At 50.8% G+C, this 57,671-nt stretch carries 46 protein-coding genes and 2 tRNA genes (1 of these 48 running past the window's edge); 40 read left to right on the forward strand and 8 right to left on the reverse strand.

From position 1 onward, the window contains the following. Positions 1-183: 183 nt before the first annotated feature. The 8 genes from ACTQ1N_RS09480 to thiI all read left to right on the forward strand — a co-directional run bounded on the left by ACTQ1N_RS09480 (position 184) and on the right by thiI (position 7,119). Positions 184-255 (forward strand) — tRNA-Glu (locus tag ACTQ1N_RS09480). Positions 256-308: 53 nt separating this feature from the next. Beyond that, positions 309-382, forward strand: a tRNA-Val gene (locus ACTQ1N_RS09485). Between the two features lie 95 nt (positions 383-477). Continuing rightward, a complete protein-coding gene (locus ACTQ1N_RS09490; protein ID WP_441956520.1) occupies positions 478-1,758 on the forward strand; it encodes a galactokinase in 1,281 nt (426 codons plus the stop codon). Positions 1,759-1,849: 91 nt separating this feature from the next. Then, positions 1,850-2,866, forward strand: coding sequence for a UDP-glucose 4-epimerase GalE (gene galE / locus ACTQ1N_RS09495; RefSeq protein WP_441956521.1), 1,017 nt, complete (start codon positions 1,850-1,852; stop codon positions 2,864-2,866). A gap of 9 nt (positions 2,867-2,875) precedes the next feature. After that, positions 2,876-3,829, forward strand: coding sequence for a 50S ribosomal protein L11 methyltransferase (gene prmA / locus ACTQ1N_RS09500; RefSeq protein WP_441956522.1), 954 nt, complete (start codon positions 2,876-2,878; stop codon positions 3,827-3,829). A gap of 6 nt (positions 3,830-3,835) precedes the next feature. Further along, positions 3,836-4,588, forward strand: coding sequence for an RsmE family RNA methyltransferase (locus ACTQ1N_RS09505; RefSeq protein ID WP_441956523.1), 753 nt, complete (start codon positions 3,836-3,838; stop codon positions 4,586-4,588). Between the two features lie 47 nt (positions 4,589-4,635). Continuing rightward, positions 4,636-5,787 carry a cysteine desulfurase family protein gene (locus ACTQ1N_RS09510; RefSeq protein ID WP_441956524.1) on the forward strand — a complete coding sequence of 384 codons (1,152 nt, stop codon included), beginning with the start codon at positions 4,636-4,638 and terminating at the stop codon, positions 5,785-5,787. An 81-nt stretch (positions 5,788-5,868) separates the two neighbouring features. Beyond that, complete coding sequence (gene thiI, locus ACTQ1N_RS09515) at positions 5,869-7,119, forward strand: tRNA uracil 4-sulfurtransferase ThiI (protein ID WP_441956525.1); 1,251 nt, start codon at positions 5,869-5,871, stop codon at positions 7,117-7,119. Positions 7,120-7,237: 118 nt separating this feature from the next. Here thiI and ACTQ1N_RS09520 read toward each other — a convergent pair whose 3' ends face one another. Beyond that, positions 7,238-7,471, reverse strand: a complete 234-nt coding sequence (locus ACTQ1N_RS09520; RefSeq protein WP_441956526.1) for an HPr family phosphocarrier protein — start codon at positions 7,469-7,471, stop codon at positions 7,238-7,240. Between the two features lie 124 nt (positions 7,472-7,595). Here ACTQ1N_RS09520 and mtaB point away from each other — a divergent pair, with 124 nt between their 5' ends. From mtaB to ACTQ1N_RS09565, 9 genes are all read left to right on the forward strand, one after another. Next, entirely contained in the window at positions 7,596-9,098 is a 1,503-nt protein-coding gene (gene mtaB / locus ACTQ1N_RS09525) for a tRNA (N(6)-L-threonylcarbamoyladenosine(37)-C(2))-methylthiotransferase MtaB (RefSeq protein ID WP_441956527.1), read from the forward strand. A gap of 56 nt (positions 9,099-9,154) precedes the next feature. Further along, positions 9,155-9,427 carry an IreB family regulatory phosphoprotein gene (locus tag ACTQ1N_RS09530; protein ID WP_441956528.1) on the forward strand — a complete coding sequence of 91 codons (273 nt, stop codon included), beginning with the start codon at positions 9,155-9,157 and terminating at the stop codon, positions 9,425-9,427. After that, on the forward strand, positions 9,427-9,942 hold the full coding sequence (gene ruvX, locus ACTQ1N_RS09535) for a Holliday junction resolvase RuvX (protein ID WP_441956575.1): 516 nt from the start codon (positions 9,427-9,429) through the stop codon (positions 9,940-9,942). Before ACTQ1N_RS09530 ends, ruvX begins: the two co-directional genes overlap by 1 nt. Positions 9,943-9,969: 27 nt before the next feature. After that, a complete protein-coding gene (locus tag ACTQ1N_RS09540; RefSeq protein WP_441956529.1) occupies positions 9,970-10,227 on the forward strand; it encodes a DUF1292 domain-containing protein in 258 nt (85 codons plus the stop codon). Between the two features lie 93 nt (positions 10,228-10,320). Continuing rightward, positions 10,321-11,988 (forward strand): ribonuclease J, encoded by a 1,668-nt coding sequence (locus ACTQ1N_RS09545; protein WP_441956530.1) that lies wholly within the window; start codon positions 10,321-10,323, stop codon positions 11,986-11,988. Then, complete coding sequence (locus ACTQ1N_RS09550; RefSeq protein WP_441956531.1) at positions 11,988-12,344, forward strand: YlbF family regulator; 357 nt, start codon at positions 11,988-11,990, stop codon at positions 12,342-12,344. The genes ACTQ1N_RS09545 and ACTQ1N_RS09550 overlap by 1 nt, the downstream gene beginning before the upstream one ends. A gap of 61 nt (positions 12,345-12,405) precedes the next feature. Further along, the gene (locus ACTQ1N_RS09555) at positions 12,406-13,065 is read left to right on the forward strand and encodes an O-methyltransferase (protein ID WP_441956532.1); all 660 of its coding nucleotides are present in this window, start codon (positions 12,406-12,408) and stop codon (positions 13,063-13,065) included. Beyond that, positions 13,058-14,320 carry a peptidase U32 family protein gene (locus ACTQ1N_RS09560; RefSeq protein WP_441956533.1) on the forward strand — a complete coding sequence of 421 codons (1,263 nt, stop codon included), beginning with the start codon at positions 13,058-13,060 and terminating at the stop codon, positions 14,318-14,320. Before ACTQ1N_RS09555 ends, ACTQ1N_RS09560 begins: the two co-directional genes overlap by 8 nt. Further along, positions 14,317-15,030, forward strand: coding sequence for a 4'-phosphopantetheinyl transferase family protein (locus tag ACTQ1N_RS09565; protein WP_441956534.1), 714 nt, complete (start codon positions 14,317-14,319; stop codon positions 15,028-15,030). The genes ACTQ1N_RS09560 and ACTQ1N_RS09565 overlap by 4 nt, the downstream gene beginning before the upstream one ends. On the opposite strand, the gene dprA is transcribed toward ACTQ1N_RS09565, so the two are convergent. Together dprA and ACTQ1N_RS09575 are read right to left on the reverse strand one after the other, a co-directional pair. Further along, a complete protein-coding gene (gene dprA / locus ACTQ1N_RS09570) occupies positions 15,025-15,987 on the reverse strand; it encodes a DNA-processing protein DprA (RefSeq protein WP_441956535.1) in 963 nt (320 codons plus the stop codon). The two genes, ACTQ1N_RS09565 and dprA, sit on opposite strands and share 6 nt — an antisense overlap. 388 nt (positions 15,988-16,375) lie before the next feature. Beyond that, positions 16,376-17,977: a YifB family Mg chelatase-like AAA ATPase gene (locus ACTQ1N_RS09575; protein WP_441956536.1), complete on the reverse strand. Its 1,602-nt coding sequence runs from the start codon at positions 17,975-17,977 to the stop codon at positions 16,376-16,378. A gap of 363 nt (positions 17,978-18,340) precedes the next feature. Here ACTQ1N_RS09575 and topA point away from each other — a divergent pair, with 363 nt between their 5' ends. From topA to clpB, 5 genes are all read left to right on the forward strand, one after another. Next, complete coding sequence (gene topA, locus ACTQ1N_RS09580) at positions 18,341-20,590, forward strand: type I DNA topoisomerase (protein ID WP_441956537.1); 2,250 nt, start codon at positions 18,341-18,343, stop codon at positions 20,588-20,590. 111 nt (positions 20,591-20,701) lie between these two features. After that, positions 20,702-21,484 carry a GTP-sensing pleiotropic transcriptional regulator CodY gene (codY, locus tag ACTQ1N_RS09585; RefSeq protein ID WP_441956538.1) on the forward strand — a complete coding sequence of 261 codons (783 nt, stop codon included), beginning with the start codon at positions 20,702-20,704 and terminating at the stop codon, positions 21,482-21,484. Between the two features lie 280 nt (positions 21,485-21,764). After that, complete coding sequence (locus ACTQ1N_RS09590; protein WP_154526666.1) at positions 21,765-22,046, forward strand: co-chaperone GroES; 282 nt, start codon at positions 21,765-21,767, stop codon at positions 22,044-22,046. A gap of 45 nt (positions 22,047-22,091) precedes the next feature. Further along, positions 22,092-23,711: a chaperonin GroEL gene (gene groL / locus ACTQ1N_RS09595; protein ID WP_441956539.1), complete on the forward strand. Its 1,620-nt coding sequence runs from the start codon at positions 22,092-22,094 to the stop codon at positions 23,709-23,711. 193 nt (positions 23,712-23,904) lie between these two features. Continuing rightward, positions 23,905-26,505 (forward strand): ATP-dependent chaperone ClpB, encoded by a 2,601-nt coding sequence (gene clpB / locus ACTQ1N_RS09600; protein WP_441956540.1) that lies wholly within the window; start codon positions 23,905-23,907, stop codon positions 26,503-26,505. Positions 26,506-26,547: 42 nt separating this feature from the next. Here the strand turns inward: clpB and ACTQ1N_RS09605 are convergent, their stop codons facing one another. The 3 genes from ACTQ1N_RS09605 to ACTQ1N_RS09615 form a co-directional block, all read right to left on the reverse strand. Continuing rightward, the gene (locus ACTQ1N_RS09605) at positions 26,548-27,714 is read right to left on the reverse strand and encodes a hypothetical protein (RefSeq protein WP_441956541.1); all 1,167 of its coding nucleotides are present in this window, start codon (positions 27,712-27,714) and stop codon (positions 26,548-26,550) included. 62 nt (positions 27,715-27,776) lie between these two features. Further along, the gene (locus tag ACTQ1N_RS09610) at positions 27,777-29,051 is read right to left on the reverse strand and encodes an ABC transporter permease (RefSeq protein ID WP_441956542.1); all 1,275 of its coding nucleotides are present in this window, start codon (positions 29,049-29,051) and stop codon (positions 27,777-27,779) included. 21 nt (positions 29,052-29,072) lie between these two features. Continuing rightward, complete coding sequence (locus ACTQ1N_RS09615) at positions 29,073-29,765, reverse strand: ATP-binding cassette domain-containing protein (RefSeq protein WP_441956543.1); 693 nt, start codon at positions 29,763-29,765, stop codon at positions 29,073-29,075. 186 nt (positions 29,766-29,951) lie between these two features. Here ACTQ1N_RS09615 and ACTQ1N_RS09620 point away from each other — a divergent pair, with 186 nt between their 5' ends. Next, on the forward strand, positions 29,952-31,670 hold the full coding sequence (locus ACTQ1N_RS09620; RefSeq protein WP_441956544.1) for a hypothetical protein: 1,719 nt from the start codon (positions 29,952-29,954) through the stop codon (positions 31,668-31,670). Between the two features lie 80 nt (positions 31,671-31,750). Here the strand turns inward: ACTQ1N_RS09620 and ACTQ1N_RS09625 are convergent, their stop codons facing one another. Continuing rightward, entirely contained in the window at positions 31,751-32,236 is a 486-nt protein-coding gene (locus tag ACTQ1N_RS09625; protein ID WP_441956545.1) for a flavodoxin family protein, read from the reverse strand. Positions 32,237-32,270: 34 nt separating this feature from the next. Beyond that, positions 32,271-32,450: a DUF4250 domain-containing protein gene (locus ACTQ1N_RS09630; RefSeq protein ID WP_441956546.1), complete on the reverse strand. Its 180-nt coding sequence runs from the start codon at positions 32,448-32,450 to the stop codon at positions 32,271-32,273. Positions 32,451-32,654: 204 nt separating this feature from the next. On the opposite strand from ACTQ1N_RS09630, the gene ACTQ1N_RS09635 reads away from it, so the two are divergent. From ACTQ1N_RS09635 to prfB, 17 genes are all read left to right on the forward strand, one after another. Beyond that, entirely contained in the window at positions 32,655-33,299 is a 645-nt protein-coding gene (locus ACTQ1N_RS09635; RefSeq protein ID WP_441956547.1) for a hypothetical protein, read from the forward strand. A gap of 2 nt (positions 33,300-33,301) precedes the next feature. Then, positions 33,302-34,663: a replication-associated recombination protein A gene (locus tag ACTQ1N_RS09640; protein ID WP_441956548.1), complete on the forward strand. Its 1,362-nt coding sequence runs from the start codon at positions 33,302-33,304 to the stop codon at positions 34,661-34,663. A gap of 1 nt (position 34,664) precedes the next feature. After that, complete coding sequence (gene argS / locus ACTQ1N_RS09645) at positions 34,665-36,443, forward strand: arginine--tRNA ligase (RefSeq protein WP_441956549.1); 1,779 nt, start codon at positions 34,665-34,667, stop codon at positions 36,441-36,443. Positions 36,444-36,662: 219 nt separating this feature from the next. After that, a complete protein-coding gene (locus ACTQ1N_RS09650; protein WP_441956550.1) occupies positions 36,663-38,354 on the forward strand; it encodes a serine/threonine protein kinase in 1,692 nt (563 codons plus the stop codon). A gap of 211 nt (positions 38,355-38,565) precedes the next feature. Beyond that, positions 38,566-41,346, forward strand: a complete 2,781-nt coding sequence (locus ACTQ1N_RS09655) for a hypothetical protein (protein WP_441956551.1) — start codon at positions 38,566-38,568, stop codon at positions 41,344-41,346. An 8-nt stretch (positions 41,347-41,354) separates the two neighbouring features. Then, a complete protein-coding gene (locus ACTQ1N_RS09660) occupies positions 41,355-42,008 on the forward strand; it encodes a CPBP family intramembrane glutamic endopeptidase (RefSeq protein ID WP_441956552.1) in 654 nt (217 codons plus the stop codon). A gap of 79 nt (positions 42,009-42,087) precedes the next feature. Then, complete coding sequence (glyA, locus tag ACTQ1N_RS09665) at positions 42,088-43,326, forward strand: serine hydroxymethyltransferase (RefSeq protein ID WP_441956553.1); 1,239 nt, start codon at positions 42,088-42,090, stop codon at positions 43,324-43,326. A gap of 54 nt (positions 43,327-43,380) precedes the next feature. Further along, positions 43,381-44,235: a putative manganese transporter gene (locus ACTQ1N_RS09670; RefSeq protein ID WP_441956554.1), complete on the forward strand. Its 855-nt coding sequence runs from the start codon at positions 43,381-43,383 to the stop codon at positions 44,233-44,235. Between the two features lie 153 nt (positions 44,236-44,388). Further along, complete coding sequence (hslO, locus tag ACTQ1N_RS09675) at positions 44,389-45,270, forward strand: Hsp33 family molecular chaperone HslO (RefSeq protein WP_441956576.1); 882 nt, start codon at positions 44,389-44,391, stop codon at positions 45,268-45,270. Positions 45,271-45,331: 61 nt separating this feature from the next. Then, a complete protein-coding gene (locus ACTQ1N_RS09680) occupies positions 45,332-47,287 on the forward strand; it encodes an NAD(+) synthase (RefSeq protein WP_441956555.1) in 1,956 nt (651 codons plus the stop codon). Positions 47,288-47,332: 45 nt separating this feature from the next. Continuing rightward, positions 47,333-49,021 carry a formate--tetrahydrofolate ligase gene (locus tag ACTQ1N_RS09685; RefSeq protein WP_441956556.1) on the forward strand — a complete coding sequence of 563 codons (1,689 nt, stop codon included), beginning with the start codon at positions 47,333-47,335 and terminating at the stop codon, positions 49,019-49,021. Between the two features lie 9 nt (positions 49,022-49,030). Then, complete coding sequence (gene hisA, locus ACTQ1N_RS09690) at positions 49,031-49,834, forward strand: phosphoribosylformimino-5-aminoimidazole carboxamide ribotide isomerase (RefSeq protein ID WP_441956557.1); 804 nt, start codon at positions 49,031-49,033, stop codon at positions 49,832-49,834. Positions 49,835-49,912: 78 nt separating this feature from the next. Continuing rightward, a complete protein-coding gene (locus ACTQ1N_RS09695; protein ID WP_441956558.1) occupies positions 49,913-50,596 on the forward strand; it encodes a vitamin B12 dependent-methionine synthase activation domain-containing protein in 684 nt (227 codons plus the stop codon). A gap of 69 nt (positions 50,597-50,665) precedes the next feature. Next, a complete protein-coding gene (locus ACTQ1N_RS09700) occupies positions 50,666-53,173 on the forward strand; it encodes a homocysteine S-methyltransferase family protein (protein WP_441956559.1) in 2,508 nt (835 codons plus the stop codon). Between the two features lie 102 nt (positions 53,174-53,275). After that, positions 53,276-53,800 carry a ribosome hibernation-promoting factor, HPF/YfiA family gene (gene hpf / locus ACTQ1N_RS09705; protein WP_441956560.1) on the forward strand — a complete coding sequence of 175 codons (525 nt, stop codon included), beginning with the start codon at positions 53,276-53,278 and terminating at the stop codon, positions 53,798-53,800. A 233-nt stretch (positions 53,801-54,033) separates the two neighbouring features. Beyond that, a complete protein-coding gene (gene secA / locus ACTQ1N_RS09710) occupies positions 54,034-56,613 on the forward strand; it encodes a preprotein translocase subunit SecA (protein ID WP_441956561.1) in 2,580 nt (859 codons plus the stop codon). 88 nt (positions 56,614-56,701) lie between these two features. Next, a protein-coding gene (gene prfB / locus ACTQ1N_RS09715; protein ID WP_277067654.1) for a peptide chain release factor 2 crosses the window boundary here: on the forward strand, positions 56,702-57,671 show its 5' portion. It continues 167 nt past the right edge of the window; only the first 970 of its 1,137 coding nucleotides appear in the window; it begins with the start codon at positions 56,702-56,704; the stop codon falls past the right edge of the window.

Consider the following 57,671-nt stretch of genomic DNA (forward strand, 5'->3'; position numbering starts at 1 on the left):
AGAAGGACAGGGCAATCATAGTACTATTGTATGAAAGAGTAAACGCAACCTGTGCAAGACTAACGTCTACCTCTGGTATTAATGGTGGAATTTAAAATTTCATTTTTAGAAAAATAAAAAAATAAAAAAAGGGGGTTGCATTCTACACGACATCATGCTATAGTATGAAAGTCGGCACGACATGGTTCCTTGGTCAAGCGGCTAAGACGTCGCCCTCTCACGGCGAAAACAGGAGTTCGATTCTCCTAGGAACTATTACCCGTCATCAGGTATGATGGCGGGTTTTTCAAATCTATCCTTATTCTTTTGGAACCGTAGCTCAGCTGGGATGAGCGTTCGCCTCACACGCGAAAGGTCAGGAGTCCGAGCCTCCTCGGTTCCACTGTCGAAAGCCCGTATTCACGGGCTTTTTATTTTACTGTTATCCCCTCCAGATTTGTGGTAAGATAATTGAAAATTTGATATGTGGAGGGCTGTATGAATCTGAGTGACTGGAAAAAAAGGCTTCTGACAGAGGATTATCAGAAGAAACTGAATATGCTCTATCCTGGTAAGGCAAAAGAAAACCTGCCAAGGTATGAACATCTTCTTGACCTGTTTTCCGAGACATATCCGGAGGACACAGCAGAAGACATCCACCTGTTTTCTGCACCAGGCCGAACGGAGATTGGCGGGAATCACACGGATCATGAGCACGGCAGGGTTCTGGCTGCATCCGTTGACCTTGACATGATCGGCGCAGCTGTCCCGACAAATGATGGAAAGGTTACGATCCTGTCTGAGGGGTATCCCGTCTGTACGATCGACCTGACGGATATGTCTGTCAGAAAAGATGAAGTGAACACAACGGCTGCGTTGATCCGGGGAGTGGTGAAGCGCTTTATGGATCTTTCGTGCTCCATCTCAGGCTTTCGGGCGGTCGTAACGAGTGCTGTTCTGCCTGGATCTGGAATCAGTTCATCAGCTGCTTTTGAGGTCCTGATCGGCAATATGGTCAACGGCCTGTTCTACGGGGGAAAAGCAGATCCCGTGGAGATCGCTCAGATCAGCCAGTATGCGGAGAATGTTTATTTCGGTAAACCGTCCGGCCTGATGGATCAGACAGCTTCCTCAGTCGGGAATATTCTGACCATTGATTTTGCGGATCCGTCCAATCCGATCGTTGAGAAACTTGATGTTGATTTCGATTCCATGGGATACAGCCTTGTGATTATTAACTGCTGGGCGAGTCACGCGGATTTGACCGATGAGTATACGGCGATTCCAGTCGAGGAGCAGGAGGTAGCAGGCTTTTTCAATAAAAAGGTTCTGAATGATGTACCAAAGGAAGCCTTCATGGAACGGATACCGGAGCTGAGAAAGGCGTTCGGAGACAGAGCAGTCCTTCGCTCCATTCATTATTATGCAGACACAGAACGGGTGCCCAGACAGGTAGAGGCCTTGAAAAAAGGTGACATGAATACATTCCTGCGGCTGGTTAATGAGTCGGGCAGATCCAGCTGGATGTATCTGCAGAATATCGTCCCATGTGGAGCCAATGAGCATCAGGAGATGGCCATTGCGCTGGCACTTTGCGACGAGCTTCTGGGCGGAAGAGGGGCGTTCAGAGTTCATGGGGGCGGCTTTGCAGGAACCTGCCAGGCATTTGTGCCGGATGATATGATTGATTCCTTTACAGAGCGTATGAACCGGCTTCTTGGAGAGGGCAGTTGTCACGTCCTCAGTATCCGCCCGACAGGCGGATGTGAGCTGTTTTGATTTAAAGCGCTCGGGTATCAGCAACAAATTCCGGACAGTCGATTGTTAACCGGAGATGAATCGTTTTTTCTAATGATCAGGAGGAGAGGCCATGAGAATTCTTGTCACAGGAGGAGCTGGATTTATCGGAAGCCATACTTGCGTTGAATTGTTGAATGCCGGGTATGAAGTCACTGTTGTCGATAACCTTTATAATGCCAGCGAAAAGGCAATCGACCGGGTCAGAGAGATCACAGGCAGGGATCTGACATTTGTGAAGGGGGATATCCTGGACAAGCTCTGCCTGGATCAGATATTTGAGAGTCAGAAGATCGATGCGGTGATTCATTTTGCCGGCCTGAAGGCAGTGGGGGAATCTGTACATAAACCGGTGGAATATTATTCCAATAACATCACGGGAACACTGAATCTGATCGAGAGTATGAGAAGCCACGGCTGCAAAAATATCATCTTTTCTTCCAGTGCGACCGTATATGGGGATCCTGCTTTTGTCCCGATCACGGAGGAATGCCCGAAGGGAACCTGTACGAATCCATATGGGTGGACAAAGTGGATGCTCGAGCAGATTTTGATCGATGTGCAGAAGGCGGATCCGGAGTGGAATGTCATTCTTCTGCGTTATTTCAACCCGATCGGTGCCCATCCATCAGGACTGCTTGGAGAAGATCCGAAGGGAATCCCGAACAACCTGGTGCCTTATATTGCACAGGTAGCCATCGGCAAGCTGAAGGAGCTGTCAGTCTTCGGCAATGATTATGACACACCGGACGGGACGGGCGTAAGAGATTACATCCATGTGTGTGATCTGGCCAGAGGGCATGTGAATGCAATCAGAAAATTCGCGGACAATGAAGGGGTTTCCATCTATAATCTGGGAACTGGCCATGGTTATTCCGTGCTTCAGGTGGTGAAGGCATTCAGTAAGGCCTGCGGGAAAGAGATCCCATATGTCATCAAACCGAGACGTGCAGGTGATATTGCGACCTGCTATTGCGATCCTTCAAAGGCAGCAAGAGAGCTCGGGTGGAAGGCAGAGTATGGAATCGAGGAGATGTGCCGTGATTCCTGGAACTGGCAGCAGAAGAACCCGAACGGTTTTGCAGACTGAGGCAGATTTATGAAATGGAAGAAATTCAGGCTGAAGACGCTGGCATCGGCTGAGGACATCGTCGCGGAGGCGCTTTCAGAAGCAGGAATAGAGGGGGTGGAGATTGAAGACCATGTCCCGCTCTCCGAGAATGAGCTGAAGCAGATGTTTGTTGACATCCCGCTTCCTGCCGGGCAGGACGATGGGACAGCTTACCTTGATTTCTATCTGGATGAGGACGAGGATGCCCCCGGCATCCTCGCTTCTGTCAGAGAACGGTTGGAAAACCTTCGTCAATACACCCAGATCGGGGCCTGCACGATAGAAGAAGGGGAGACGGAGGATGTTGACTGGATCAACAACTGGAAAAAATACTTCCACAAATTCAAGGTGGATGACATCCTGATTATTCCGTCCTGGGAGAAAGTGGAAGATTGCGACAGTTCGGGGATGGTGCTCCATATCGATCCTGGAACTGCTTTTGGAACAGGCATGCATGAGACGACACAGCTGTGCATGAGACAGCTGAAAAAGGTTGTGACGCCACAGACACAGCTGCTTGATGTTGGGACAGGGAGCGGCATCCTGTCAATTGTCGCATTGAAGCTGGGGGCCAGGCATGCAGTTGGAACCGATCTTGATCCCTGTGCTGTGGATGCTGTGAAGGAGAATCTTTCTGCCAACGACGTTCCGGAGAGCAGCATGGACATGGTGCTGGGCAATCTGATTGATGATCCGAAAACCCAGACTTTGGTCGGATATGATAAATATGATGTTGTGACCGCCAACATCCTTGCTGATGTGCTGATTGCGCTTGCACCCCACATCGTACCGGCGATGAAGCCAGAGGGCATCCTTATTATGTCCGGCATCCTTGACGAGAGGGAGAAGGATGTGGAGCAGGCTGCAAGAAAGGCGGGACTTCAAATTGTGGAAGTGACACATCAGAACGAGTGGGCTTGCGTGACCGCAAAGAAAGACTGAGGATATATGTACCGCTTTTTTATCAGCCGGGAATCAATTGATGAGGCGGCCGGAACCATTCAGATACAAGGTGAGGATGTCGGGCATATTCACTCTGTCCTGCGGATGAAGCCCGGAGAAGAGGTTCTTCTGTGTACAGGGATGGAAGGTGACCAGACAGATTATCTGTGCAGGATTGAAGGGTATTCTGACGGAGCTGTCCTCACAAAAATCGTCTCGAAGAACCGCTCTCAGCAGGAACTTCCATCAAGACTCTATTTGTTTCAGGGACTTCCCAAGGCGGACAAACTGGAGAGTATCATCCAAAAGAGCGTGGAGCTGGGCGTATATAGAATTGTACCGACTCTGATGAAACGTTGTGTTGTGAAGCCTGACACGAAAAAAATCGCTAAAAAAACAGCCAGGTGGAACGCGATTGCACTGGCTGCGGCAAAACAATCAAAAAGAGGCATCGTTCCAGAGGTGACAGAACCCGTTTCCTTTTTGGAAGCGCTGGAACTTACGCGATCACTGGATCATGTAGTTGTTCCGTATGAGAATTCAGACGGCATAGAGCATACCAGAGTGGTTCTTTCATCTGTAAAGCCTGGTGAGAGCTGCGGGATCTTCATCGGGCCGGAGGGCGGCTTTGACGAAAATGAAATCAACATGCTGCGGGATATCGGCGGCGCAATCGTGACACTCGGACACAGAATCCTTCGTACAGAAACGGCAGGACCTGCTGTACTGGCTGCCCTTATGCTGCACCTTGAAGAATGAAAGCAGTAAGATATGGCGATGTGAAATCATGCACTGAGAAGGAAATTATGGAAGCTTATCTGGATAATTCAGCAACAACAAAGGTTTCGGAGGCGGTAAAGGACATTGTTGTACAGACGATGATGGTCGATTACGGGAACCCCTCCTCCAGGCATCAGAAGGGTGTCGATGCAGAGAGGTATGTCCGGGAAGCACGGGAGCGGATTGCCGCGACATTGAAGGTGAAGGATCGGGAGATCTATTTTACTTCGGGCGGGACTGAGTCCAACAACTGGGCACTGATCGGTGGGGCTTTAGCGAACAGGCGGGCCGGGAAGCATATCATTACCACTGCAGTGGAGCATGCAGCGGTCCTGCAGCCGCTGTCTTTCCTTAAAGATATGGGATTCCGGATTACCTATCTTCCGGTCGATGAGCATGGACACATCAGTCTGGATGATCTGAAGGCGCAGTTAGATCAGGATACGATTCTGGTTTCCACAATGTATGTAAACAATGAAATCGGAGCGGTGGAACCGATTGCTGAAATCGGAGAGCTTGTAAAGGATTATAATGAGCAGATTCTGTTTCATGTAGATGCCATCCAGGCATATGGAAAGTACAGGATCTTTCCGGAAAAACTGCATATCGATATGCTGTCTGTCAGTGGACATAAGATTCACGGCCCGAAAGGCAGTGGATTTTTGTACATACACGAGAAGGCGAAGGTCAGGCCGCTCATATATGGCGGCGGACAGCAGCGGGGGATGCGGTCCGGGACGGAGAATGTGCCTGGCTGCGCCGGCCTTGGCGTTGCAGCGATGGAGGCATACACAGATTTTGAACAGAAAGTTGATTCGATGAGAGCTTGTAAAAAACGTCTCATGAAGGGACTTTCCGGGGTTGAGGGCGCTCATATTATTTCACTGGAAGAAGAGGCTCCTCAGATTGTCAGCTGCTCCTTTGAAGGTGTTCGCTCGGAGGTCTTTCTCCACGCACTGGAGGAGAAGGGAGTCTATGTTTCGTCAGGTTCAGCCTGCTCATCGAACAAAAAGACACCTGTCAGCACTGTTCTTCAGGAGATCCATCTCAGCCCGCAGATGCAGGACTCAACGCTGCGGTTCAGCTTCTGTGACACAACATCGTTTGAGGAGATTGACTATGCCCTTTCCTGTATCAGGGAGCTGTATCCTGTTCTGAAACGGTATATGCGGAGATAAGCAGATAATGGCGGAGAATTGACTCCGCCGGGCTTTCGCCGGCTGTCATCGAGACAACAGAAAGAAAGGTTTTGTATTTTTATGTTCTATAAAACGTATCTAATCAAGTATGGTGAAATCGGCGTGAAGGGGAAGAACCGCGCTTCTTTTGAGGATGCACTGGTCAGCCAGATCAGGGCGGCATTAAGCCGGATCGGCGACAGCTTCCATGTCTGGAAGGAGCAGGGCCGGATCATCGTAGATGTTCTCGGGGCTGAAAAGGATACAGACTCGGAAGAAATTATCCGGGAGCTTCAGACTGTCTTCGGAATTGTCGGGATCTGTCCGGTTGTTAAAGCGCCTCTGGGGACGCCCGAGGAGATTGCACCACATGTCGTTTCCTTTCTTTCAGAACTGTACCACCTGAAGATTGATGACCGCTGGCGTGAAAAGCATGGCGAGCAGCTGGACGGATCGGCGGAGGGACTTTCGTTCAAGGTTCACTGCAGAAGGGCCAACAAACAGTATCCTGTTGCCTCTATGGACGTCAACGCCTATCTTGGGGAAAAGATTCTTGATGCATTTCCAGGACAGATTCGTGTTGATGTGCATGACCCGAAGGTGATGGTGTATGTTGAGCTTCGCGATGAGGTCTACATCTATTCGCAAGTACTTCCGGGCCCGGGTGGCATGCCTCTCGGGACGAATGGCTCTGCCATGCTTTGCCTGTCCGGTGGAATCGATTCACCCGTTGCGGGATGGATGATTTCAAAGAGGGGCGTTACGATCAATGCGACTTATTTTCATGCACCGCCGTATACCAGTGAGCGGGCAAAGCAGAAGGTCGTGGATCTTGCGAGGATAATATCCAGATACACAGGTCCGATCAGGCTTCATATTGTGAATTTTACGGATATCCAGCTGGCGATCTATGAAAAGTGCCCGCACGATGAACTGACCATCATCATGAGAAGATACATGATGAGAATTGCAGAGCATTTCGCGAAGGAGGATGGCTGCCAGGCGCTGATTACGGGAGAAAGCCTCGGACAGGTTGCAAGTCAGACAATGCAGAGTCTTGTCTGCACAGATGATGTCTGCAGTATGCCGGTCTTCCGCCCATTGATCGGATTTGACAAGCAGGATATTATCGACCTTTCACTGCAGATCGGGACGTATGAGACCTCAATTGAACCATACGAGGACTGCTGTACGATCTTTGTGGCAAAGCATCCTGTTACGAAACCGAGACTGGATGTCATCAGGCGTTCGGAAATGAAGCTGGCGGATGGAATCGATGAGCTGATGAAAAAGGCTTTGGAGACGGCAGAAGTGATCGAAGTGAAAGCGTAATCCACGAGCTGAAGCTGGAAAAAAGTCTGAAAGACAAGGATGAAATAAAAAAGCCTCTGCATCTGCAGAGGCTGCGAAGGCAGGATGTGACGACCGAAAGTTAGAGAAGCTGGTATTCTCACTGAACCATATACGGCTTCAATACTTCAAGAATGCTGTCGAGATTGTCTTCGGCATGAATACTGAGATCGATCGGCTTTGAGAGATCCAGGCTGAAGATGCCCATGATTGATTTGGCATCGATGACATATCTGCCGGAAACCAGATCAAAGTCGTTATCGAACTTTGTAATATCATTCACAAAAGACTTGACTTTATCAATCGAATTCAGAGAGATCTTTACTGTTTTCATAATTCTGTATCCTCCCAATAAGCAATAGGCCCTCTGTTCTGAAGGCACTGAATCTGACCATGTGGAATACAGAAGTAGTCTATCGTTTCCAAAATCAAAAGTCAATACAGCAGGAACCGGGTATATGAAACAATTTACAGGAAAAAGAGCAGCTCTCCATAATCTGGGATGCAAGGTCAATGCATATGAGACAGATTCAATGGCAGCGCTGCTGAAGAAAGCGGGTTTTGAGATTGTACCGTTCTCCGAGCCGGCAGATGTCTATGTGATCAATACGTGCTCTGTTACCAACATTGCAGACCGAAAAAGCCGGCAGATGATTCACCGGGCAAGAAAAATGAATCCCGGGGCAGTCGTGATTGCTGCAGGCTGTTACGTACAGACTGCAATTGATAAAACAGGTCTTCAGATTGATGCGGATATCATTCTCGGAACAGGACGAAAGCAGGATATTGTTCATGAAATCGAACGATTCGAAGAGCGAAGGGAGACAAAGTCCCGTGAAGAGGCGCCGGAAAGGCTGCCCGAAACGGGGAAGCAGTGCAGGATGAATCTGTCAGCTCAATCTGTGGTGGATGTCGCAGACCTGAGAAAGCTGGAAAAACCAGAGAAGCTGGCGCTCCCGAAAGTAGAGGGACATACCCGCGCATATATAAAAGTACAGGATGGCTGTGATATGTATTGCAGCTATTGCATTATTCCATATGCTCGCGGACATGTCCGCTCCAGAAGCATGGACGACATTGTCCAGGAGCTGACCCATCTGGCAGAGGAGGGAACCAGCGAGGTTGTCCTGACCGGCATCCATCTTTCTTCCTACGGAGTAGACTTTCCGGAATCCGACGGGAGCACCTGGCAGGAACGGTCAAGGCTGATTGAGCTGGTTGAGCGGGTCGCCGGAATTGCCGGGATTGAGAGAATACGGCTGGGGTCGCTCGAACCCACGATCATTACGGAGGAGACGGCAGCGCGGCTGTCGCAAATCGGAAAACTTTGTCCACATTTTCACCTTTCTCTGCAGAGTGGATCAGACACTGTATTGAATCGTATGAATCGACACTATACAACAAAGGAATACAGCCGCTGTGTGTCTATTCTGAGAAAATACTTCGACAAGCCGGCACTGACGACGGATATCATCGTTGGCTTCCCACAGGAAACAGAGCAGGAATTTCTGGAAACGGTCGAATATCTCCGGAAGATTCAGCTCTATGAGACGCATGTTTTCCGTTATTCGCGAAGAGCAGGGACGCGGGCAGATCGGATGGAAGGACAGATACCGGAGGTGGTCAAAGCAAGACGGGCACAGGTGCTTGAGAACTTGAACAGGAAGAATCAGATCTCATTTATCGCTGGAAAGGATGGCGCAAGAGCAGAAGTTCTTGTAGAAGAACGCTATGATGCAAGTGTACCGAATGCGGCGCAGCAGGAGACGAAGCTGTTGCGGGGTATGGAGGCGGCCGTGAAGCTGATTCCGGATCTGGAGAGTCCGGCTGACGGGAACATTGTCTGGTATGCGGGGTATTCAAAGGATTACATCCGGGTTGCTGTTCCGGCTACAGTCGATATCCGGGGCAGGATTATCCGAGGAAGTCTTGCTGTTGAAAGTTCAGCACTGTTAGTATAGAATAAGTTCAGCTTAGTATGATATCGGCACGCAGCGGCGTGCAAGGGCAGAAAGATATGGCAGATATTTACAGCACTCAGTACTTTAATGTTGACAATGACCCGGAGATGAAGGTCAAAAAGGTTCTTGAGCTTGTGTACAATGCGATGACAGAGAAGGGGTATAATCCGGTCAATCAGATTGTCGGATATATCATTTCCGGAGATCCAACGTACATTACCAGCCATAAGAATGCCCGCAGCATGATCATGAAGGTGGAGCGTGATGAGATTGTGGAGGAGCTGCTGAAGGAATATATCCGCAATCAGTCATGGAAAAGTGGTTCATGATGGCAGCGGCAGGGAGTGTCCGGGCACTGGGACTGGATTTCGGAGCAAAGACGGTGGGCGTTTCGGCCTCAGATGCGCTTGGCGTCACAGCCCAGGGGCTTGAGATTATTCGAAGGAAGAGTGAAAACAAGCTGCGTCAAACGCTTGCAAGAATTGATGAGCTGGCCAGGGAAAGAAGAGTGGAAGTCATTGTACTTGGCCTTCCGCGTACAATGGGCGGAAGGGTTTCCGAGCGGACGTACCGGACGCTGATATTTGGGGAGATGGTTCGGAAAAGGACAGATCTTCCTGTCGTATATTGGGACGAGCGGCTGACAACCGTCGCAGCTGACCGGACGATGCAGGCGACTGAGGTGGCGGAGCAGGACCGGAAGACGTACGTGGATGAAATTGCGGCGATGCTGATCCTGCAGGGTTATCTTGATTGCGTACATTCTTCCGGAAACGTTCCCGAAACAGATGCCGAAGCTCTGATTGCAGAATATGAGACAGAACATCCCGGGACTGTGGCATAAGCGGGAGAGAAGGACAGGGTACAGGGCATGGAAAAGATTTGTTTTACACCGCCTGACGGGAGTGAGGCGGTCTGGTTTTATGTACTGGAGCAGACCAGAATCGGTGGACACAATTATATTCTTGTGACAGATTCCGAGGAAGGAGATGGGGAAGCTTACATCATGAAGGACATCTCAAAGGATGGGGACGAAGAGGCATCCTATGAGTTTGTTGACAGCGATCAGGAGCTTTCTGCTGTCTCAGGAGTTTTTTCGGAAATGCTGGAGGACACAGACCTGGTCTGAGCGGCAAAAGGTACTTTTGACACTCAGATCACAGTATGAACAAGAACGAACAAGAACAATCAAGAACAAATAAGAACGAATAAGGAGGATTCATTGGGACACACAACCAGTAAGTTAAAGGTAATTCCGCTCGGCGGCCTCGAGGCCATCGGCATGAATATTACCGCGTTTGAGTATGAAGACAGCATCATTGTCGTGGATTGCGGCCTCGCATTTCCGGAGGATGACATGTACGGCATTGATCTGTGTATACCGGATATCACCTATCTGCTTGACAATGCAGCAAAGGTGAAGGGGTTCGTGTTCACGCACGGACATGAAGATCACATCGGAGCACTCCCGTATATCCTGAAGCAGCTGAATGTTCCAATTTATGCGACAAAGCTGACGATGGGGCTGATAGAGCTGAAACTGACAGAGCATGATCTGATCAGGACGACAAAGCGGAAGGTTGTCCATCCGGGCCAGTCGATTAACCTGGGAAAGTTCCGGGTGGAGTTCATCAAGACCAACCACTCGATTCAGGATGCAGTGGCACTTGCGATCACCTGCCCTGCCGGAACCGTCATCCATACAGGAGATTTCAAGGTGGATTTCACGCCTGTCTTTGGGGATGCGATTGATCTTCAGCGCCTTGGCGAGATCGGGAAAAAGGGTGTACTTGCTCTTATGTGCGATTCGACCAACGCGGAACGGCCGGGCTATACGCCGTCCGAGAGCACGATTGGAAAAGCGTTCGATCAGATATTTGGCGAGCATAAGAGACAGCGGTTGATTGTTGCGACTTTCGCATCCAATGTGGACAGGGTCCAGCAGATCATCAATACCGCCAACAAGTACGGCAGGAAGGTTGTCATCGAGGGACGTTCGATGGTGAATGTGATCTCTGTCGCGGAGGAGCTTGGGCGTATCACCATTCCTGAGAACACACTGATCACACTGGATGAGATGAAGAACTATCCGGATGACAGGATTGTTCTGATTACAACAGGCAGCCAGGGAGAGTCTATGGCGGCACTTTCCAGGATGGCAGCCGGTCTGCATAAGAAAGTGCAGATAAAGGCCGGAGATTTGATTGTCTTCTCTTCAAACCCGATTCCGGGTAATGAGAAGTCTGTCTCGAAGGTGATGAACGAGCTGTATGAGAAAGGCGCCGATGTGATCTTCCAGGATACGCATGTATCGGGGCATCCATGCCAGGAGGAGATCAAGCTGATCTATTCACTCGTAAGGCCTCAGTTCGCGATCCCGGTACATGGGGAAGTCCGCCACAGGGTTGCGCAGGCGAAGGTCGCCCGGCTTCTCGGATATGATTCGAAGCATATCATCATGATGCACAGTGGCGATGTCCTGGAGCTTTCTGACAACCATGCAAACATTGCAGGGCATGTCCAGAATGGCCCGATTCTTGTAGATGGACTGGGAGTCGGTGATGTAGGCAATATTGTCCTGAGGGACAGACAGCGGCTTGCGGAGGATGGCATCATCATGGTTGTGATGACACTAGGCTCAAGGAGCCGGGAAATCCTGGCAGGACCGGATATTGTTTCGCGGGGATTTGTCTATGTGCGGGAGTCTGAGGAACTGATGGACGAGGCTCAGGAGGTTGTAGAGGACGCTGTGGAGAAGTGCCTGAAGGGGAAGTCTTCCGACTGGGGCAGGATCAAGACAGCGGTCCGGGATGACCTTGGGGATTTCATCTGGAAGCGGACAAAACGCAATCCGATGATTCTTCCGATTATTGAGGAAGTCAGTGAGTGATGCAGTCAGACGAAGAAGTTCAGAAGTATACAGATGCACTCCTCGGCGCCATTAAGAACAGTCAGGCATATACAGACTATACCGCGGCGCTGGAGGAGATTCTGAAGTATCCGGACAGAAAACAGAAGGCTGACCGGTTCCGCCGGGAAAACTATATTGCCAGAAACTATTCGGGGGATGAGGCTGCCGGAATGCGTGATGAACTCTACCGGCAGCGCCAGCAGCTTCGCCTGGATCCGGTCTCGGATCGTTACCTGAATGCCGAGCTGGTCTTATGCAAACTCCTGAAGAAAAGTGCGCTTCAGATTCTGAATGTGGCGGAGATTGATCTGTCAGGGATGGATGATATCCTCTGAAAAGCATGGGATGCGTATTTTCAGGTTGAGTGATGAACAAAATCATGATGGAGGTGGAAGCTTGCGGGAGCGGATCTCTGCATATCTTCATTCCCTGAGCTGCGGCCAGGGAGCCTATCTTGACAGCATACGACAAAAGGCGGAGGCCGGAGGCGTTCCAATCATCAGAATTGAGATGGAGAGCTTTCTGGCCTCATTTCTTGAGCTCGTGAAACCTGCGGCGATCCTTGAAGCCGGGACAGCGGTGGGCTATTCTTCCATGTTGATGGCAAAGCTGACCGAGATAAGCGGGTGCCGGATTGATACGGTGGAAAAAGATGACAGCCGTTTTCGCGAGGCATGTGACAATATCAGTGCTTCTCCATGGAAAAACCGGATTCATCCGATTCACGGGGACGTTCAGGATGTGTTTCATTCTCTTGTAACAGAGGGAAAGAAGTACGATTTTATCTTCATGGATGCGGCAAAAGGGCAGTATATACACTACCTGCCTGATGCGGCAGCGCTTCTTCGAACAGGCGGCGTTCTGGTATCCGACAATGTCCTGCAGGATATGACAATCCTGGACTCTCATTTTGCGCTTGAGCGCAGGGAACGGACGATCCATAAAAGGATGCGGGATTATCTCTATGAGCTGACGCACCATCCTGGACTGCTTACAACAGTTGTACCCATCGGGGATGGCGCGGCAGTGACGATCAGGAAAGAGGATTATGCATAATGAGAATAATATGCCGGAGCTTCTCGTTCCGGCATCCAGTCTTGAAGTTCTGAAAATTGCTGTTATCTATGGGGCTGATGCAGTCTATATCGGTGGGGAGGCGTTCTCACTCCGTGCAAAGGCGCATAACTTTTCAGACGCGGAAATGCGGGAAGGAATCCGTTTCGCTCACGAGCGAGGCGTGAAGGTCTATGTCACGGTGAATATTATCGCGCACAACGAAGACCTTCAGGCGCTGGATTCGTACCTCCTGGAGCTGCAGGATATAAAGCCTGATGCGCTGCTGGTCGCGGACCCCGGTGTGTTTATGAGATGCAGGAAGCTGTGCCCTCAGATTCCGATCCATATTTCCACCCAGGCAAATAATGTGAACTGGGAGACATTTTTGTTCTGGCACAGCCTTGGCGCAGAACGCGTGGTCTGTGGAAGAGAATTATCTCTGGAGGAAATTCGGGAGATTCGTGAACACATTCCGGATGAACTGGAGATAGAAGCATTTGTGCATGGCGCCATGTGCATCTCTTATTCCGGGAGGTGTCTGTTATCCAATTTCCTGGCAGGCAGGGATGCAAACAGGGGAGAATGTTCCCACCCCTGCAGATGGAAATACGCGATTGTGGAGGAGACAAGACCGGGTCAGTACATGCCGGTATATGAGAATGAACGGGGAACTTACATCTTCAACTCGAAGGATCTCTGCATGGTTGAGCATATTCCGGACATGATTCATGCCGGAATTGACAGCCTGAAGATCGAAGGACGGATGAAAACAGCCCTTTATGTTGCGACGGTAGCACGTACTTACAGGAAGGCGCTGGATGATCTGAAGGCGGGCAGGGCTGTCTATGAATCAAACATGGACTGGTATCGGGAAGAGATACGGGACTGTACCTACAGGGACTTTACAACCGGTTTCTTTTACGGAAAACCAGGAACAGATGCTCAGGTGTATGGGAGCAATACCTATATTCGCAGCTTCATATATCTGGGATGGGTCAGGAAAATCCTGGAAATCGACCAGAAGCAATATGTTGTGATCGAGCAGAAAAACAAATTCTCTGTCGGCGACAGAGTTGAATTAATGAAACCGGATGGCAGGGATGTCAGTGTGACAGTCGAGGAAATCCGGGATGAAAATATGATGGAAATGGGGAGTGCGCCGCACCCGTTGCAGAAGCTGTATGTCAGGCTGTCCGGTGACGCAGAGACGTATGATATTCTGAGAGTTCAGGAGAGTGATGGACTGCGGACATGAAAATTTCAGTGCTGCGGCTAGAAGAAAAGATTCAGCAGGAAGACGAATGCTGCCTGGGAAGGGCTGATTCCGCCGAAAAATGGACATCCGATCGGACAGAATCGATGAAGGTGGGGCGGGCATTGCTTCGGAGAGCAGCTTACAGGTTCCTGCTCCGCGAGATCATGACGGCCTTCCCCGGCCTTGAGAAGGAATATGGGGGATGCCGGCTGCTGACAGATCGCGGACTGGCCGGAAGCGGTGATGAATCATCAGTCATCCCGTTCATGAAAGATGTGTTGGGAAAGCCTTATCTGCCCGGGCATCCGGAGATTCTGTTTAATCTCAGTCACAGCAGGAATGGCTATGCGGCTGTCGTTGTATCAGATTCCGCAGAGGCATCTGCCGTCGGAATCGACATCGAGGCGCGGTTTCCTTATCGGGAGCTGCTTGCACGTAAGATATGCAGTGAGTCTGAGAATCGTTTGCTCCTGGAGGCATCCTCGGCAGATGAAAAAAAACGGCTGCTGAATCTGTTCTGGAGCCGTAAGGAGGCAATTCTCAAGTGCGAGGGGACAGGCATCCGTCAGGATCTTCGTCTTGTTGATACCTTCCGCTTTTCCAGAAACTGTGAGCTGCACGAAGAGATGAATGAGGCGTATACTCTTGTGACATGTGTAAAAATCATCCGGAAGACGGGAGAAGAGGGCAAGCGTCCGGATTTGTCATGACAGCGTAATAGAGCTGCGGGCGTACCGGTTACGGGAGACTTCCTGAACAGCATTCCTTACCTGCAGGGCCAGAATTCCCTCCATGAGCTGTGACATTGTCAGCCCTGTTTCTTCAAGCAGCTGGTCAACACCTTTTGCATCCAGTTCAAGCTTCTGGATAATCAGTTGTTCCACCTGTGTGAGGCCGGCGTGTGTTGTGGAATGCCGGGAGCAGGCAGGATCATCGTTTGAATCCGAATGCCGATTCTCGTTCTCAAGGGGGTTGTAGGTTACGCCGTTTCTCTGACAGACCTCCTCCAGAAACTGTTCCACGGATGTCAGGATGCCTGCCCCCTGTTCGATCAGATGATTGCAGCCATAGCTCAACTCATCACCGAATCTTCCAGGAACTGCATAGACATCCTTTCCCTGATCAAGCGCCAGATCGACTGTGATCAGAGAACCGCTTTTCTTTCTCGCCTCTACAACAATGACGGCATCCGCCAGCCCGCAAATCAGCCGGTTCCGGATTGGAAAATGGCTGGGAAGCGGTGGGGTAGCCGGCCCGAATTCCGAAATGATCCCGCCGCTGTCTGGCAGACTTCTGTACAGGCGGCTGTTCTCCGGCGGGTAACAGATATCTGCTCCGCTTCCCAGGACCGCAAAGCTTCTGCCGCCCTCCTCAATACAGGCTTTCTGAGCCATGCCATCGATTCCGGCGGCCATTCCGCTGATTACCTGGACTTTGTATCTGGCAAGCTGAGCGCCCAGATATGCCGCTATCTTTGCCCCGTAGTGGCTGCATCTTCTTGCTCCGATGACTGCTACCGATAAAATGTCCGGATCCGGCAGATCTCCTTTATAGAACAGACCATGCGGACAATCCAAAAGCTCTCTCAGCTTTTGTGGAAAGTGACGGTCATCCCGCTGGCAGAACTTCAGTCCCTTCTGCTGGAGAAGATCTGCACTTTTCTTCAAACTGCAGGACTCTTTGTAAGAGATCAGTGAGCGAACCCATTTTTGCCGCAGCTTTTGAAATGGTGCCATGGCTGACAGGGGAGCTTCATATACTTCCCGGGGAGAGCCGAAATACCGGATTAAGGCAAGTATTTCATTCCTTGTCAGAATCGGGCATGAGCAGAGCCATTGCCAGTACAGATCGTCGCCTGGCTGAGAGCCGGCTTGCTGGCAGCCGCTTTTTTGATTGCAGCCGTTGTTAATATATGGTCTTTCATGTAAATGCGTTTTGGCTGTTGCTTCATATAGTGGAGACTCTTTGGATTGTTTCATGATGCATCCCTTTCCACCGAATAGTTATCGTTCCTGACATTCATATCATCTTTATAATGAGGAAACTGTCTGCTGCTCAGTTCCTCAGTGCATCATCCCAGTATCTTCTGTCAACTGCACGAAGTGAAACTGCTTCTGAGAGATGTCGGTGCAGAATCTGCTCTTCTTCGTCCAGATCTGCGATTGTCCTGGCAACCTTCAGAATCCGATTATAGGACCTGGCGGTCAATGACAGAGAATCGTAAACCTTCGCCATCCAGCGTTCCTCTTCCTTTGTCAGGCGGCAGAATCGTTTCACATCCACTGCGGACAGTTCTGAGTTAAACTGGCAGGCTGAGTCCCGATACCGGGCTCTCTGGCGTTTGTGGGCTCTGTTTACCCGCTCCCTGATCTCTGCTGAGCTTTCTTCTTTTCTTCCGCCTGTCAGTTCCTCAAAAGAGACTCTTCGTGCCTCCACACACAGGTCAATCCGGTCCAGGAGCGGCAGACTGATTCTTGATAAATACTGCTTCACTTCTGCATTGCTGCACCGGCAGACGGAACGATCCGGGAAATACCCGCACCGGCAGGGATTCATCGATGCAACCAGCATGAAACCGGCAGGAAAGGAATAACTGCCCGTTACCCGTGAAATCCGGATAACCCGGTCCTCCAGTGGCTGCCTGAGGGCTTCGATTGTAGCCTTGTCGAACTCCGGGAATTCGTCCAGATACAGAATTCCTCTGTGGGCCAGGCTGACTTCCCCCGGACCGGGAGGTGCCCCGCCTCCGCAAAGGGCAGGCTTTGTCACAGTATGGTGCGGTCCTCTGAACGGACGGACTGTTACGAGCCCTTCGGAAGGCAGTGTCCCGGCGATTGAATGGATCTTCGAGACTTCCAGTACCTCTTCATCCGTCATTTCAGGCATAATTGTTGTCAGACAATGAGCCGTCATGGTTTTACCCGCCCCAGGGGGTCCGATCATCAGCAGGTTATGAAAACCTGCAGCTGCTACCTCGGAAGCGCGTCTGAGAAGTTTTTGCCCTCTAATTTGCGAGAAATCACGGTTCTGTCCCTTTTTCTGCAGGTGCCGAACCTCTTCGATATCCGCCCGCCGTTCATAAAGACTGCCTGGCTTCAGCGCGCCCTGCATGGAAAGATTCATACCTGGCACTTCGGGGGGCCCTGCTGTTGCTGCAAGAAAACATACAACCTGAACCAGTGTCTCGGCTCCAAGTACCCGAACGCCTCGTATCATAGACCCTTCCTCAAGGTTGGCAGCAGGAACAATTACGGTTCCGCATCCACAGGACAAGGCACCTGACACAATTTCCAGGACACCTCGAACAGGATTGAGCCTTCCGTTTAGTCCAAGTTCCCCGACCAACAAGATCCCGCGCGCAGATTCCGGTTTCAATGTTCCGGCAGCAGTGAGCAGTGCAATTGCGATTGCCAGGTCAAAGCTGCTTCCCTGCTTATGGAGGGCAGCGGGTGCCAGATTGACGGTGATGTGGCGAACACCGATCGACAGACCGCTGTTTCGAAGTGCAGACCGGACGCGTTCCGCAGCCTCCTTCGTCTCCGAGGCCAGATACCCAACCATTGTAAAGGTAGGGAGTCCGTCTGCAACATCTGCCTCTACTGTCACTTTTCTGCTTTCCATGCCATTGATGGCTGCTGATAAGACAGTGCTGAACATGTAGGATTCTCCTGTTGAAGAAATGTTTTTCTGCACAGCCTGCTTCACACATTGGAAAAATCAGTATGCGATGGGAAACTGAAGAATAGGCGGCCGGACGTCTATGAAGCGCCTGCAGAATATCAGAGATAGGAAAAGAGACGATTGAAAAAGCGCCGCTATGAAGATGGGGACAGGGTAGCATCCTTCCCGGGGGCTGTCAAACAGATTTTTCCGTACAATTTTTGTGTATATTGTCTCACACATATCCGGGTACAGGTGCTGCAGCGTGACCGGTGCGGTACGGTATTGCTTGCATAAGGGGTGGCTATGGTGTATATTCTGAAAATGTTGTACAGCAATCTGCTCTGAATGGGATACATTATGGCGAAATATCTGGTAATTGTTGAGTCTCCAACAAAGGTTAAGACAATTAAGAAATTTCTGGGTAAGAATTATGAGATCATGGCTTCTACAGGTCATGTCCGCGATCTCCCGAAGAGTCAGCTCGGCTTTGATCCGGAGCATGATTATGAGCCGAAATATATCACGATCCGTGGAAAAGGGGAAGTTCTGGCTGCGCTTCGCAAGGAAGCGAAAAAGGCAGACAAGGTTTTCCTTGCAACGGACCCTGACCGCGAGGGAGAAGCTATTTCCTGGCACTTGCAGGCAGCTCTGAATCTGGACCCGGAAAAGACGAATCGGATTACGTTCAATGAAATTACAAAGTCTGCTGTGAAGGAAGCACTGAAGCATCCGAGGCAGATTGATATGAATATGGTGGATGCGCAGCAGACGCGCCGAATTCTGGACAGGATGGTCGGATATAGAATTTCACCGCTTCTGTGGGCGAAAATCAGAAGGGGTTTGTCGGCCGGGAGGGTACAGTCTGTCGCACTCCGGATTATTGCCAAGCGGGAAAACGAAATCAGTGAGTTTATCCCGCAGGAATTCTGGACACTGGGGGCTGAATTTGCGCTGCCCGGACTGAAAAGCACACTTGAAGCCCAGCTGGCTGGCAAAGAGGCGGGAGGAAAGTATTTCAGAATAAGTCTCGCAAGCGGGGAGCAGACCGCCGCAATCAGAGAGACACTGTCTGGTTCTTCATTCTGTGTCAGTGCCATTAAAAAGGGAGAGCGTACCAGAAAGGCGCCGCTTCCATTTACAACCAGTACACTTCAGCAGGAGGCCGCAAAATCTTTAAACTTTCCAACTCAGAAGACGATGCGCCTTGCGCAGCAGCTTTATGAGGGCGTTGATCTTGCCGGTTCTGGAACGGTCGGCCTGATTACGTATCTGAGAACGGATTCGACCCGTATCTCTGAGGAGGCCAACGACGCTGCGGCGGTTTATATCTCCAGTCATTATGGAGAAACATTTTTGTCTGAAGAACTAAGAAACCGCGTCAGCCATTCGAAGGAAGAGGCAGCAGGACAGAAGAATGTGGCAGGAAAGGTGCAGGAGCCTTCCAATAATGGCGTACATATTCAGGATGCTCATGAAGCCATCCGTCCCTCCGACATCAGCAGGACGCCGTCTGAAGTGAAAGAAGCGCTGACAAGGGATCAGTTCCGTCTGTATCAGCTGATCTGGAAACGGTTTGTAGGAAGCCGTATGGCGCCGGCAAAATATGAGACGCTTCAGATCCGGATTGCTTCAGATGAAGTGGCGGAAAGTGACGTTATGAGGAGCGGTGCACAGAAGCACGCTGGAGAGAATGAAGAAGAGCCGCAGGGCAGTGGCTTCTGCCGCTATATCTTTACGACGAGTTCCAGCCGGATCCTGTCGGAGGGCTATTTGTCTGTCTATACAGAGACAGAAGAAGAGAAGAAGGGACAGCCCGTTCTGACTGAAAAGCTATCAGAGGGAGAACAGCTGGAGCTGTCAGGGATGAAGGGGGAGCAGCATTTCACACAGCCACCTGCGCACTACACAGAAGCTTCTCTGGTTCATGCCCTGGAGGAACTTGGGATTGGGCGACCGTCCACATATGCCCCAACCATCACAACGCTCCTTGCGAGACATTATGTGACAAAGGAGAAAAGAAACCTTTATATTACAGAGCTCGGAACGGCAGTTGATGACATTCTCAGGAAGTCTTTTCCGGAGATTGATAATGTCCAGTTTACAGCCTACATGGAATCCATGCTTGACTCTGTCGCGGAGGGGAGAACAGACTGGAAAACAATTCTGCGTAATTTCTACCCGGATCTCGACAAGGAGGTTCAACATGCCGAGGAAACCTTGTCGAAGGTGAAAGTTGCCGATGAGGTGTCGGATGTCATCTGCGACAAGTGCGGCCGGCACATGGTTGTGAAATACGGGCCGCATGGAAAGTTCCTGGCATGCCCAGGGTTTCCAGAGTGCAGGAATACAAAGCCTTATTTTGAGAAAGCAGGGGTCCCCTGTCCGAAGTGTGGACAGGATGTGGTCATCAGACGCTCAAAGAAGGGCAGAATATTCTATGGCTGTTCGAACCCAGAGTGTGATTTTATCTCCTGGAACAAGCCTTCAACAATTAAGTGTCCGGAGTGTGGCAGCTATATGGTCGAGAAGGGAAACCGTCTGCTCTGCTCCAACCAGACATGTGGGTATATTCTTCCAAAGAAGACAGAAGATAAAGACAACAAATAATTATTATTTGAAAAACCAGATAATCTATTGTAATTATTAGAATTGTCTGTTAAAATCTCTTCGACAAGACGATGTGCACGGAAGCAGCGCTTTCCGTTCAGGAGGGAAATCATGAGTGTTGAGTTACTAGATAAAACAAGAAAGATCGGACAGCTGCTTCATAACAACAGCTCAAGCAAGGTTGTCTTCAATGATATCTGCGCGGTGCTGACGGACATTCTGGAATCGAATGTCCTTGTCATCAGTCGTAAGGGAAAGGTTCTGGGGGTCGGGCTCTCGGATCATATCGAGGAATTGAACCAGTTGATTGTTGATCATATTGGGGATTTCATAGACGAGATGCTGAATGAGCGCTTCCTGAACATTCTCTCGACGCAGGAGAATGTGAATCTTGAGACGCTGGGCTTTACAGGAGAGAATCTTCACAAGTTCCAGGCAATTGTCAACCCGATTGAGATTGCGGGAGAACGCCTTGGAACTGTTTTCATGTACCGGATCGACAAGCCATTTGAGATTGATGATATCATCCTTGCGGAATATGGGACAACCGTTGTCGGTCTGGAGATGATGCGCTCTTTGAATGAGGAAAGCGCAGAGGAAAACAGGAAGGTACAGATTGTCAAGTCTGCAATCAATACGCTGAGCTATTCAGAGCTGGAGGCGATCGTACATATTTTTGATGAGCTGGGAGGCTCAGAAGGAGTGCTGGTTGCGTCCAAGATTGCAGACAGAGTCGGCATTACGCGCTCTGTCATCGTGAATGCGCTCCGGAAGTTTGAGAGTGCAGGCGTTATTGAGTCAAAGTCTTCCGGCATGAAGGGAACCTATATCAAGGTACTGAACGATGCCGTGTATGATCAGCTCAAGGAGATCAAGAAAACGAAGAAACTGTAAAACTGAAAAGAGCAGCAGACGGACTCCGGAGAGACCTGCAGAATGCAGGGGCTCTCCGGAGTTTTTCTATGTGTAATTTAGAATGAAGATAATTAGAGAATATTTGAGAATAATAGAGAATATATGCAATATACGCTGAAATATCAAAAATAAGGATACTTGCAATCTTCGCTGATTTTGTTATTATAGGCAATGTGGTTTAGCACTCGAATATAGTGAGTGCTAGCAAAAATGATATCGAAGTAATGGAAACAAAAGAATGTGTCAGGAGGTATAGGTTATGAAACTCTATCCGTTGGGTGACAAAGTTGTCCTGAAGCAGCTTGAAGCTGAGGAGACTACAAAATCTGGAATCATTCTGGCAGCTAAGAGTCAGGAGAAGCCGCAGGAGGCAACCGTTCTTGCAGTCGGCGACGGGAAGGTCGATGGCAAGGAGATCGCGATGACGGTGAAGGAAGGCGACAAGGTTGTCTATTCCAAATACGCCGGTACCGAGGTCAAGCTTGGTGAAGAGGAGTATGTGATCTGCAAGATGTCCGATATTCTTGCAAAGGTTGAATAATAGACTGATCGCGGCTTGAAAGGACATTAAAGGAGGATTAAAACAATGGCAAAGGAATTGAAATATGGAGATGACGCCCGTGAGGGACTGAGAGTTGGCGTTGATAAGCTGGCTGATACTGTTCGTGTTACGCTCGGGCCGAAGGGTAGAAACGTTGTTCTGGACAAGGAATACGGCAGCCCGGTGATTACGAATGATGGTGTCACGATTGCGAAAGAGATCGAGCTGAAGGATCGCTTTGAGAATATGGGTGCTCAGCTGATCCGTGAGGTTGCTTCCAAGACGAACGATGTTGCAGGTGATGGCACGACCACAGCAACCGTTCTTGCTCAGGCAATGGTTCATGAAGGCATGAAGAACCTGGCTGCAGGGGCGAACCCGATCGTCATGAAGAAGGGTATGAAGAAGGCAACCGATGCGACCGTAAAGGCGATCAAGGAGATGAGCCAGAAGGTAAAGGGCAAGGAGCAGATTGCGAAGGTCGCTGCTGTTTCTTCCGGAGATGAGCAGGTTGGCGAGATGGTTGCTGACGCGATGGAAAAGGTTTCGAAGGATGGCGTCATCACCGTTGAGGAATCCAAGACCATGCAGACAGAGCTGGATCTGGTTGAAGGAATGGAGTTTGACAGAGGATATCTTTCCTCCTATTTCGCAACCGATACCGAGAAGATGGAAGCCAACCTGGACGATCCGTATATCATGATTACGGATAAAAAGATCAGCAATGTTCAGGATATTCTCCCGCTGCTCGAGCAGATCGTGCAGGCTGGCAAAAAGCTGCTCATTATTGCGGAGGATGTTGAAGGCGAGGCCCTTACAACCTTGATTCTTAACAAGCTGAGAGGAACCTTCTCAGTCGTTGCCGTCAAGGCGCCGGGATATGGCGACAGAAGAAAGGATATGCTGCAGGATATCGCAATCCTGACAGGCGGTACAGTTATTTCGGATGATCTTGGGATCGAACTCAAGAGCGCGACAATCGATATGCTTGGCAGAGCAAAGAGTGTGAAGGTCACGAAGGAAAACACTGTCATCGTCGATGGAGAAGGCGACAAGAACAAGATTCATGAGAGAGTAGACCAGATCAGAGCACAGATTGCAGAGACGAAGTCTTCCTTTGACAAGGAAAAGCTTCAGGAGCGTCTGGCGAAACTGGCCGGCGGCGTTGCAGTTGTCCGTGTCGGAGCGGCTACCGAGACAGAGATGAAGGATGCCAAATTCCGTATGGAGGATGCACTGAATGCAACCAGGGCGGCTGTTGAGGAAGGAATCGTTGTCGGCGGCGGTGCTGCACTGATTCATGCGGCGGCGAAGGCAGCAAAGGAACTGGAAGGACTGACAGGAGATGAGAAGACGGGTGCTCAGATTGTGCTGAAGGCTCTTGAGGCACCGTTGTTCTACATCGCAGAGAATGCTGGCCTCTCTGGTGCGGTTGTTGTCAATAAGGTCAAGGAGTCTGCTGATGGGATCGGCTTTGATGCATACAATGACAAGTATGTTGACATGATCGAGGCTGGTATCATCGATCCGGCAAAGGTGACACGTTCCGCTCTTCAGAATGCGGCGTCTGTCTCCTCTGAGCTTCTGACCACAGAGGCAGTTGTCGGAGATATCAAGGAACCGGCTCCGGCTGCACCGGCACAGCCGGCAGGCGGAATGTATTGATCCGTTCAGATCAATTCACCGGCGGCTGACGAAAGGACGCCTCAGGCGGTATTACGGGCAGGGAATTCCCCTGCCCGTTTTCAAATCAGATAATTAGCACTCAACGGTTGACAGTGCTAACAATCTGTGCTAGAACAAAAACGTAAAGTGATCTGAAGAATTACAATCCCTTACAGGAAAGGGGGCGGGAAGAATGAATATACAGAAATTTACGCAAAAATCCATTGATGCTGTCAATCAGCTTGAAAAGGTCGCTTCTGATTTTGGAAATCAGGAAATCGAGCAGGAACATCTGCTGTATGCACTGCTGCATCAGGATCAGTCTCTGATTGCGGAGCTGGTATCAAAGATGGGAATCGATGAGCGGCTGTTTGATCATGATCTGACACAGCTGATAGAGACACGGCCGAAGGTTTCCGGCGGACAGGCATATATCGGACAGTATCTGAATAAAGCACTTCTTGGCGCAGAAGATGAGGCAAAGAAGATGGGGGACAGCTATGTCGCTGTTGAACATCTGTTTCTCAGCATGCTTGACTTTGCATCACCGTCGATGAGAACATTTTTCCAGAAGGAGAATGTCACGCGGGAGAAATTCCTCCAGGCTTTGTCTACTGTACGTGGCAACCAGGTCGTCAATACGGATACTCCGGAAGATACATACGATGCTCTGGCAAAGTACGGGACGGAACTTGTCGCAAAGGCTAAGCAGCAGAAGATGGATCCGATCATCGGACGAGATGATGAGATTCGGAATGTCATTCGGATTCTCTCGAGAAAGACAAAGAACAACCCGGTTCTAATTGGTGAGCCTGGCGTAGGAAAGACAGCGGTTGTAGAAGGTCTGGCCGAGCGGATCGCAAGAGAGGATGTCCCGGATTCTCTGAAAAACAAGAAAATTTTTTCTCTTGATATGGGAGCACTCGTGGCAGGCGCCAAGTACAGAGGCGAATTTGAGGAACGGTTGAAATCGGTACTGAACGAGGTGTCAAAGAGCGAGGGAGAGATTATTCTTTTCATCGATGAGCTGCATCTGATTGTCGGGGCAGGCAAGACCGACGGCGCTATGGATGCCGGGAACATGCTGAAACCAATGCTGGCAAGAGGCGAGCTCCACTGCATCGGTGCGACAACGCTTGATGAGTACCGGAAGTACATCGAAAAGGATGCCGCACTGGCAAGACGATTCCAGCCTGTGATGGTGGATGAGCCGACCGTGGAGGATACGATCTCCATTTTGAGGGGACTCAAGGAGCGGTATGAAGTCTATCACCATGTGAAGATCACGGATGGTGCGCTCGTTGCGGCGGCAACGCTTTCGCACAGATATATCTCTGATCGGTTTCTTCCGGACAAGGCCATCGACCTGGTCGATGAGGCCTGCGCCCAGATCAAGACAGAGATGGATTCCCTTCCAGCTGAACTGGATGAAATGAACCGGCGCATCATGCAGATGCAGATTGAGGAGACGGCGCTGAAGAAGGAGACAGACAATGCCTCAAAGGAGCGTCTGGCTAATCTGCAGAAGGAGCTGGCAGATCTCCAGGAAAAGTTCAAGGCTGAGAAGGCACAGTGGGAGAATGAGAAGGCTGTCGTCAGCCGCCGCAGTCAGCTGCGCGAACAGATCGAGCAGATAGGCAAGCAGATTGAGGCAGCCAAGCAGAGATCCGACCTGAATGAAGCGGCACGCTTGCAGTATGGGGAGCTTCCGAAACTGAAGGCGGAACTTGACAAGGAGGAGGACAGTCTGAAGAAGAAGGATTTGTCCCTTGTCCATGAGGCGGTAACGGAGGATGAAATCGCCCGGGTGGTCAGCAGGTGGACCGGTATTCCGGTTGCAAAGCTGAACCAGGGTGAGCGGCAGAAAATTTTACAACTCGGGAGTAAGCTCCATGAACGTGTCATCGGCCAGGATGAGGCGGTGACAAAGGTTGTGGATGCGATTCTCAGATCCAAAGCCGGGATCAAGGATCCGACACGTCCGATCGGCTCCTTCCTGTTTCTCGGCCCGACCGGTGTCGGAAAGACAGAGCTTGCGAAAGCGCTCGCACAGAATCTGTTTGATGATGAGAACAATATGGTACGGATTGATATGAGCGAGTACATGGAGAAGTTCTCCGTGTCCCGGCTGATCGGAGCCCCTCCGGGATATGTCGGGTATGATGAGGGCGGACAGCTGACAGAGGCAGTGAGACGTCATCCGTACTCGGTTGTCCTGTTCGATGAAATCGAAAAGGCGCATCCTGATGTCTTCAACATTCTGCTTCAGGTTCTGGACGACGGACGGATCACGGATTCACAGGGCAGGACGGTCGACTTCAAGAATACGATCCTGATTATGACCTCGAACATCGGGTCACAATATCTTCTCAATGGGATTGAGAAGAATGGAGAGATATCGGAGACTGTCCGGTCAGAGGTTGATGCAGAGCTGAAGACACACTTCAGACCAGAGTTTTTGAACAGGCTGGATGAGATTATTCTATTCCATCCGCTGTCGAAGGAAAATATTGGCGGGATCATAGACCTGATGATGAAGGAGCTGAACCGCAGGTTAAAAGGTCAGGGAATAACGCTGAAGCTGACGGACGCAGCGAAGCAGTCTGTCATAGAGGGTGGATATGACCCGGCGTTCGGCGCTCGTCCGCTTCGCAGGTATCTGCAGAAGAATGTAGAGACACTTGCTGCAAAACTAATCCTGCAGGGCGATGTGCTGGACGGAGATACCATCCTTGTGGATGCGAAGGATGGGAAACTCAGCGCAGACGTTGTACATGCTGACAAGGAAGCTTGAAACAGGAAAGATTAAGGAGACTGAAGAACCGGGGATGGCCGGTCACCGGTTCTTCAGCCAGTCGATCAGAATGGACGCTCCGGAAGAGATCACCGCATAGAGCGCAAGTGGAAGAAACGTCGATGCTCCGTGAAGTGATCTGAGATAAAAGGCTGTCGGAAGAGCTGCCTGCAGAGCGGGGACGATCTGGAGGTCAAAAAAGACCGGCGTCAGAAAAAGGCAGCCCATCACGACGATTGGGATGGAGGCGGAGAAAAGCGTCATTTTTCCTGTCAGGATGCGGACCAGATTGCTGAACCCGCAGACCGCAGGAATGTAGAGAAGAAATGGTGCAAGCTCTGACAGGCCGGATCCGACTCCTGAGACGGACAAGGCGATGAAGGCAAAGAGTCCTCCATCCACGACCGGAATCAGGAGATACAGATAGTGAAGCCAGGGCCTGAGTGAAGGAGACAGCCACACGAAGAGCTGCCGCTGGTTGTCCTGCATCAGAAAGAGGCAGGCGGCAAAGCAGATCAGGATCAGCGTGATGGCAAGAAGGCCTCTCAGCGGGGACAGGTAGTAGGTGTTGAGTTCCTGGTCCCGGATCAGGTCGCCATTGAGATAGGAGAGCTGGGAAAAATTGCTGGTAACCAGGGAATGCGAAAGCGCATGATCAAGCCAGGCGTCTCTCTCCTTTTTATCGGTCGAAAAACCATCTGCATGGACATCCATCCATGCTTTCAGAACATATCTTTCAATTTCCGGATAAAGTTTTCCAAATAATTGTTCTTTTTCCAACTTCGTGACGATGTCATTGCTGCCGCAGATGACGCGAATCGCATGTTCCTGCATGCCTTTTTTATCGACCGCCTCAGAATCGGGGGCTCCGATGGCCTGACCGAGGATGCTGAGTGCGCCTCCCGCATCCGTGTCTGAGACAGAAGCATAGGCTGAAAACAGGGCAGAAAGATCCTTTGGGAACAGAAAACCGAGGCGGACATCTCCGTTGTATACGGCCTGTCTGAGCTGTTTTTCATCAGGATACCGGATGTAGCGGACTGCGCTGCTTTGATCAGAACGTGTCAGCTGGGCCATCACCCGGGAAGTCAGTTCGTCCTCCGGCTGACCAGGGCAGAATCCGACGGACAGCAGTGCTGTGCTTTCACCGGGAATCTGGCGTGCCAGCAGGGCGGTCAGCGGGATCAGACACAGAAGAAAAAGAAACAACGGTTTTTTCAGAAAGCGGCGGTTCAAAAGGAATGACCAGAGCAATATTTTTCTGATAGATTTCATGAGTGACTCCATAACAGTTTCTTTTTTCTCAGGCAGGTTGCAAGCAGGATGAAAACGACGGTCTCTGCCAGCAGGGACACAAGCGGAAGCAGGACACTGTTGCCTCGGATCAGGCTCTTTCGCAGGTAAAGCATCGCCTGGCCAGTGGGAAGACAGGGCGACAGAATCCGGATGGCTGACGGAAGGCTGGATAGCGGATAGAAGACGCCTGAGAGGTAAGCCAGCAGAACCGAGACCAGAAACTGGAGCAGAACGCCGGAGATAAGACTGTCGGCGAGTTCATAAAGAAGCAGATCCAGTGCGGCTGCCATCAGGACGACAGGAAACGCCTTCAGGGAAAAGAACAGATAGTTCCGGAGAAATCCGCGCGTCCCGCTGCTCAACTCAGAGAAGACGATTGGCGTCCTTGAAAGCCCCAGCCCGCTCACGGGCATGAAGACCGCCCCTAATAGCAGCATGAATAAAATCAGGGACAGATATTCAGATACAATCTGACTGAATGCATGAAATCCCCGGATATGCAGCAGAATCTCAATGGAACGGTCGGTGCGGATGTAGTTACCGGCACACATAACGCCTGTCAGGAGGACAAGCAGAAGAAACATGGCACAGAGGTAGTAACTCTCAATCGTGAGTGTTCCAGCCGTTTTCATGCGCCGGAGTGTGAACATCTGGCTGCGCGAAAGCAGTTTCCGGATACTCAGATAGAGCAGGTCCGTCTGGGCGTCTGAGATGTCCTCTGCGTTGGTGACACCTGATTCTGTATAAAAGTCTGCAAGAGCATAGGAGGCTGATTCCATCTGGCCGATCATGGAGGAGACGCAGGCAGAAAGTTCACGAATCAGAAGAGGCTCCAGCGATGCCCCTGAATCTGGAAGGATCAGTGTCATTTTAGATGAGACGTCGCCGCGTAGCAGTTTGTCGGTAAGCCCCTCGGGAATGATGATCACAGCACTCAGTTTCCCTTTTTTCAGAGCGCCAATCGCGTCTTCATGGCTGAGCTGCTGAAAACGGACTGCAACCTTGGATGGATCCAGATTCTGGAGCAATTGAATCCCCATTTTCAGATAAGGGGATGAGTCGGAACCGACGATTCCGATGGCTGCCTTGCTGTCCTCGTCACCGGTCATTGTACTGGCAGCTTTTGAAGACTGCAGATAGAGCATAGCCCCCAGGATCAGAGCCAGCAGGAAGGTCATTGCCAGCATGGCTGGGTAGGTACGGAAAACTTTTTTGATCTGAAGTTCGGTATAGATAATCAGTTGTCTCATGTTTTTCGCTTCCGGTCATAGTCAGAGTGCATGAACCAGTTTGCTGATGTCGCCGTCAAATGTATATGGTTTCAGAGAGCCGTTCTTCAGGATGAAGGTCCTGGAACAGGAGACGATTTCCTGAATTTCATGAGAAGCCATGATGACAATGCCGCCCTGCCCGCAGAATCCTTTCAGGTAGTCAAGAATAACCTGCTTGCAGACCAGGTCCAGCGCTGCACCTGGTTCATCCAGAATCAGAATCTTCGGATGATTGGCAACTGCACACCCGATGGAAACCCTTTTTTTCATACCGCCGGAAAGTTTCAGAACCTGGCGGTCCAGAAAGTCACGAACCTGCAGATCTTTCAGTACGCCGGACTGCAGCTCCTGTGAGAGTGTATGACGTCCGCCCGGGTACCACAGGCGCAGGTTGTCTTTTACGGATAGTTCCTCGAGAAGCGGCGTAGTCTGGGGAACGTAACCGACCACATGCGAACGGAGAACAGGACGGCGCAGAAGATCGCCGGTTTCCGGGAGAGAGGGTTCTTCAAGAATAAATTCACCTCCATCAGCCTTCAGTGCACCTGCAAGGATCCCGAGCAGTGTCGACTTTCCGCAGCCATTCTCGCCGAGAATGCCGATCGAGGTTCCTGAGGATGCGGCGAACGTAATATCCTGCAGAACTTCTTTGTGCCGGTAGCTTTTTCGGATATGGGATATCTGGATTTTCATATATGCCTCAGTGACGGTCTTTTAGTGAACGGTGTCCTTCCTACTTTAACATAGAAGGAACAGGGGTGCACACAGGAAAAATGATTTTATCTGTGACAGAATCGTGGGCAATTGTTGGGCACTCTTACAGTTGTAATCCCTGAGTAAGTCTGATATATTGATCGTACTCATCAAGGAGGCAGGTATATGAAGCACAGACGCAGGTTATTCTGGGCATATGCGCTTGCAGCGGTGATTGCCCTTTCATTTGTCCTTCCGGCAGCCATTGCATCACAGCCGGATTCAGAGTCACAGCCGGGAGCTTCTACAGAAAGCACGGAAGAACCCGCAGTGGGGATTGAGACGGAAACAGAGGGGATCTCTCAGGCGATCGGACAGATTCTAGCCAGGGGATATGACCTGACGTTCGATATCAGCCTTGAGGAACCTATGAGGGAAGCTATATCCAGTGCGGCGAAGGGCTTTGATATGTCCTGGGCAAAGGAAGCGGCCTTCACAGGAACATCCTCCGGGAATGATGACGGGGGCATCGATGCATCCGGCACGCTTTCTCTCAACGGAGCCGATCTGTATGATGGGCGTATGTCGGTTGACCTGAATGACCTGATTATTTATCTGGTCTGTCCGCAGTTCCGGAAGACGCCGTTTGCTGTCGATCTGAAGAAGCTGGCGTCAGCAGCTCAGGATGCTGCTGTTCAAACGGCAGGAAAAAGCAACGCCGGAAAGAAGGCCGTGAAAGCCGCAGGAAACTTCAAGGCCAGCTATGTGAAACTTCTCCAGGAGGGAACAGATCTGGTGAAGGATATTCAGCCAAAGGAGCTGACCGCCTTTTCGAAGCGTTATGCGGACGTGTTTAACCAGTATGCGGAGAAGGGTGACCATGAGAAAGTGACCATCACAGCAGGGGCGCTTTCCGAGGCAATCAATACACATACCATCACGGTCGATCGGGATGCAATGTCGAAGATTCTCTCTGCCAGCCGGGATTCGCTTTCAGAAGACAGTCTGATACAGAAGGTATTGAGAAGTGATTTTGCGGTGGATGTCGCAAACACGATCATGACTTCAATCAAAGCAGACGGGCTGTTTGATAAGGAGTCGCTGTACAAGGGATATCAGGGACTTTTGAAAAAGGCAGATGAAGGGGTTCTCTCGAAATGCCCGGGCTTTTCTCTGACGTATGGAATGGACGGCGATGGAAGGCTTGCAAGCCTTGATCTGAGTCTGCTTTATACTGGCGTAGAGGTCAATCTGTTTTCGTTGAAGATGCTGTCGCGCGATACCCATGCGGCGATTCAGTTTGATCTTGGAACGCTTGTATCTGCGCTTGCGGCATCGAAGTTTGGCGGAGACGCAAACGGAGAGACCGGGATCCTTCTGGAAGCTGATACGGAAGAAAATCAGTTCAATGGCACGGCTTCCCTCACAGTTGCTGGTCAGCTGCTGGGTCAGCTGGAGGCGAAGGATTTTGTGATCGATGACGCAGAGCAGGGAAAACTGAACGGAAGTCTTTCCCTTACGGCCGGAGAAGCTGTTTTCGAAGCAGTGTTTTCCAGCCAGAAGGCAGGCGCAGTCAAGGTGACAGGACGGTATAACGGGACAGATTATCTGACAGTCAGTGCCAGCGCAGAGGCAACGGATCATGCAAAGGTCAAGAAAATAAACCGGAAAAAGGCAATGGAGGTGTACGATCAGTCAACCTGGGATGCATATATCAAGGATGCGAAGATCACGAAGATGATCAGAAGGCTGACATCAGGCGGTGTCCCTGACAGTATTATTGATTCACTGACAAGCGGGGAAGCCGTGACAGAGAAGTCAAGGGAGAACACAGTTGAGCACGATGGCACCGGTGAGCTGGAGAATGGTGAAGTCGGCGGTGCGGATATTGGACATAACGAGTAACTGAATAAACGATGGAATGAATAAAAGAAGGGGCATCGGGATGCGTTCAATCCTGATGCCCCTTTCTGTAAGGAGCTGTATTACTCTGCCCATGCAAGGCAGAACTCTTCAAGCTTCTGCCTTGTCTTGTCCGGATTCTTCAGCGGGCTGACAAGGCTGGTGGTGACACTGACGGTGTTGTCGCGCCCGACGAAATGACGGATGCGGTCGATCATCCTGTCTGCTTTTCCGGAGGCGGAGCAGGCGCAGATGACAACCTGCTTTCCGGAAAAAGATTCCTTGTTCAGGAAGGTTTCCAGTGCCGGCGGACAGGTACCAGCCCATACCGGGGAGGCGATGACAATCGTTTCGTAGTCTTCGAGGTTATGCCGAAGTCTCTTGATTCTGGGTTTATAGTGGATGAGAGCCTGAAAACCACCTGCGGCAAGCTTGCGGAAACCCTTTCGAACTGGTTCATGTTCCGGGATCAGCTGCTCCAGGTCAGCACCGGTGATGTCTTTGATCTGGTTGGCAGCGAGTTCTGTATTCCCGTCAAGCGAATAGTAGACGACAAGAATTTTACTCATATGCATATCCTTTCCATGTACAGTGAGCGTGAATTCAGCAGAAACGGTTCAGTCTCGCATCGTATCGGTAATCGATCGAACGCAATTTGTCTTCAACCGTTTTCCTGTCAGCACCGTGGTTCTTGCAGAAGGCATCAAGGTTATGGTAACAGTCTCTCAGCTCCGTATTGACAAAGCTGAGAAGAATCATCGGACTTTCCGGAAGGTCACCCATATGTATTCTCCCCTCATTGATTTAAGAAAGGTTCTCTGGAATGCGGCTGTACGGCCACAAGTATTATAGAGGGAACGAGACGCTCCGTCAATTGTACCTATTCTTGTCAATCGGAGAAGTGGCTGATATACTTTGGGAGAATAATAGATTCAAGGACGATTCCAGCCGCTGTGGCTGGTTCACAGGGACATGTCAGGAGGCGTTATGGCAGGTGTGATGAAACAAAAGACAGATGAGGAAGAGCGGCTGACGAAAGAGGAGGAATTCCGGATTGATCAGAGAATTCGAATCGGTGTTATTCTCGGGGCAGCTCTGATTCTTGCGTATCTGGCATACTGTGCCGTGAAGAAAATCCAGATCGGTGTTGTCTATTATGTGATTGTCGGAGCCTTTATCGCGCTTTACTGGTTGTTTTCGGATGTCATTGCGTTGAAACTCAAGCACGGTTTTGCAGGCAGAACGGCAGTCCAGAAGTCAGCTTATATGAAAATGGCGGCAGTTGATCTTGTCGGAGTGATCGGGCTCGGAATGTTTCTGGTGAGCGGTGTCGGAGATTCGGGCAACAATGGCAATTCTGGGGGCAGCTCTCTGATCGGCGCAGTCATATATCTGGTCTGTTTTATGACAGCAAAGCGTCTGCGCCTGCAGTATGAAAAGGAACCTTCCGAGGATGATGGGGCGAAAACAACAGAAGAAAAGAAGGACGGAATCAATTCGCTGCCAACAGCTGCAGACAGAGAGAGGCGTCATGTGACAACGGCGGAGCGGCTTGCGGCGTTGAATCGGCAGGTTCAGGATGAACACGGTCCCGAGGAACAGTCATCTTCTGCCGGGGAGGATGATGACTGAATATGGATTTATTTGAGTATGCGGCATCGAAAAAGAGGGAATCTTCTGCACCGCTGGCATCGAGAATGCGCCCAAGATCGCTGGATGAGATTGTGGGGCAGGAACAGATCATCGGAAAAGACCGGATGCTCTACCGTGCCATCAAGGCGGACCGGCTGAGGTCGATTATCCTGTATGGTCCGCCTGGAACTGGGAAGACAACGCTGGCGGAAGTGATCGCGCACACAACATCGGCAGCATTTACAACGATCAATGCTACTTCCGCGGGCAAGAAGGATATGGAGGAGGTTATCTCGAAGGCGAAGGAAGCGCTTGGCATGTACGGCAAACGTACCATATTGTTCATCGACGAGATCCATCGATTCAATAAAGGACAGCAGGATTATCTTCTTCCATTCGTTGAGGACGGAACCATTATTCTGATCGGGGCAACGACCGAGAATCCATATTTTGAGGTGAATGGGGCTCTGCTTTCAAGATCTTTGATTTTTGAGTTGAAGCCTCTTTCAAAGGACAACATTGAAACCATTCTGAGGCGCGCGGTTTCCGACCCGGATCGCGGGATGGGAAGTTTTCAGGCGGTTCTTTCAGAGGATGCCTGCAGCTTTCTGGCGGATATGGCAGACGGGGATGCCCGGGCGGCACTGAATGCACTGGAGCTGGGGATATTGACGACAAAGCGGTCCGGGGATGGACAGATTCATGTGACGCTTGAAGTTGCACAAGAATGCATTCAGAAGCGGATGGCAAAGTATGACAAGGACGGCGACCAGCATTATGACACCATATCAGCGTTTATCAAGAGCATGAGGGGGTCAGATCCGGATGCGGCTGTATTTTACCTGGCCAGAATGCTGAATGCCGGGGAGGACATCCGGTTTCTGTCAAGGAGGATCATGATCTGTGCGGCGGAGGATGTTGGCTGTGCAGACCCGATGGCGATCGTTGTAGCGGCTTCTGCCGCACAGGCCGTTGAGCGGATCGGTATGCCGGAATCTCAGCTGATCCTTGCGGAGGCGGCGATCTATGTGGCGACTGCGCCGAAAAGCAATTCCGCCACGGAAGCAATCTTCAAAGCTGAGAAGGCAGCGGCTGAAACAAAGATTACCATTCCATCATATCTGCAGGATGCCCATTATGGCGGGTCTGCCAGGCTGAATCGGGGAATCGGATACGAGTATGCTCATGATTTCCCAAAACATTTTTCTAAGCAGCGGTATCTTCCAGAGGAGCTGGGAGATACCCGGTTTTACCAGCCATCCGGTCAGGGACATGAGGAGATCATCCAGAGATATCTGGACTGGCTGCATGAGGATCTGACGGGAGACAGTACAGGCAGTTATCATCACAAGAGGGAGAATTGACATGGAACATATACTGGATCTGATCAGCAGCTATGTGGCGGAAGCCTTTGAAATTGCAGGATATGACAGAAGCCTTGGAAAGGTAACGGTGTCCAATCGCCCGGATTTGTGCGAGTATCAATGCAATGGAGCTATGGCTGGTGCAAAGCTCTATCACAGACCTCCACTCCAGATTGCGGAGGCAGTTGTCGATATCATTGACGGGATGGATGCATTTTCGAAAGCAGAGGCTGTTCGGCCTGGTTTTATCAATCTGAGCCTATCGCCTTCCTTCCTGAGCAGTTATCTGCAGGAGATGGAGCAGGACGATTATTTCGGTGTGCGCAGGGCAGAGAAACCCGCCATGATTATCATTGACTATGGTGGAGCGAATGTTGCCAAACCGCTTCATGTCGGCCATCTGCGTTCGGCAGTTATCGGGGAAAGCATCAAGCGGACACTCCGTTATCTTGGCAACAATGTTCTGGGTGATGTCCATCTGGGGGACTGGGGCCTGCAGATGGGGCTGATCATCACAGAGGTGCGGCACAGACACCCGGAGCTTCCGTATTTTGATGAAACCTTCACAGGAGAATACCCGAAGGAGGCTCCATTTACGATCAGTGAACTGGAGGAGATCTATCCGGAGGCGACAAGAAAATCGAAGGAAGATGAAGCCTACAAGGCGGAAGCCCTTGATGCCACATATCGTCTGCAGCAGAAACAGAGAGGTTACTATGCCCTCTGGCAGCATATCCTGAATGTTTCCGTGAAGGATTTGAAACGCAATTATGACAGCCTGGATGTCACGTTTGACCTTTGGAAAAAGGAATCGGACGCGCAGCCGTACATTCCGGGGATGGTGGATTATCTTAAAAGAAACGGATATGCACATGTAGACCAGGGAGCGCTGGTCGTCGATGTCGCAGAGGAAGGGGACACCAAGAAAATACCGCCATGCATGATCCTGAAGTCGGATGGTGCGTCTTTGTATAACACAACGGACCTGGCGACGATTGTCATGCGCAGAGAGAAGTGGGATCCGGACGAAATCATCTATGTTGTCGATAAGCGTCAGGAGCTTTATTTCACACAGGTCTTCCGGTGTGCCCGAAAGACGAAGCTGGTGAAGGATGACACAAAACTCGAATTCCTGGGGTTCGGGACGATGAATGGGAAAGACGGGAAGCCGTTCAAGACCCGCCAGGGAGGTGTCATGCGCCTGGAGCTTCTGATCCGGGACATCAATGAGGAAATGTACAGGAAAATCATGGAGAACCATGAGACCGAACCGGATGAGGCACGGAAGACAGCTCAGATCGTCGCTTTGTCTGCCATCAAGTACGGGGATTTATCCAATCAGGCGTCCAAGGATTATGTCTTTGATGTCGATAAGTTTACTTCGTTTGAGGGGAATACCGGGCCATATATCCTGTATACCATTGTACGGATCAAGTCGATTCTGAGAAGATACCTGGCGGAAATGAAGCTGCCGGCGGAAGCAATCAGCCGGTGCAGGATACTTCCGGCAGCAGGGGAAGCGGAAAAGGCGCTCTGCCTGGCGCTGACAGGATTCGCGCCGGCAGTGGAGGAAGCTGGTGCACAGCTGGCTCCGCATAAAATCTGCGGGTATCTGTACCAGCTTTCAAATGAGTTTAACCGCTTTTATCATGAGACACGGATTCTGGCAGAAGAGAATGAGGAACAGCGAAAGAGCTATATTGCTGAGCTGGAACTGACCAGAAAAGTACTGGAACAGGGTATTGATCTGCTGGGATTTTCTGCACCGGATAAGATGTGATCATCATACTCTGAAGAATTCTGGTTCTGAAAAAATTTCTGAAATTCGGGATTGCGTGGAGAAGCAATCTATTTTATACTGTGTCCATGGATGGAGAGACTTCGCAAGGAGTCTCTCCTTTTTGCGCCTATGGGAAGAAACAGCACAGTGTCCGGATCGATGCCCCCACAGACATCTGATACGCGGACCTGACAGAAGGGCAGAAGAAGGAGGAGCCGAATGAGGGAGCAAATGACGACTCTATCAGGACGCTACAGGCTGCTCAGAAAACTGGGGGAAGGTGGTTTCGGAGAAGTCTATCTGGCAGTTGACAGCAGGACGGACCGGTTCTGTGCGGCCAAGAAGCTTTCGGAAGAAAGCGGAGGCTGCTTCCGTGAACTGTGGATGATGAAAAAACTGAGAAATCCGCATTTGCCGCAGATTTATGATGTTCTGGATGAAGGAGAGAGCTGCTGGATGATTATGGAGTATATCCGTGGAATCCGTTTTGACAGTTATCTGGAAGGCGACAGAACACTTCCTGAGCTTCAGACACTTGAAACGGCGATCCAGCTGTCCGAGGTACTCTGCTATCTTCAGAAGCAGGAGCCGCCGGTTTTCCATCTGGATATTAAGCCGGGAAATCTGATCCGTGCCAGAGACGGGACTGTAAGGCTGATTGATTTCGGCGCGGCCTTCTCGAGGCCTTTGCCGATAGCAAATGCGGGAACAATCGGGTATGCGGCGCCGGAACAGTACGAGAAGAACGCTGCAAAAGATGCCCGGACGGATATCTATGGTGTGGGAGCAACCATCTACAGGCTGGTATCCGGAAAGATGTACAGGAAAAACCTGTCGGGAAGCAGGGTACCGGGCTGCGGAGAAGCATTTTCAGAGGTGATTCTGAAGTGTCTTCGGGAACAGCCGGAAGGCCGTTTTCAAAGTGCGGGACAGCTAAGGTCTGCGCTTGTGGCTGTCAGACGATGTTATGGGAGGGAAAAAACAAAGAAACAGCTTCTATCCGCACTTGCATTTATGCTTCCGGCTGCCGCATTGTGTGTGACCGTTTTTCCGGATACTTTGAATGTTTCCAAAGATGAAGGGTGGAGTGTTACGAAACTGCTGGAGGAAGCGAAGGTTTCAACAAAGGGAGAAAGCCAGAATATTTACAGGAAAGCGGCATTCATGGAGCCGGGGAACCCGGAAGTTTATCTTCAGTATCTTCAGGATGCGGGGAGAGATGGTGTGTTCTCGGAGAGTGAGGAGTTGTTTCTCCGGGAGATTCTTCATACGGTTCCGCTTGGCAGTCAGGATACGAATGAGGATAGTCTGAGAATGAACCTTGAAGCGTATGGAAAAACAGCAGCCGAGATCGGAAGGATGTATCTGTATGAATACAGCGGGACAGATGCAAGCCGTATTGCAGGAGGATGGTTTGCAAAGGCGGTGGAAGCGGGGGAGGAGATGATGAATGAGCGAAGCAGGGAAAAATCAGCTGAAAGAAGGACATCGGAAGAGGAAGGATGGCTGAAGGAAGCCCGGTATTGTCTGAAAATGCTGTCTGTAGAGGAGATGGACGGAGCCGGGCAGGATCGGGCGACAGTTCGTATTCTGGACTGGTGGGAGGGCTTGAAAGAAGGAAAGGAGTTTCTCGGCCAGGATCAGAATTCCCTGCTTCACCTGCATAGAATCCGTGACACCATCTGGAAGATCGCCTTTCGGATTGCAGATTTGCGGAAAGCTGGTATTGAGACCGGCCAGATCCGCGAAGAAATTCGGGACCGTATCAGACGGGCAGACCAGCTGGGTCCCGGCACAGGTGATTCAGAGGACTCAGACAGAAAAGAAGCCGTCCGTAAAATTTACGATCAGATCAGGGAAGCAGAACAGACAGCACTTCTGAGACTTGAGGGATGGGAGACGGAGGTTTGAGAGCTGCCTGACAGACTCGCTTTTGAGGAGGAAAGAAATGGGGGATGGAGGCAGCAGCCTCTAGGAGCAGGAACAGGTGGGAAAGGGAGGGTGTCTGGTAGGATAGATGAATCATAAAGCAGGCTTTTATTGTTCCGGTGGTTTCCCTTGCAGGGCAGCACGGACATTCCTGATCTTTGTGCTGGCCCTTGTACTGACGCAGGCGCGTCAGATGGCATTCAGTGCGCATGCAGGTGAATCAAGGCGGATAGAGACAGAAAAGCAGAACGGAGACAGGGCTGGAAAGTCTGGAGAAGCGGATGAACAGGAAGAGGAGCAGACGGAACCGGAGACAGACGACCCGCAGGAAGTTGATGGCGGAGAGACAGAAGTTCCTCAGAAACAGGAAGCGGAGGAGCCGGTCTGGGAGATTGTTCTGTCAGATATCCATCCGGAGGTGCCGGAAGAGGGGCGGGTTTATGATGGAACGGACCAGATTCGCATTGCATTCAGCTGGGATATAAGGAGGAGATGTTCTGAGACTGACACAGATTCTGAAGAACCGTCTGACAATGCGGAGGGAAAGCTGGTACCGCCGAAGGTATCAGTGACATGTGACGCCCGCCTTGAGAGCCCGGATGCAGGGCTGCGAAACGTCCTGTATGATTTCAGAATTTCTTCAGAGGATCCGGAAACGGCAGGCCGAATCCATATTGCAGACGGTTTTACAAAACCGGATCTGGTTGTTGAAGTGAAGAAAAAAGTGCTTTCCGTCACAATTCCGGATGGAAAGAAGGTGTATGGAAAGCCGGCACAGATGGCCTACATCTGGCCTGACGCATCATCCGAGCTTGAAATGAACGCTGGTATGAAGGACGGGGAAGGGGGCACTGTTCCACCGGACAGAATTTTACGGGTAGCGGTGTCCGGCTTTTTGACGGATGAGAAGGGATTCGCTGTCATCCCAGAGAATTTTGAAGCGCCGGAGATCACGGTTGATCAATCGGTGCTTCAGAGTGACAGTCCGATGTACGAGGATGGAAAGGATGCAGTGTATGAGGGGGCACTTGTCATGAAACGAAGGGACGGCCTCTGTCTGACTGGCAACCCGACAGAAAACTATGAGTTTTGTGAGGATGAAAAGAGTCCGCTGTACAGGCGTGGTTCTGTCAGAATCATGCATGAGATGGTAAGGGAAGGGATACATTTTGAAATCGAAGGAGAGAGCATTGTCAGGAGAGATGGGAGGCTGATCATCAGGAAAGGAAGGGGACTGGAGGTCAGAATCAGGAAAAATATCCATTATAACAAAGGATATAAGATTGATGAAATCAATGAGGATGGTACCTTACAGTTCAGACTGACGAAGACAAACCGAAAGGGAGAGCTTCTCGCCAGATCTCTTCCGGTTGAGATTTCCGTGACGACGGACGGGCAGGTGCCACCCGCAAGACTGATCATTACTGATGCGCGCATGACTGATGGGATTGCGTTTACACCGTCAGTCTGCCGAGTCGAAGTGATCCCTCAGCCAGACGACAGAAGCGGGATGAGGAGCGTCAGATACCGGGTAAGGAGGGGCAGTCAGGTGCAGAGAATCCTGCAAGATCCAGGCAGCTGGATTGAAGGACTCCCGGATACTTCGGCAACGCTCAGCCTCCAGGAGGAAGGAATCTGGCAGATTGAGGTGGAATCACAGGATCTTGCAGGCAATGCCGCATTCGTCTGCAGTCCCCCGATCGTTGTTGACCATGAAGACCCTCTGATTGAGGTCGATGGTGTTTCAGATGGAGACGCTTATTCCGGAATCGTGCGGATTGTCTGTTCCATCCGGGATCGCTGGTACCAGAGGGGATCAGCTTCCGTTCAGTTCTCATCGCTGTCAGGCGGAAAGGCTCCGTCAGAAAGCGGCAGGAGAGAATCAGAAGAGGGGGTGGAAATACAGTTTGCAGACTTCGATCATACGAAAGAAGCGGATGCATGGTATCATATGACTGTTTCCGCTCGGGATATCGCCGGAAACGTACGGAAGAAGGAGCTGGTGTTCTGTATCAATCGGAATGGCTCCGTATATGGACTTGCGCCCGAAAGCCAGAGAAAACTGCAGACCTATTATCACAAAGAACCATTTGACGTGGTATTCCTGGAATCCAATATCAGTGATGTCAAGGATGCGATGGTTCTTGTGATGAAGAATGGAAAGAGGACGAAGGCAGGGGCAAGACGAGAGATGCGTTCGAACGCATCCGGGAATACCGGGATACGGCAATATCGTCATGTAGTTGCAGCAGACTATTTTCAGGAAAGCGGTCTTTATGATGTCATACTGATGACCTCGGATCAGGCAGGAAACCGTGCAGACAGCCAGAGGCAGACTCTGCAGGTTCGATTTGCCGTGGACACCGAACCGCCCCGGTTCCTTGTAAGCGGAATCGAAAAGTTCGGCGTATACAGGGCGGATGAGATGACGATTGGAGTGCACGTGCGTGATAATCTGGCGCTCAAGCGTGCAGTTGTATACCTGAACACGGAACCCTTGATGACATACTCAGCCAGGCAGCTTCGGGAGAATGGAGGCAGCCTCAAGGTCACACTGGGCATGAGCCAGCTCTGGCAGCGTCTCCAGATTTTTGCAGTAGATGAGGCAGGCAATGAGGGCTGGTCTGAAGAATATCCTGTTTTCATTAAAAGGGAAGGAAAGATTCCTGAGAAACAAGTTCCCGGAGAAAGTGCGAGGGAGCTGGCTGAACGAAGAATGGGAAGTGAGACCGAAGAAGAGCCGATTTCCAACGAGTGGGATCGACGCAGGCAATTTCAGGCGGAAGAAGGCGCACTGAATAGGGACAAGGTCCGGATCGCTCATGAGGAACGCTATCTGGATGACCGCAGAGAGGAGCGTCGCTGGGCAGGCAGACCAATGATTTTTGCTTTCCCGCTTTTGTCTGCTTGCGGCACAGTATGTCTTCTGGTGATCTGGAAGACAAAAATCAATAGAGAGAGGAAACAAAAATAACAGGGAATATGGACAAAAATTACCGAAGTGCGTTTTTACCGGTACTTCTGTGGCTGTTTGTGTCGGGCATCATGACGGCTGTATTCCAGGCTGCAGCAGAAAAAACAGGAACCCTTCCAGATGTGGATACAGCCGCATCCGGTGCTGCGTCGGCGTTGCTGATTCCTGCTTACCTCTTGATGCTGAAGAGGTGGAAGCTGTCAATTCATTCTAAAGAGAAGAGCGGGCTCCGGAACAGAGGTCCTTGGCTTCTGGCAGCGGGGATCGCCGGGGCGGGTTTATCCTTGCTCTATGGATGGCTGACAGCAAAGATTCATATTTCAGAGTATTTTACAAACGACGTGCAGCGGGCTTATTATTCTGCACCGCTCTGGCAGCAGCTGATCGTTTTTTGTATGCTGACACCTGTATGCGAGGAGCTGCTGTTCAGAGGACTGGTTTTCGGTACCGTTAGAAGGAAAATCTCAGGATGGAGGGCGGCCGTATTAACTTCTGCGTTGTTTTCGGTTCTTCATGGGAACCCGATTCAGATGCTCTATGCGTTTCCGATGGGACTGGTTCTGCAGGTTTTCCTGTACATGGAGGGAGGTCTGGAGGCACCGATTCTCCTGCATATCTGCGCAAACCTGGCATCCGTCCTGACAGAGTACATCCTTCGTTGACTTTTCGGATAAATTCTGCTTATATTTGTAGAAATGCACAAGATGTTGGGTTCAGCCTGTATAAAAAGGAGAGAATGCCATGTATTCGCTTGATGAAGTAAGACGAGAAGATCCGGAAGTTGCTTCAGAAATTGAATCCGAGATTGCCAGACAGAACAGCCATATTGAACTGATTGCTTCAGAAAACTGGGTATCCCATGCGGTAATGGCAGCGATGGGGAGCCCGCTCACCAACAAGTACGCGGAAGGGTATCCGGGGCACCGGTTCTACGGTGGCTGTGAGTGTGTGGATGTCATCGAGAACATTGCCAGGGAAAGAGCAAAGCAGCTGTTTGGCTGCACGTATGCCAATGTCCAGCCTCACTCCGGCGCACAGGCAAACATGGCGGTGGAGTTTGCCCTTCTGAAGCCGGGCGATACGCTGATGGGCATGAATTTATCAGAAGGAGGACATCTGACGCATGGAAGCCCGGCCAATTTTTCCGGTGCTTATTTTCATGTTGTCCCCTATGGAGTCAACGCAGATGGATATATTGATTATGATGAAGTTGAGCGGATCGCGGAGGAGTCGAAACCGAAGCTGATTATTGCGGGGGCAAGTGCATATCCGAGGATCATTGATTTTCAGCGGTTTGCGGAGATTGCGCATCGTGTCGGCGCCTATCTTATGGTCGACATTGCCCATATAGCTGGACTGGTTGCAACGGGACTTCATCCAAGTCCGTTCCCGTATGCGGATGTCGTGACAACGACAACACACAAGACGCTTCGCGGTCCGCGCGGCGGACTGATTCTGTCCAGTGAGGAGTTTGCGAAGGAGCACAAGCTTAACAAGGCCGTTTTTCCAGGTATCCAGGGAGGCCCTCTGGAGCATGTGATTGCAGCCAAGGCTGTCTGCTTCAAAGAGGCGCTTCAGCCGGAATTTAAAGTTTATTGCAGCCAGGTGGTGAAGAATGCAAAAGCCCTTGCAGACGGACTGACAAAAAGAGGAATCCGCCTTGTTTCCGGGGGAACGGATAACCACCTGATGCTTGTGGATTTGACAAATACAGGGAAGACAGGAAAGGAAGTGGAGACTGCGCTGGATGCAGTCGGAATTACTGCCAACAAGAACACCATCCCGAATGATCCGCAGTCCCCGTTTATCACATCCGGACTTCGCCTCGGAACGCCTGCAGCGACAACAAGGGGGCTGAAGGAGGCGGACTTTGATGTTGTAGCAGATGTGATCGCAAAGACAATTCTGGAAGGAGATGCACAGTCGGAAGCATGCAGGAAACTTGTGGAAACGCTGACAGCCCGGTATCCGCTGAGCTGAGTAAAGCCGGGGATTTCATATAACAATCCCGGTTGAGGAGTAAGACAGTTGTACATGAAAATACTTGACGCAATTTGGGACGGAACACTGGACACGCTGAAACTGATTCCGTTCTTGTTTATCACCTACCTGGTAATGGAGTGGGTCGAACATCGGACATCGGATCATACAAAAATAGCAATCAGAAAGGCCGGGCGTCTGGGACCGCTTGTGGGAGGCGTTCTGGGAGTGATTCCCCAGTGCGGTTTCTCCGCAGCCGCAGCCAGTCTGTATGCGGGCAAAGTCATAACCGCGGGAACCCTGATTGCAGTGTTTCTGTCAACATCGGATGAGATGCTTCCGATCCTGCTGTCTGAACGAGCCGGAATAGGTTTTATCACAAAGGTTCTGATTGTGAAAGCACTCTATGGAGTGATCGCAGGATTTTTGGTGGATTTTCTGTTCAGAAAACTGAATGAGAGAAGAATCGGGGTTGGCATTCACGGAATCTGTACACAGGAACATTGTCACTGTGAGAAGGGAATCGTCAGATCAGCGCTCAAGCATACTGTAAGCATCACATTCTTCATTCTGCTGATTTCCATTGCGCTGAATATTCTTCTTACAATCGTAGGAACAGAGAATTTGTCGAACCTGGTTCTGAACCAGCCTGTAATCGGAGAAGTGCTTGCCGGTCTGATTGGTCTGATACCGAACTGCGCGGCATCAATTGCTCTCACGCAGCTGTATCTGGAGGGAATCATGAGTGCCGGAGCGATGGTCTCAGGGCTGATGGTCGGAGCGGGCGTCGGACTGCTTGTGCTGTTCCGGACAAACCGTCATACCAGGCAGAATATCCAGCTGACGATCCTTCTCTATATTCTGGGGGTTGCCGGAGGCCTGATTGTGCAGGGGCTCCGGATATTCTGAATGTGGATGATTGCAGGGAGAACAGACGGAACCGGGAATTCAGGGTTTGATTCGGGAAAGAATATTCCGGAAATGAACATTCCGGCAGAAAACATTCAGGCAGATATGTCTGGTAGAAGGGACCGCCTCGTGCGCGTCCAGGAGGACAGATAACTGATGGATTACATGGTGCGGGCGGTTGCAGCGGATGAGTCAATCCGAGCATTTGCCGCAACGACAAAAGAGACAGCGGAATACGCACGGCAGGCGCACAGGATGACGCCTGTCTGTACGGCAGCGCTTGGACGGCTGCTCACCGGAGCGGTCATGATGGGCAGTATGATGAAGGAAGACAAGGGTGTTCTGACAATTCAGGTAAAGGGAGACGGGCCGATCGGCGCACTCACAGCGACGGCCGATTCGAAGGGTCATGTGAAAGGATATGCGAACCACCCGGGAATCGATCTTCCGCTGAAGGACAACGGTCATCTGGATGTTGCCGGAGCCGTTGGGGCAGGGACGCTGACTGTCATCCGGGACCTGGGATTGAGAGAGCCGTATGTCGGAACCATCCAGATGCCAAGCGGTGAAATTGCGGAAGACCTGACCTATTATTTTGCAGAATCAGAGCAGGTACCGAGCTCTGTCGGGCTTGGAGTTCTGGTTGATACGGACCTTAGTGTCAGGCAGTCTGGCGGTTTTATCATACAGGTGATGCCCCAGGCGGACGGACAAGTCATAGATCAGCTTGAGACAGCACTCAGGTCAATGCCATCGGTCACATCCATGCTCTCCGATGGCCTTACACCGGAGATGATTCTCAGCCAGGTGCTGGGAGAGCTTCATGTAAAGATCGAAGAGAAGATGCCAGTATCATTCTCATGTGATTGTTCGAAGGACCGTGTCAGGCATGTCCTGTCGACGCTGCAGCTGAGTGATCTTGAGAGTCTGGCTGCAGATGACAAGCCGATCGACATTGCATGCAATTTCTGTGGGAAAACCTATCGGTTTGACGCCGATGAACTCAGGAAAATTGTAGAAAGACGAAAGGGCTGACAAGCCCCTGACTGATGAGCCGGTATCTGGATGATGAGGAAACCGGAAGAGGGGATCATTCATGTGGGATGGATTTATCAAGACAGCTGCTGTTACACCAAAGATCCGCGTTGCGGATGTTTCCTATAATGCGGAAGAGGTCATACGGCTTTCCAGAGAGGCAGCTGAAGAAGGGGCGAAGATTATCGTTTTTCCAGAACTGGTTCTGACTGCCTACACATGTGGGGATCTGTTTCTGCAGGCACCATTGATCCGGAAAGCTGGCAGGGCACTTCTTGATGTTGCACACAGGACAGCAGACCTGGAGTCTTTGATTTTTGTCGGGCTGCCCATCGAGATTTGCGGAAAGCTGTATAATACTGCAGCTGTTCTTCAGAGAGGAAAGATTCTGGGATTTGTTCCGAAGCGGTCGCTCCCCAACTACAATGAATACTACGAGGCCAGATGGTTTCACCCTGGCATTGAGACTGTCACGGAAATATCATTTTTCGGGCAGACAGTCCCATTCGGAATGAACCTGCTGTTTCGGTGTATTCCGGAGGATGAAGAATCACAGGACGCGGAAGCAGAGACACCCGGAGGCCTTGCGGATCTGGTGGTCGGCGCAGAACTCTGTGAGGATTTGTGGACGCCTGATCCGCCATGCACCAGAGCTGCGATGGCAGGTGCAAACCTGATTGTGAATTTATCAGCATCGGTTGAGGTGACAGGTAAGAACGTTTACAGAGAACAGCTGGTTTCGATGACCTCCGCCAGGCTGATCACAGGTTATATCTATGCCAGCGCGGGAGAGGGAGAATCCTCACAGGATCTCGTTTTTGGCGGGCAGAGGATGATCTGTGAAAATGGAACAATGCTTGCAAACTCCGGCAGGTTTACGTGCGGGATTACATATGCAGAACTTGATATTGACAGGCTTCTGGCAGAGCGCAGGAGGATGACGACATACCCTTCGGAGCCATCTGCGGCATACAGGATCGTTCCGTTTACTCTGAGGATGGAAAAGACAGTTCTGACAAGAACATATGACAGGAGGCCATTTGTTCCGGACGTGCAGGCTGACAGGGAACGCAGATGTGAGGAGATTCTGACGATCCAGGCATTGGGACTGAAGAAAAGGATAGAACATGTGCACAGCAGGGCGGCTGTGATCGGAATATCAGGAGGACTTGATTCGACACTGGCTCTGCTCGTAACTGCACGTGCTTTCGACCTGCTTTCGATGGATCACAGCGGGATTATTGCTGTCACGATGCCGGCATTCGGAACGACTGACAGGACTTATCACAATGCTGTTGAGATGTCGAAGATCCTTGGCTGTACATTGAAAGAGATCAATATTAAAGAAGCAGTCCAGATTCATTTTCGGGATATCGGACATGATCCGTCAGTGACGGATGTAACATACGAAAACGGGCAGGCAAGAGAGCGGACACAGATTCTGATGGACCTTGCCAATCAGTATGGCGGGATGGTGATCGGAACAGGGGATATGTCTGAGCTGGCTTTGGGATGGGCAACCTATAATGGCGATCATATGTCCATGTACGCTGTCAACTGTTCGGTTCCGAAGACGCTGGTCAGACATCTTGTACATTATGTTGCAGATACCTGCGGAGATAACCGGCTGAGAGAAACACTTCTGGATGTGCTTGACACGCCTGTGAGCCCTGAGCTGCTTCCGCCTAAAGATGGTGTGATCGCGCAAATCACAGAGGATCTGGTGGGGCCATATGAGCTGCATGACTTTTTCCTGTACTATGTCCTGCGGTTTGGATTTGATCCGCTGAAAATCTACAGACTGGCGAAGCTTGCGTTCAGAGGAATCTATGAGGATGATGTAATTCTGAAGTGGGAGAAGACATTCTACTGGAGATTTTTCTCGCAGCAGTACAAGCGGTCCTGCATTCCGGACGGGCCGAAGGTCGGGTCCGTTGCACTGTCTCCGAGAGGGGATCTGCGGATGCCGTCGGATGCAGTGGTTTCAGTCTGGAGGGAAAAGCTGGATCTTCTCTGAGAAAAACAGAAGAACGGCAGCAATGGAGGATGAGGGAGGTAGGACATGACGGTCAGAACGGATATCGAGATTGCTCAGGCTGCTGAAATCAGGCCGATCAGGGAGATTGCAGAGAAACTTGGCATAGATGAAAAATATCTGGATTTATATGGAGCGTATAAGGCGAAGATCGACAACCGGCTTCTGAAAGATCAGAAAGACAAGCCGGATGGAAAGCTGATCCTCGTGACAGCCATCACACCGACACCGGCTGGTGAGGGGAAAACGACGACCTCTGTTGGCCTGGCAGATGGGCTTTCCGTGATCGGAAAGAAGGCCTGTGCAGTTCTCAGGGAACCATCGCTGGGACCGGTATTTGGGCTCAAGGGCGGTGCAGCAGGCGGCGGATACGCGCAGGTTGTTCCGATGGAGGATATCAACCTTCATTTCACGGGAGATTTCCATGCGATCGGCGCAGCAAACAATCTGCTCGCGGCCATGATTGATAACTCAATCTATCATGGCAATCCGCTGAACATAGATCCGAGAAAGATTACCTGGAAAAGATGTGTGGACATGAACGACCGTCAGCTGCGGTTTATTGTTGACGGATTGGGCGGAAAAGCCAATGGAGTGCCCAGAGAGGATGGATACGATATCACGGTTGCATCGGAGGTGATGGCGGTCCTGTGTCTTTCCTCTGATCTTTCGGACCTGAAAAAAAGACTTTCAAAACTGATTATCGGATATACCTATGGGAAGCTTTCGGAACAGAAACCTGTGACGGCGGGCGATCTGCATGCGGAAGGCGCGATGGCGGCGCTTTTAAAGGACGCAATCCGCCCCAATCTGGTTCAGACACTGGAACATACACCTGTGATTATCCATGGCGGCCCGTTTGCAAACATTGCACATGGCTGTAATTCTGTGATCGCGACAAAGATGGGCATGAAACTGGCGGATTACACCGTTACGGAAGCTGGCTTTGGCGCAGACCTGGGAGCTGAGAAGTTCCTGGACATCAAGTGCAGAAAAGCCGGGATACATCCTGATGCCGTAGTCGTGGTGGCGACGATACGTGCGCTCAAGATGCATGGAGGAAAGGCAAAGGACCAGCTTGGCGAGGAAGATCTCCAGGCACTGAAGGAAGGGCTTCCGAATCTGCTCCGGCATGTCAGCAATATCCGGGATGTCTTTGGGCTGCCCTGCGTGGTCGCGCTGAATGCATTTCCAACAGATACACAAAAAGAGTGGGAGCTGGTTGAAACAGAATGCAGAAAGCGTGGCGTGAATGTCGTTCTGTCTGAGGCGTGGGCCAAGGGCGGGAAAGGCAGTAAGGGGCTTGCGGAGGAAGTCGTCAGACTGTGTGAAGAGCCGAATCATTTCCGGTATGCCTATGCGCTTGAAGGAACGATTGCAGAGCGGATTGATCAGATTGTCCGGACGGTTTACAGAGGAGACGGCGCTTTGCTGAGTGATGCTGCGGTAAAGGAGGCAGTACAGATTGAGAGGATGGGCTTTGGAAATCTTCCCGTCTGTATGGCAAAGACACAGTATTCATTCTCAGATGACCCGAAGAAACTTGGGGCTCCTGAGCATTTCCGTGTAACAGTCCGCAGCCTCAGGGTGAATGCCGGTGCAGGTTTTATCGTGGCGCTGACCGGCGACATTATGACGATGCCTGGTCTGCCGACACATCCGGCAGCAGAGAATATTGATGTTGATGAAAACGGAAAGATCACTGGACTGTTCTGAGGTAGTGCGATGAGACTTCGTCCCTGTATCGATATCCATAATGGAAAAGTAAAACAGATTGTCGGTGGCTCGCTCAGAGACGACGGAAACTGCGCCATCGAGAATTTCGTGGCGGAGAAATCAGCGGCGGATTTTGCGCGTTTTTATCACAAGGACCATCTGAAGGGCGGCCATATCATCCTTCTGAATCCAGCCGGGTCGCCATATTATGAGACGAGCAGAAATGCGGCACTCGAGGCGCTTCATGCAGAACCGGGAGACTTCAGTCTTGGAGGAGGGGTGACTCCGGAGAATGCGTGGGACTATCTGAATGCGGGAGCGTCCCACGTCATTGTGACTTCATACGTTTTTTCGGAAGGGCGGTTTAACCGTCAGCATCTTGAACAGATGGTTTCAGCGGTAGGGAAAAAACATCTGATTCTGGACTTGTCATGCAGACGAAAGGATGATGGGTTTTATATTGTTACAGATCGGTGGCAGAAGTGGTCAGATGTGAAGCTGAGTGTTCATGTTCTGAGAAAACTGTCCGAATTCTGCGATGAATTTCTCATCCATGGAGTGGATGCGGAGGGAAGGCAGAGTGGGCCGCAGCTGGAACTAGTCGATTTGATTGCAGCGGCGTTCACAGGGGAGAAGCAATGGCTTTTTCCGGTTACATATGCAGGCGGGATCGGAAGTTTTCAGGATCTTGAAGCAGTCCGGAATCATGGGAAAGGCATGGTCGATGTGACGATCGGAAGTGCGCTGGACTTATTCGGGGGCAGAATGGCGTATCGGAGCATTCTTGAGATGTGCGGAAGGGAAACGAAATAACCGACGCTGTAATTTCAGCGGCCGGAGGGCCTTTTGCGAGCAGAGATTTTTCTAGACAACATTAGACGAGCAATGAATATGACAGGAAATCCAGAAGAACTGAAGGTCAACAGACAGGAAATTTACAGATATCTTGGGATTCGGAACGGAGAACCGGATCAGGCAACACAGGCATTGGTGGAGAGTGTTCTCAAGGAGCTGGCAGATAACGTACAGCTGAGAGAATTTCATCAGATGTTTCCACTGCATGTTCCGCAGGACGAGCTTCATACGATTGACATGACTTGTTTCCGGACACACAGCCGCAGCCTGGAAAAAAACCTGAGAGGATGCAGCGATATCATTGTGATGGCCGCTACGATAGGGACGAAGGTCGATCTGCTGCTGCACAGGTACAGTCTGACAAATGCAAGCCGGGGGGTTGTGATGCAGGCAGCATCGGCGGCCATGATCGAAGCGTGGTGCAATCTGGCAAACGATGCCATCAGGACAGAGGCGGCAGGCCGAGGGCTGTATCTCAGACCGCGGTTTTCGCCGGGCTATGGAGATTTCCCGCTTGACAATCAGCGGGATATTTTTCAAGCTCTTCAGGTTGAAAAGAGGGTCGGAATCGCACTGACTGAGTCTCTGCTGATGATTCCAAGCAAGTCTGTAACAGCTGTGATTGGGGCGGGAAGAGAGCATTTGCCTTGCGTCAGAGAAGGATGTGAGGTGTGCGGCAAGGTGGACTGTCTCTATCGCAGAAATTCATCAGCCGGATAAGCACACGGGAGAACGATGAGATCATTTTCAACAGGGGGCTGTCAGCCAGACCCGGGAACAGGAGAACACATGGATATACGTAGAACGATGAAGGAAAGAATCATCCTGTTTGATGGGGCGATGGGCACGATGCTCCAGAAGGCAGGAATCGGGCTGGGAGAACTTCCGGAGTCGTGGAACCTGCTGCATCCGGATACAGTCATCCAGATTCATAAGGATTATCTGGATGCCGGAGCGGACATGATCAGTACCAACACATTTGGAGCGAACCGGCTGAAGATCCGGGGAGATGAATTTACGCTCAGTCAGGTTGTCAAGGGTGCCTTCGACTGCGCACACAAGGCAGTGCGGCAGGCTGGACACGGACTGGTTGCACTCGATCTGGGACCGACCGGAAGACTTCTGAAACCGATGGGAGATCTCGACTTCGAGGAAGCTGTCTCAGTTTATGCAGAGGTGGTAGAGCTTGGTGTCCAATATGGCGCGGATGCAATCCTGATTGAGACAATGAGCGATATGCATGAGCTCAAGGCAGCTGTTCTGGCTGCCAAGGAACACTCATCCCTGCCTGTGTTTGCAACCTGTGTTTTTGATGAATCCGGGAAGATGCTGACAGGCGGAACTCCGAAAGCGGTTGTTGCAATGCTGGAAGGGCTGCATGTAGATGCACTTGGAACGAACTGTTCGCTTGGCCCGAGACAGATGTTGAAGACTGCCAGGGAACTGCTTCGATATGCATCTGTTCCTGTTATCTGTACACCGAATGCCGGACTGCCGAGATCAGAGAACGGGGAAACGGTCTATGACGTCGGGCCAGAGGAATTTGCGGAGGATATCTCTGACCTTCTTGATGCAGGGGTATCTGCGGTCGGAGGATGCTGCGGTACGACACCGGGTCATATACGGGCCGTGAAAAAAGTGACTGAGGGACGAAAAGCTCCGGTCATCGTTCAGAAACAGGAGACAATCGTTACCTCGTACGCAGTTGCACAGACAATCGGGAAAAGGCCGGTCATCGTCGGAGAAAGGATCAATCCGACCGGTAAAAAGAAGATGGCACAGGCTCTCCGGGATCAGAACTATAGTTATATCCTTGACATGGCACTTGAACAGCAGGGGAAGGGTGCCCATATTCTGGATGTCAATGTCGGGGTACCGGGAACAGATGAGACAAGCGCACTCTGTGAAACAATCCGGCAGATTCAGAGCATTTCGGAGCTGCCGCTTCAGATCGACACATCCAGCATCCAGGCAATGGAAGCGGCGATGCGGGTCTACAACGGAAAGCCGATGGTGAATTCTGTTTCCGGGAAAAAGGAGAGTATGGATGCAGTCTTTCCGCTGGTTAAAAAATACGGAGGTGTTATTGTAGCCCTGGCACTTGATGAGAACGGTATTCCAGACACTTCAGAAGGACGTGTCAGAGTAGCAGGTAAAATTCTCGAGGAAGCGAAGAAATACGGAATTCCGGAAAAGGATATTATCATTGACTGCCTCTGCATGACGGTCAGTGCGGATCCCAGCGGCGCACTGGTGACGCTTGACACCTTGAAGAGGGTTCATGAGGAGCTGAAAGCGAAGACAATTCTTGGCGTTTCCAACATTTCATTCGGACTTCCGCAGCGGGCGTTCATTAACCAGACCTTCTTTACAATGGCGCTTCAGAATGGACTGAATGCTGCGATTATCAATCCGTGCTCAGAGGGAATGAAGGCAGCCTTTGATGCATATATGGTGCTGACTGCAGAGGATGAGAACTGCGGTGCATATATCAGCTCCTATGCTGATTTCAAGCCAGCGCTTCCGAAGGGAGCTGTGTGGGAGGAAGACCTCAGAAAAATCCTGAAAGAAGGGAGCACTTCTGATTTTGACTTTGACACCGCAAAGGCTGGGAAAAAGATAGAGAAGAATCAGAGATCTTTAAGCGGCAATGCAGAGTTGACAGAGAATCCGGATGCAGCCCGGCTGATTCAGTGCATCAGGAAGGGACTTCGGGAGGAAGCTCAGAAGTCTGCGGAAGCTCTGCTGCAATCCCGGGAGGCTCTGGAGATCATCAATCAGTGCATGATTCCGGCATTGAATGAGGTCGGAAAGGATTTTGAGCAGGGAAAAGTCTTTCTTCCGCAGCTTTTGATGAGCGCTGAGGCCGCAAGAGGAGTATTTGCGGTATTGAAAGAGAGGATGGAGGCCTCCGGGCAGGGAGGAAACAGGCGTGGGAGCGTGATCCTTGCGACTGTGAAGGGAGATATCCATGATATCGGAAAAAACATCGTAAAAGTGCTCCTGGAGAGCTACCGGTTTGATGTGATCGATCTGGGCAGGGATGTTCCGCCGGAGACGGTTGTGGAGACTGCAGTCAGGCGGAAGGTCAGACTTGTCGGCCTTTCTGCTCTGATGACGACAACCGTCGCGAACATGGAGGAGACCATCCGTCAGCTTCATGAGAAAGCGCCGGATGTGAAGATCATGGTCGGAGGTGCCGTGATGACAGAGCGCTATGCAGCTTCTATTCATGCGGATCGGTATTGCAAAGATGCGATGGCCTCCGTTCAATATGCGGAAGAAGTTCTGGGATAACGGGAATTGTGAAATATGCCAATCTTCAAATGGACGTGTTGTTCATACACGTTTGCTGTAGTATAATAATTGTAAGAAAATTCCCCAAAGGAGGCTGTGCTTATGAGATTTACAATCAGCGGAAAAAACATTGATGTGACAGAATCCATGAGAAGGTCGGTCACGGAAAAACTTGGGAAGCTGGAGCGCTACTTTACAGAGGACACGCAGGTAATCGTCACGATGAGTGTCGAGAAAGATCGCCAGAAGATTGAGGTGACCATCCCGATGCGGGGAACCGTCATCAGATCTGAACAAGTCTCGAATGATATGTATGTTTCGATTGACCTGGTTGAGGAAGTAATTGAACGGCAGCTTCGAAGATATAAGCAGAAGCTGATCGAGGGACACAGGGATGGAAGCTTCAGAAGAGAGTTTATTGAAAAGGAAACGGAACCGGTCGAGGAGATCCGGATTGCCCGTACAAAGAAGTTTGACATTAAACCGATGTATCCGGAGGATGCCTGTGTTCAGATGGAGCTGCTCGGGCACAGCTTCTACGTTTTCCGCAATGCGGAGACAGATGAGACCAATGTTGTCTACAAACGCAAGGGCGGGACATATGGTCTGATTGAACCGGAGGATTAACAGATCGCTGAGTGACAGATGAGATGACTGCCGACTCTGTTTCCCTTTTGACAGAAGGAACAGAGCCGGCAGTTTCTGTCACACTCTGTTCACATGTCATATCATTTTCTGTCAAATATTGTCACTTCTGCCTCCCATATGTTAGAATAAAACAGATTAGGTTCATTGAATATGTAAACGAAAGCAGCCGGGGAGCAATTGCGGGGCCGGCGGTCAAAGGAGCAGAAAAATATATGGGATTCGCAGATAAGATTTTCGGTACACATTCTGACCGGGAATTAAAAAGGATCATGCCGCTTGTAAACAAGGTCGAATCGCTTCGGCCGGCGATGCAGGCTCTGTCAGATGCTGAGTTGAAGGCCAAGACAGATGAGTACAGAAAACGTTATCAGGATGGGGAAACGCTTGATCAGCTTCTGCCTGAGGCATTTGCAACTGTCAGGGAAGCTGCAAAAAGAGTGATTGGCCTTGAGCCATACCGCGTACAGATCATCGGCGGAATCATTCTCCATCAGGGGCGGATAGCGGAGATGAAGACAGGTGAAGGAAAGACCCTCGTCTCCACACTTCCAGCTTATTTGAATTCTCTGACTGGTCAGGGCGTTCATATCGTGACGGTGAACGATTATCTGGCAAAGCGTGACCATGACTGGATGGCGCCGGTCCATGAGTTCCTTGGGGTGTCCTGTGGCGTCATCCAGAATTCGATGGAGTCACAGGAGAGACGTGCAGAGTATGCGAAGGACATCACATACGTAACGAACAACGAGGATGGATTTGACTATCTTCGTGACAACATGGTTATTTATAAGGACAGGCTGGTCCAGAGAGAGCTGAACTATGCCATCATTGACGAGGTTGACTCTGTCCTTATTGATGAAGCCAGGACGCCTTTGATTATCTCCGGCCAGAGCGGAAAGTCGACAAAGCTGTACGAGGTCTGTGATGTGCTGGCCGGTCAGCTTCAGAGGGGGGAGGCAAGCGGCGAGGTCACAAAGATGACCGCAATTATGGGCGAGGAGATCACTGAAACGGGTGATTTCATCGTGAATGAGAAGGATAAGATCGTCACACTGACGCAGCAGGGAATCGAGAAGTGTGAGAAGTTCTTCCATATCAACAACCTGTCTGACCCGGAAAATATTGAGATTCAGAACAACATCATTCTTGCGCTGCGTGCGCATAATCTGATGTTCCGTGATCGTGATTATATTGTGAAGGATGACGAAGTCCTGATTGTCGATGAGTTCACAGGACGTGTACTTCCGGGAAGACGTTATTCTGACGGCCTTCACCAGGCAATTGAGGCGAAGGAGCACGTCAAGATCAAGAGAGAGTCGAAAACACTTGCCACCATCACGTTCCAGAACTTCTTCAACAAATACGCGAAGAAAGCCGGTATGACCGGTACGGCGCTCACAGAGGAAGAGGAGTTCAGAGACATCTATGGAATGGATGTCATTGTCATTCCGACAAATAAGCCGGTCATTCGAAAAGACCTGGACGATGCCGTCTATATGACAAAAAAGGAAAAGTACAAGGCGGTGGTTGAGCGGATCAAGACAGCCCATGAGAAGCATCAGCCTGTCCTGGTCGGCACGATCACGATTGAGGTTTCCGAGCTTCTCTCTGACATGCTGCGCAGGGAGGGGATCCCGCATAACGTGCTGAATGCGAAGTTCCATGAACAGGAGGCAGCCATCATCAAGGATGCCGGTATTCATGATGCGGTCACCATTGCAACCAACATGGCAGGCCGTGGTACCGATATCAAGCTGGATGAGGAGGCAAAGAATGCCGGCGGTCTGCTTGTAATCGGCACAGAGCGGCATGAGTCCCGACGGATCGATAACCAGCTGCGTGGCCGTTCCGGCCGTCAGGGCGACCCTGGTGAGTCCCAGTTCTACATTTCACTGGAGGATGACCTGATGCGGCTGTTTGGCTCTGATAAGATGATGAGCACATTCAGGGCACTTGGCGTCCATGAGGGTGAACAGATTCAGCATAAGATGCTGTCCAATGCCATTGAAAAGGCGCAGAAGAAGATTGAGTCGAATAACTTTGCAATCAGAAAGAACCTGCTGGAGTATGACCAGGTCAACAATGAGCAGCGGGAAATTATCTATGCTGAACGCCGCAAGGTTCTGGACGGCGATAACATGAAGGCTTCGATTATGAAAATGATCGAGGATTGTGTCAATGAAGGTGTGGATCGTGTTGTCAGCGATGAGAAGAGCTCTGGTGACGACAAGCCGGATCTGGAGGAGCTCAATAACCTGATATGTCCTGTCATTCCGCTTCCGCCGATTACGGAAGAAACAATAAAGGGGCAGTCCGCACGTGAGATTAAGGAAAAGCTGATCAAGGAAGCGGATGACCTTTATGAGGCGAAGGAGAAAGAGCTGACAGATGCTGGCGCTGATATTCGTGAAATCGAGCGTGTCGTTCTGCTGAAGTCGGTGGATACGCACTGGATGAATCATATTGATGACATGGATCAGCTGCGCCAGTCGATCGGACTTGCAGCATACGGGCAGAAGGATCCGCTTGTCCAGTACAAGATGATCGGATACGATATGTTCAATGAGATGACAACCTCCATCCAGAATGATACGCTGAAGATGATGTTCCATGTTCAGGTACAGCAGAAGGTGGAACGAGAGGAGGTCGCCAAGGTAACCGGTACGAATCGGGATGATTCCGCACAGAAGCAGCCGGTGAAACGCAAGGCTAAAAAGATTTATCCGAATGACCCGTGCCCGTGCGGGAGCGGCCTGAAATACAAGCAGTGCCACGGAAGAAAGCCGGTCTGACGCGGAAGGACTGGACCAGTATCTGAAGCCAGAAGGCAGAAACAGCCCTGGCTGGATCGCTATGTGTATAGGAAAGAGAGATTGACAAGTGGTCGAATTAGACGATCTGAAGACGAAACTGAAAACATATGAGCAGCCGCTCGCGGAGATGAAAAGTTCGCTCGATCTTGAAAACAAGGAAAAACGAATCGAGGAACTTCACATGACGATGTCTGAACCGGATTTCTGGACGAATACAGAGAAGGCGACCAGAACCCAGAAGGAGCTCGGTGCGCTTCAAAATGACATCGCGGATTACAAGAAGCTCAGTGGGCAGTATGAGGAGCTGATGCTGCTGATTGACATGGCCAATGAGGATGAGGATGCATCTGTCATTGATGATGTAAGAGAAAGCGAGCAGGAATTCGAAGAGAATTTCGATTCTGTCCGAATCCGCACGCTGCTCTCCGGCCAGTATGACAACAGCAACGCGATTGTTACCCTGCATTCCGGAGCCGGCGGGACAGAAGCCTGTGATTGGTGCAGTATGCTCTTCAGAATGTACTCACGCTGGATTGAGCGGCATGGGTTTTCGATGGAAGTGCTTGATTCGCTGGAAGGTGACGAGGCAGGGCTGAAGTCGGTTACCTTCCAGGTGAATGGTGAGAATGCCTATGGACTTTTGAAGTCGGAGATGGGCATCCACCGCCTGGTTCGGATCTCACCGTTTAATGCAGCAGGAAAACGCCAGACGTCCTTTGTATCCTGTGATGTCATGCCGGATATCGAGGAAGATGTAGATATTGAGATTCGCCCGGAGGATATCAGAATCGATACATACCGTTCAAGCGGAGCCGGAGGACAGCATATCAACAAGACGTCGTCTGCGATTCGAATTACGCATTATCCGACCGGCATTGTTGTCACCTGCCAGAATGAGCGCTCCCAGTTCCAGAATAAAGCGAAGGCAATGCAGATTCTGAAATCGAGACTTTACATGCTGAAGCTGGAGGAGAATGAGGAGAAGGCAGCAGATATCCGCGGAGAGGTCAAGGATATTGCATGGGGATCCCAGATTC

Origin of the sequence: Porcincola sp. LCP21S3_C12, assembly GCF_052118625.1 — a bacterium.
Lineage (GTDB): Bacteria > Bacillota > Clostridia > Lachnospirales > Lachnospiraceae > Porcincola.

Bases quoted from the DNA above. Each gene is read 5' to 3' on its own strand.
- ACTQ1N_RS09490 (WP_441956520.1), top strand. From the start codon at position 478: ATGAATCTGAGTGACTGGAAAAAAAGGCTTCTGACAGAGGATTATCAG.
- galE (WP_441956521.1), top strand. From the start codon at position 1,850: ATGAGAATTCTTGTCACAGGAGGAGCTGGATTTATCGGAAGCCATACT.
- prmA (WP_441956522.1), top strand. From the start codon at position 2,876: ATGAAATGGAAGAAATTCAGGCTGAAGACGCTGGCATCGGCTGAGGAC.
- ACTQ1N_RS09505 (WP_441956523.1), top strand. From the start codon at position 3,836: ATGTACCGCTTTTTTATCAGCCGGGAATCAATTGATGAGGCGGCCGGA.
- ACTQ1N_RS09510 (WP_441956524.1), top strand. From the start codon at position 4,636: ATGGAAGCTTATCTGGATAATTCAGCAACAACAAAGGTTTCGGAGGCG.
- thiI (WP_441956525.1), top strand. From the start codon at position 5,869: ATGTTCTATAAAACGTATCTAATCAAGTATGGTGAAATCGGCGTGAAG.
- ACTQ1N_RS09520 (WP_441956526.1), bottom strand. From the start codon at position 7,471: ATGAAAACAGTAAAGATCTCTCTGAATTCGATTGATAAAGTCAAGTCT.
- mtaB (WP_441956527.1), top strand. From the start codon at position 7,596: ATGAAACAATTTACAGGAAAAAGAGCAGCTCTCCATAATCTGGGATGC.
- ACTQ1N_RS09530 (WP_441956528.1), top strand. From the start codon at position 9,155: ATGGCAGATATTTACAGCACTCAGTACTTTAATGTTGACAATGACCCG.
- ruvX (WP_441956575.1), top strand. From the start codon at position 9,427: ATGGCAGCGGCAGGGAGTGTCCGGGCACTGGGACTGGATTTCGGAGCA.
- ACTQ1N_RS09540 (WP_441956529.1), top strand. From the start codon at position 9,970: ATGGAAAAGATTTGTTTTACACCGCCTGACGGGAGTGAGGCGGTCTGG.
- ACTQ1N_RS09550 (WP_441956531.1), top strand. From the start codon at position 11,988: ATGCAGTCAGACGAAGAAGTTCAGAAGTATACAGATGCACTCCTCGGC.
- ACTQ1N_RS09560 (WP_441956533.1), top strand. From the start codon at position 13,058: ATGCATAATGAGAATAATATGCCGGAGCTTCTCGTTCCGGCATCCAGT.
- ACTQ1N_RS09565 (WP_441956534.1), top strand. From the start codon at position 14,317: ATGAAAATTTCAGTGCTGCGGCTAGAAGAAAAGATTCAGCAGGAAGAC.
- ACTQ1N_RS09575 (WP_441956536.1), bottom strand. From the start codon at position 17,977: ATGTTCAGCACTGTCTTATCAGCAGCCATCAATGGCATGGAAAGCAGA.
- topA (WP_441956537.1), top strand. From the start codon at position 18,341: ATGGCGAAATATCTGGTAATTGTTGAGTCTCCAACAAAGGTTAAGACA.
- codY (WP_441956538.1), top strand. From the start codon at position 20,702: ATGAGTGTTGAGTTACTAGATAAAACAAGAAAGATCGGACAGCTGCTT.
- ACTQ1N_RS09590 (WP_154526666.1), top strand. From the start codon at position 21,765: ATGAAACTCTATCCGTTGGGTGACAAAGTTGTCCTGAAGCAGCTTGAA.
- groL (WP_441956539.1), top strand. From the start codon at position 22,092: ATGGCAAAGGAATTGAAATATGGAGATGACGCCCGTGAGGGACTGAGA.
- clpB (WP_441956540.1), top strand. From the start codon at position 23,905: ATGAATATACAGAAATTTACGCAAAAATCCATTGATGCTGTCAATCAG.
- ACTQ1N_RS09610 (WP_441956542.1), bottom strand. From the start codon at position 29,051: ATGAGACAACTGATTATCTATACCGAACTTCAGATCAAAAAAGTTTTC.
- ACTQ1N_RS09615 (WP_441956543.1), bottom strand. From the start codon at position 29,765: ATGAAAATCCAGATATCCCATATCCGAAAAAGCTACCGGCACAAAGAA.
- ACTQ1N_RS09620 (WP_441956544.1), top strand. From the start codon at position 29,952: ATGAAGCACAGACGCAGGTTATTCTGGGCATATGCGCTTGCAGCGGTG.
- ACTQ1N_RS09625 (WP_441956545.1), bottom strand. From the start codon at position 32,236: ATGAGTAAAATTCTTGTCGTCTACTATTCGCTTGACGGGAATACAGAA.
- ACTQ1N_RS09630 (WP_441956546.1), bottom strand. From the start codon at position 32,450: ATGGGTGACCTTCCGGAAAGTCCGATGATTCTTCTCAGCTTTGTCAAT.
- ACTQ1N_RS09635 (WP_441956547.1), top strand. From the start codon at position 32,655: ATGGCAGGTGTGATGAAACAAAAGACAGATGAGGAAGAGCGGCTGACG.
- ACTQ1N_RS09640 (WP_441956548.1), top strand. From the start codon at position 33,302: ATGGATTTATTTGAGTATGCGGCATCGAAAAAGAGGGAATCTTCTGCA.
- argS (WP_441956549.1), top strand. From the start codon at position 34,665: ATGGAACATATACTGGATCTGATCAGCAGCTATGTGGCGGAAGCCTTT.
- ACTQ1N_RS09650 (WP_441956550.1), top strand. From the start codon at position 36,663: ATGAGGGAGCAAATGACGACTCTATCAGGACGCTACAGGCTGCTCAGA.
- ACTQ1N_RS09655 (WP_441956551.1), top strand. From the start codon at position 38,566: ATGGCATTCAGTGCGCATGCAGGTGAATCAAGGCGGATAGAGACAGAA.
- ACTQ1N_RS09660 (WP_441956552.1), top strand. From the start codon at position 41,355: ATGGACAAAAATTACCGAAGTGCGTTTTTACCGGTACTTCTGTGGCTG.
- glyA (WP_441956553.1), top strand. From the start codon at position 42,088: ATGTATTCGCTTGATGAAGTAAGACGAGAAGATCCGGAAGTTGCTTCA.
- ACTQ1N_RS09670 (WP_441956554.1), top strand. From the start codon at position 43,381: ATGAAAATACTTGACGCAATTTGGGACGGAACACTGGACACGCTGAAA.
- ACTQ1N_RS09680 (WP_441956555.1), top strand. From the start codon at position 45,332: ATGTGGGATGGATTTATCAAGACAGCTGCTGTTACACCAAAGATCCGC.
- ACTQ1N_RS09685 (WP_441956556.1), top strand. From the start codon at position 47,333: ATGACGGTCAGAACGGATATCGAGATTGCTCAGGCTGCTGAAATCAGG.
- hisA (WP_441956557.1), top strand. From the start codon at position 49,031: ATGAGACTTCGTCCCTGTATCGATATCCATAATGGAAAAGTAAAACAG.
- ACTQ1N_RS09695 (WP_441956558.1), top strand. From the start codon at position 49,913: ATGACAGGAAATCCAGAAGAACTGAAGGTCAACAGACAGGAAATTTAC.
- ACTQ1N_RS09700 (WP_441956559.1), top strand. From the start codon at position 50,666: ATGGATATACGTAGAACGATGAAGGAAAGAATCATCCTGTTTGATGGG.
- hpf (WP_441956560.1), top strand. From the start codon at position 53,276: ATGAGATTTACAATCAGCGGAAAAAACATTGATGTGACAGAATCCATG.
- secA (WP_441956561.1), top strand. From the start codon at position 54,034: ATGGGATTCGCAGATAAGATTTTCGGTACACATTCTGACCGGGAATTA.